The 57,671-nt window shown below is 42.7% G+C and carries 44 protein-coding genes (1 of these 44 only partly in view); 22 read left to right on the plus strand and 22 right to left on the minus strand.

Annotated features, from left to right (window positions below; all coding sequences use genetic code 11):
• Positions 1 to 370 precede the first annotated feature (370 nt).
• From DXD04_RS04345 to DXD04_RS04395, 11 genes are all read right to left on the minus strand, one after another.
• Positions 371 to 3,796: a COG1470 family protein gene (locus DXD04_RS04345; protein ID WP_147330740.1), complete on the minus strand. Its 3,426-nt coding sequence runs from the start codon at positions 3,794 to 3,796 to the stop codon at positions 371 to 373.
• A 180-nt stretch (positions 3,797 to 3,976) separates the two neighbouring features.
• Positions 3,977 to 4,351: a hypothetical protein gene (locus DXD04_RS04350; RefSeq protein WP_117671207.1), complete on the minus strand. Its 375-nt coding sequence runs from the start codon at positions 4,349 to 4,351 to the stop codon at positions 3,977 to 3,979.
• A 34-nt stretch (positions 4,352 to 4,385) separates the two neighbouring features.
• Positions 4,386 to 6,413 (minus strand): RagB/SusD family nutrient uptake outer membrane protein, encoded by a 2,028-nt coding sequence (locus DXD04_RS04355; protein ID WP_117671209.1) that lies wholly within the window; start codon positions 6,411 to 6,413, stop codon positions 4,386 to 4,388.
• A gap of 21 nt (positions 6,414 to 6,434) precedes the next feature.
• Positions 6,435 to 9,668, minus strand: coding sequence for a SusC/RagA family TonB-linked outer membrane protein (locus DXD04_RS04360; RefSeq protein ID WP_409034796.1), 3,234 nt, complete (start codon positions 9,666 to 9,668; stop codon positions 6,435 to 6,437).
• Positions 9,669 to 9,755: 87 nt separating this feature from the next.
• Positions 9,756 to 11,006 carry a discoidin domain-containing protein gene (locus DXD04_RS04365; RefSeq protein WP_117671213.1) on the minus strand — a complete coding sequence of 417 codons (1,251 nt, stop codon included), beginning with the start codon at positions 11,004 to 11,006 and terminating at the stop codon, positions 9,756 to 9,758.
• A gap of 20 nt (positions 11,007 to 11,026) precedes the next feature.
• The gene (locus DXD04_RS04370; RefSeq protein ID WP_117671215.1) at positions 11,027 to 11,545 is read right to left on the minus strand and encodes a sigma-70 family RNA polymerase sigma factor; all 519 of its coding nucleotides are present in this window, start codon (positions 11,543 to 11,545) and stop codon (positions 11,027 to 11,029) included.
• 159 nt (positions 11,546 to 11,704) lie between these two features.
• A complete protein-coding gene (locus DXD04_RS04375) occupies positions 11,705 to 13,099 on the minus strand; it encodes a glycosyl hydrolase family 28 protein (RefSeq protein WP_117671217.1) in 1,395 nt (464 codons plus the stop codon).
• A 227-nt stretch (positions 13,100 to 13,326) separates the two neighbouring features.
• A complete protein-coding gene (locus tag DXD04_RS04380; RefSeq protein WP_259299514.1) occupies positions 13,327 to 17,337 on the minus strand; it encodes a hybrid sensor histidine kinase/response regulator transcription factor in 4,011 nt (1,336 codons plus the stop codon).
• 156 nt (positions 17,338 to 17,493) lie between these two features.
• On the minus strand, positions 17,494 to 18,645 hold the full coding sequence (cydB, locus tag DXD04_RS04385) for a cytochrome d ubiquinol oxidase subunit II (protein ID WP_117671219.1): 1,152 nt from the start codon (positions 18,643 to 18,645) through the stop codon (positions 17,494 to 17,496).
• Between the two features lie 33 nt (positions 18,646 to 18,678).
• Complete coding sequence (locus DXD04_RS04390; RefSeq protein WP_117671221.1) at positions 18,679 to 20,175, minus strand: cytochrome ubiquinol oxidase subunit I; 1,497 nt, start codon at positions 20,173 to 20,175, stop codon at positions 18,679 to 18,681.
• Between the two features lie 41 nt (positions 20,176 to 20,216).
• A complete protein-coding gene (locus DXD04_RS04395; RefSeq protein ID WP_117671223.1) occupies positions 20,217 to 20,435 on the minus strand; it encodes a DUF4492 domain-containing protein in 219 nt (72 codons plus the stop codon).
• Between the two features lie 142 nt (positions 20,436 to 20,577).
• On the opposite strand from DXD04_RS04395, the gene DXD04_RS04400 reads away from it, so the two are divergent.
• The 6 genes from DXD04_RS04400 (at position 20,578) to DXD04_RS04425 (ending at position 27,100) form a co-directional block, all read left to right on the plus strand.
• Positions 20,578 to 21,921, plus strand: coding sequence for a TolC family protein (locus DXD04_RS04400; RefSeq protein WP_117671225.1), 1,344 nt, complete (start codon positions 20,578 to 20,580; stop codon positions 21,919 to 21,921).
• A gap of 12 nt (positions 21,922 to 21,933) precedes the next feature.
• The gene (locus DXD04_RS04405; protein ID WP_117671227.1) at positions 21,934 to 23,151 is read left to right on the plus strand and encodes an efflux RND transporter periplasmic adaptor subunit; all 1,218 of its coding nucleotides are present in this window, start codon (positions 21,934 to 21,936) and stop codon (positions 23,149 to 23,151) included.
• A gap of 12 nt (positions 23,152 to 23,163) precedes the next feature.
• Positions 23,164 to 23,910 (plus strand): ABC transporter ATP-binding protein, encoded by a 747-nt coding sequence (locus tag DXD04_RS04410; RefSeq protein ID WP_007562709.1) that lies wholly within the window; start codon positions 23,164 to 23,166, stop codon positions 23,908 to 23,910.
• 23 nt (positions 23,911 to 23,933) lie between these two features.
• Positions 23,934 to 25,154 (plus strand): ABC transporter permease, encoded by a 1,221-nt coding sequence (locus tag DXD04_RS04415; protein ID WP_007562711.1) that lies wholly within the window; start codon positions 23,934 to 23,936, stop codon positions 25,152 to 25,154.
• 141 nt (positions 25,155 to 25,295) lie between these two features.
• Positions 25,296 to 26,372 (plus strand): sensor histidine kinase, encoded by a 1,077-nt coding sequence (locus DXD04_RS04420; RefSeq protein WP_117671229.1) that lies wholly within the window; start codon positions 25,296 to 25,298, stop codon positions 26,370 to 26,372.
• Positions 26,369 to 27,100 (plus strand): LytR/AlgR family response regulator transcription factor, encoded by a 732-nt coding sequence (locus DXD04_RS04425; protein WP_117671231.1) that lies wholly within the window; start codon positions 26,369 to 26,371, stop codon positions 27,098 to 27,100. The genes DXD04_RS04420 and DXD04_RS04425 overlap by 4 nt, the downstream gene beginning before the upstream one ends.
• Positions 27,101 to 27,418: 318 nt before the next feature.
• On the opposite strand, the gene DXD04_RS04430 is transcribed toward DXD04_RS04425, so the two are convergent.
• Positions 27,419 to 27,964, minus strand: a complete 546-nt coding sequence (locus DXD04_RS04430) for a 7-carboxy-7-deazaguanine synthase QueE (protein WP_117671233.1) — start codon at positions 27,962 to 27,964, stop codon at positions 27,419 to 27,421.
• Positions 27,951 to 28,283: a 6-carboxytetrahydropterin synthase QueD gene (gene queD / locus DXD04_RS04435; RefSeq protein ID WP_117671235.1), complete on the minus strand. Its 333-nt coding sequence runs from the start codon at positions 28,281 to 28,283 to the stop codon at positions 27,951 to 27,953. Before queD ends, DXD04_RS04430 begins: the two co-directional genes overlap by 14 nt.
• Positions 28,284 to 28,492: 209 nt before the next feature.
• On the opposite strand from queD, the gene DXD04_RS04440 reads away from it, so the two are divergent.
• From DXD04_RS04440 to rny, 3 genes are all read left to right on the plus strand, one after another.
• On the plus strand, positions 28,493 to 28,786 hold the full coding sequence (locus DXD04_RS04440; RefSeq protein ID WP_007562723.1) for a hypothetical protein: 294 nt from the start codon (positions 28,493 to 28,495) through the stop codon (positions 28,784 to 28,786).
• A 24-nt stretch (positions 28,787 to 28,810) separates the two neighbouring features.
• The gene (locus tag DXD04_RS04445; protein ID WP_117671237.1) at positions 28,811 to 29,116 is read left to right on the plus strand and encodes a cell division protein ZapA; all 306 of its coding nucleotides are present in this window, start codon (positions 28,811 to 28,813) and stop codon (positions 29,114 to 29,116) included.
• Between the two features lie 103 nt (positions 29,117 to 29,219).
• The gene (gene rny / locus DXD04_RS04450) at positions 29,220 to 30,755 is read left to right on the plus strand and encodes a ribonuclease Y (protein WP_007562727.1); all 1,536 of its coding nucleotides are present in this window, start codon (positions 29,220 to 29,222) and stop codon (positions 30,753 to 30,755) included.
• Positions 30,756 to 30,798: 43 nt separating this feature from the next.
• Here rny and DXD04_RS04455 read toward each other — a convergent pair whose 3' ends face one another.
• Positions 30,799 to 31,656, minus strand: a complete 858-nt coding sequence (locus DXD04_RS04455; RefSeq protein ID WP_022053190.1) for a patatin-like phospholipase family protein — start codon at positions 31,654 to 31,656, stop codon at positions 30,799 to 30,801.
• 134 nt (positions 31,657 to 31,790) lie between these two features.
• On the opposite strand from DXD04_RS04455, the gene DXD04_RS04460 reads away from it, so the two are divergent.
• The 8 genes from DXD04_RS04460 to DXD04_RS04495 all read left to right on the plus strand — a co-directional run bounded on the left by DXD04_RS04460 (position 31,791) and on the right by DXD04_RS04495 (position 42,948).
• Positions 31,791 to 33,182, plus strand: coding sequence for an aminopeptidase P family protein (locus DXD04_RS04460; RefSeq protein WP_117671239.1), 1,392 nt, complete (start codon positions 31,791 to 31,793; stop codon positions 33,180 to 33,182).
• 40 nt (positions 33,183 to 33,222) lie between these two features.
• Positions 33,223 to 34,416, plus strand: a complete 1,194-nt coding sequence (locus DXD04_RS04465; protein ID WP_022053188.1) for a C1 family peptidase — start codon at positions 33,223 to 33,225, stop codon at positions 34,414 to 34,416.
• A 234-nt stretch (positions 34,417 to 34,650) separates the two neighbouring features.
• Complete coding sequence (gene recJ, locus DXD04_RS04470) at positions 34,651 to 36,372, plus strand: single-stranded-DNA-specific exonuclease RecJ (protein ID WP_007562737.1); 1,722 nt, start codon at positions 34,651 to 34,653, stop codon at positions 36,370 to 36,372.
• Between the two features lie 6 nt (positions 36,373 to 36,378).
• A complete protein-coding gene (locus DXD04_RS04475) occupies positions 36,379 to 38,274 on the plus strand; it encodes a RecQ family ATP-dependent DNA helicase (protein ID WP_117671241.1) in 1,896 nt (631 codons plus the stop codon).
• Positions 38,275 to 38,517: 243 nt separating this feature from the next.
• Complete coding sequence (locus tag DXD04_RS04480; protein ID WP_007562743.1) at positions 38,518 to 38,958, plus strand: MarR family winged helix-turn-helix transcriptional regulator; 441 nt, start codon at positions 38,518 to 38,520, stop codon at positions 38,956 to 38,958.
• Entirely contained in the window at positions 38,939 to 40,261 is a 1,323-nt protein-coding gene (locus DXD04_RS04485) for a TolC family protein (RefSeq protein ID WP_117671243.1), read from the plus strand. The genes DXD04_RS04480 and DXD04_RS04485 overlap by 20 nt, the downstream gene beginning before the upstream one ends.
• A 21-nt stretch (positions 40,262 to 40,282) precedes the next feature.
• The gene (locus DXD04_RS04490; RefSeq protein ID WP_117671245.1) at positions 40,283 to 41,347 is read left to right on the plus strand and encodes an HlyD family secretion protein; all 1,065 of its coding nucleotides are present in this window, start codon (positions 40,283 to 40,285) and stop codon (positions 41,345 to 41,347) included.
• The gene (locus tag DXD04_RS04495; protein WP_178269993.1) at positions 41,344 to 42,948 is read left to right on the plus strand and encodes an MFS transporter; all 1,605 of its coding nucleotides are present in this window, start codon (positions 41,344 to 41,346) and stop codon (positions 42,946 to 42,948) included. The genes DXD04_RS04490 and DXD04_RS04495 overlap by 4 nt, the downstream gene beginning before the upstream one ends.
• 57 nt (positions 42,949 to 43,005) lie before the next feature.
• Here DXD04_RS04495 and DXD04_RS04500 read toward each other — a convergent pair whose 3' ends face one another.
• From DXD04_RS04500 to DXD04_RS04510, 3 genes are all read right to left on the minus strand, one after another.
• Entirely contained in the window at positions 43,006 to 43,257 is a 252-nt protein-coding gene (locus DXD04_RS04500; RefSeq protein WP_117671247.1) for a cyclomaltodextrinase C-terminal domain-containing protein, read from the minus strand.
• A 113-nt stretch (positions 43,258 to 43,370) separates the two neighbouring features.
• Positions 43,371 to 44,597 carry a formate-dependent phosphoribosylglycinamide formyltransferase gene (purT, locus tag DXD04_RS04505; protein WP_259299516.1) on the minus strand — a complete coding sequence of 409 codons (1,227 nt, stop codon included), beginning with the start codon at positions 44,595 to 44,597 and terminating at the stop codon, positions 43,371 to 43,373.
• 19 nt (positions 44,598 to 44,616) lie between these two features.
• The gene (locus DXD04_RS04510; protein WP_178269992.1) at positions 44,617 to 45,414 is read right to left on the minus strand and encodes an META domain-containing protein; all 798 of its coding nucleotides are present in this window, start codon (positions 45,412 to 45,414) and stop codon (positions 44,617 to 44,619) included.
• Between the two features lie 176 nt (positions 45,415 to 45,590).
• Between DXD04_RS04510 and DXD04_RS04515 the strand changes: the two genes are divergently transcribed.
• The 4 genes from DXD04_RS04515 to DXD04_RS04530 all read left to right on the plus strand — a co-directional run bounded on the left by DXD04_RS04515 (position 45,591) and on the right by DXD04_RS04530 (position 49,853).
• Positions 45,591 to 46,784: a saccharopine dehydrogenase family protein gene (locus DXD04_RS04515; protein ID WP_007562759.1), complete on the plus strand. Its 1,194-nt coding sequence runs from the start codon at positions 45,591 to 45,593 to the stop codon at positions 46,782 to 46,784.
• Positions 46,785 to 46,878: 94 nt separating this feature from the next.
• On the plus strand, positions 46,879 to 47,328 hold the full coding sequence (bcp, locus tag DXD04_RS04520; protein ID WP_007562761.1) for a thioredoxin-dependent thiol peroxidase: 450 nt from the start codon (positions 46,879 to 46,881) through the stop codon (positions 47,326 to 47,328).
• A 3-nt stretch (positions 47,329 to 47,331) separates the two neighbouring features.
• Positions 47,332 to 48,381 carry a recombinase RecA gene (gene recA / locus DXD04_RS04525; protein WP_007562763.1) on the plus strand — a complete coding sequence of 350 codons (1,050 nt, stop codon included), beginning with the start codon at positions 47,332 to 47,334 and terminating at the stop codon, positions 48,379 to 48,381.
• Between the two features lie 302 nt (positions 48,382 to 48,683).
• Entirely contained in the window at positions 48,684 to 49,853 is a 1,170-nt protein-coding gene (locus DXD04_RS04530) for a restriction endonuclease subunit S (RefSeq protein ID WP_409034797.1), read from the plus strand.
• Between the two features lie 21 nt (positions 49,854 to 49,874).
• Here DXD04_RS04530 and DXD04_RS04535 read toward each other — a convergent pair whose 3' ends face one another.
• A complete protein-coding gene (locus DXD04_RS04535; RefSeq protein WP_117671256.1) occupies positions 49,875 to 50,678 on the minus strand; it encodes a tyrosine-type recombinase/integrase in 804 nt (267 codons plus the stop codon).
• 108 nt (positions 50,679 to 50,786) lie between these two features.
• Here DXD04_RS04535 and DXD04_RS04540 point away from each other — a divergent pair, with 108 nt between their 5' ends.
• Positions 50,787 to 51,212, plus strand: a complete 426-nt coding sequence (locus DXD04_RS04540) for a restriction endonuclease subunit S (RefSeq protein WP_259295992.1) — start codon at positions 50,787 to 50,789, stop codon at positions 51,210 to 51,212.
• Here DXD04_RS04540 and DXD04_RS04545 read toward each other — a convergent pair.
• The 4 genes in view from DXD04_RS04545 to DXD04_RS04560 are tightly spaced (at most 5 nt apart) and all read right to left on the minus strand, a layout consistent with a single transcriptional unit that may run on beyond the window.
• On the minus strand, positions 51,207 to 52,574 hold the full coding sequence (locus DXD04_RS04545; RefSeq protein ID WP_117671260.1) for a restriction endonuclease subunit S: 1,368 nt from the start codon (positions 52,572 to 52,574) through the stop codon (positions 51,207 to 51,209). The two genes, DXD04_RS04540 and DXD04_RS04545, sit on opposite strands and share 6 nt — an antisense overlap.
• A 5-nt stretch (positions 52,575 to 52,579) precedes the next feature.
• A complete protein-coding gene (locus DXD04_RS04550; RefSeq protein ID WP_117671313.1) occupies positions 52,580 to 53,731 on the minus strand; it encodes a PDDEXK nuclease domain-containing protein in 1,152 nt (383 codons plus the stop codon).
• A gap of 4 nt (positions 53,732 to 53,735) precedes the next feature.
• A complete protein-coding gene (locus DXD04_RS04555; protein WP_117671262.1) occupies positions 53,736 to 55,169 on the minus strand; it encodes a type I restriction-modification system subunit M in 1,434 nt (477 codons plus the stop codon).
• Between the two features lie 4 nt (positions 55,170 to 55,173).
• On the minus strand, positions 55,174 to 57,671 hold the 3' portion of the coding sequence (locus tag DXD04_RS04560) for a type I restriction endonuclease subunit R (RefSeq protein ID WP_117671264.1). 208 nt of this gene lie beyond the right edge of the window; the window shows 2,498 of its 2,706 coding nt (coding positions 209-2,706); its start codon lies beyond the right edge, outside the window — the gene reads right to left on this strand; the stop codon is at positions 55,174 to 55,176.

The raw sequence follows: 57,671 nt of genomic DNA on the forward strand, positions 1-57,671 counted from the left end.
AAAGAAGAAAGCCAGGTGGTTAAATCGTCCGCTTTGACAACGATTTTACCACCTGGCCGTTCCGTTGCCTTCAAGCCGCCGGTTCTGCCGCAAAAAGACTTGTCACACATGCTCCAAAACGCCTTTGCGTTTTAACGTAAACGTCAAAGTGCTCCCCTGAGACGTTCCATATCAGAATGCTGACGGTTCCCCAATACCACCTAAGATCTTTTTTCCGCACGCCGAAGAGTTTTCTTCGGCACGCCGAAATGCGCGAGAGTGTACACCGAAACAAAAATTGTACGCCGCATCGTACCCTCCCACGCCTCTTTTATTTAAATCTCAGTTCTTTCAGGGAGGAGTGGTTTTAAATGGGAGAGTCGTAACATCCTTATTTAGCCTTTTCTTTCTTCACCAATTTCCCGTTTACCCATTCCTGCATAATCACAGATAATTTGTCTTTCTCCGCATCCATTCCGGAGAAAAAGAACCGATGTTCCCTGCCATCTTTTAAACGGACTATCAAGGAATCCGCAGAAGTCGCCTCTACAGATGCTATTTTACCCTCCGACTCATAAGGTTCCACCACGGTCAAAAAACGAGCGGACGGACCATAAGCAGTCACTCCCAATGTTTTCCTTCTTTCTGTCTCATCACCTAACGGATAGTCTCCACCGACCACAGTCCGTAAACGAACCGCATGCAGTCCGGTAAGATCAAACGTGTAAGCCGCTTCCGCATCTGTATGCAGAGGGTCTGCAGGAAGTCCCCACGCATAGTTTTCACCGTTTATATTGATACGTCCTCCAAGGTAATCCTTGCCGCAGCCAAAAGAATTTTCCCTTACGTTTTCTTTCCGGCAGGCAAGCCGGGAAAGCGGAATTTCCCTTCCGTCCTCCAACAAAAGCACGGCCTCTCCCCAAAACAAAGTATAAACACCCTTGGAGCGGCTTTTAATCGAAGTGGACAAAGTTAAATTCCTGACTCCCGCAATATCCACATCCACCTTTCCGTCGCCTAAAATCCAGGAACCGAACTTTCCTTCCGCTAATGTCTTTCCATCTCCTCTCACCTGATAAGTAAGCATACGCTGGGTGCCATGCTCTTCCGGCGCACGGCCTTCAAATATGCGGCGCGAATAACAGGGATAGGCATTATATATATCCAGATACAAATCACCCGGTTCGCCGAAGATTCGTGTTCCCCGATTGTCTGCGTCTTTTCCAAAGCGGGTCAGAAAGGAAGCTTTCATCGTACCTTCTACCTGATAATGATTCACATCCGTCACCAAAGGAGCGGCACTCAACGAATCGGTACTCAACCAGGCGGTATGCCCTTTCTCTTTTTTACCTTTAGCGGCAATCCCTCTCAAGCCTTTTATCTGAAACAACAAATCAAAGCGGTGAGGAACACTGTCCACACTTTTGTCATAATCCGCCAGTACCACATACTCATCGGTCACCAGCATCAAACGACGCTGGAATATCGGTTCGGTAAATCCGCTCAACACACCAAAGGCTGGAGGATTCTTCGCATCCGGGAAGTAACGGGCTTCACGCTCTGTCTTTTCCTTGAACGACCGGGGACCTTTCATGCTGCTACGCAATCCTCCATAAGCCGGATAACTCCATGCGGCCTCCGTCTCAACGCCTCCCGCCTGAAACATTTCTCCCGTATGAAAAAAACAACGGTGACTTTCTTCCGCTTCCTGCTGCTTCAAATCCACTATCACCATATTTTTCGAGAGGCTTGTCTGCACATAAAAATTATACATATAAGGGGCATAACTGTACCACACCATTTCCGGATTATAAAAGCTGCGCCCATACCGCATCAATGAGAGCAAGCCCGTATGGTCAAAATGTCCGTGATAACCACCGTGCGTGCCATATCTCAGCACCGCCTGAATCCGTTCCCGGGGCTCTTTCTGTCCCGACCTCAACATCAACACTCCGGCATTATCGGCATAGGCTCCCTTCACAGTCTCCTGATTTCCTTCCGGCAAGTCCGGCACGCCATAAATCAAATCGCTCCGCTGAGGAGTGCGACGAATAAACTCCGCATACCGGGAATCTCTGAACGCATAGTAGGCCAGTTCAAAACTTCCCCCTCCTACTTCCCGCTCTGTGGCGTCATTCACCCCGAACATCCACCCGCGGTAATCCAGGAACGGAAGCAAGGCATCCACCATCATCTTGATGGTCACGTAAGGCTGATGAATGCCTCCCTGAATACGGAAGCTGTGTCCATGATGCAAAAGCCGACGGTCTTCCCGCTCATTTTCCCATGTCTTGTCGTATTCCGGTGTCAAGTTATAGTCCACCGGAAACTTTTCAGCCAGCAAAGAATAGCCGAAAGGCTCAAGAGCCAGAGCCACCTGAATGTATTCGCTTGCCACCCAAAGATTATAACTTACCGTACATTCATACCACCAGCCGTCTGGCATGGTATAAGTACGAAATTTGTCTATCAATCCCGATGGAGCATACAAAACCTCATCCACCAAAGCAAAATCCTGAATCACCAACGCACAAAAAAAAGCGCCGGTCAGTTGCGAAACGGCCCAATTGGCACCGCCGGGCTGCTTATAGCGAAGTTCCTGCACAATATACAGGCGGAAAGTATACTCTATCTGCTTCCGGTCACTCTCTGTCAATAAACCGGAATCTCCGATTAAATCATATGCCTGTGCCAGATGCTGAAACATGCCCCCCTCCTGCACAGATGCCTGATGACACACTTTCCGTGTCACCGGGAATCCTTTTTTATAGTCCGACACTTTCAATAAAAAATCTTTTACCTTCTGAGCATACCGTTTCTCACGTGAAAGTTGCCAGGCTATCGCACTGCTCATCAAAGCATTCTCAATTTCCGTACGAAACAGATATCGTTCCCCGTCTCCGTTCACTGCACTATCAGGAAGTTCCGGTACGACCCAACGTTCTGCGTCTGCCAGATAACGATCTTTGCGCTCGGCTGCCCATTTATACTTTTCGGCTTTCCTCCTGACCTCCTCCCATCCTTCTGCGGTATGAAGAGAGAAAGGATAGGGCATCCGGCGAAGCGTTGTGAAAGAAAGTGTCCGGGCGGCAGACGGGTTTGCAGAAGGAAGTATATATAAATTCTGGGTTTCACGGCCTCCGGCCGGAACTCCTTCCGGCACCGTTACTTTCAGTCTCAGGGTATGCATCTCCCCCGGTCGCAGATACACTTCATTGTCGGACAGTTCAGCCGTAAACGCTTCCCACCCATACCGCTTAATCGAGAAATGAATCGTCTGCGGACGCGTCTCCAGGTTTTTCACCGTCACCGGATAAACCACCGTTTCTCCAGGTTCCGCTGCCAAAGAAGCTCGTGAAGCGTGCGCATGCACACTGTTACCCTCCAATATGCGGGCCGATAACAGACGTGCTTCTTTCTGCTTTTCACCTTTTACGTCCAATGCGATTGAACGTATCCGGCGAAGTACCCCCTCCGAGGCCATCGGTGTGTCAAAAGCTTTTATCGGCACCGTCAGCACCTGCCGCTTTTTGCCCAAAGAACGGGCGGTCAGACAAACCTTGCGCACATGGGAAGGCTCTTCCAATTGCAACTCCCGCAAATCTCGTTTCCGGATGTCCGACAGATAAATATCCACCGGTAGTTCCTCCGCCGCCGGTGTCTCCAATAAAAACTCCACCGCATAACAATCTTTCAAGTCTGCCACAGATTTGTCCAAATCAATGCTGTCCAAAGAAGTGACCCATAAAGTCTGAGAAAAAAGAGAAGCAGGTATCCACGAAAGAAACCCTCCTACCATCATTATCCATTGTTTCATAGTCATCCAATTTAACAAAGATACATTTATATAATGTTGCAAAGGTAGGAGAATTCACACAAACTAATAAAACGAAAGTAACAAATCTCAACAAAAATGTCACATCCGACTGCTATATAACAAAAAACGGCTGCTTCCCCTACAAAAGGAAGCAGCCGCCACACTGTATCCGACAAAAAATCAGTCAGCCGATTTCAGTTCTGTTATTTTCAACATATAATAGGCATCACCGTTTTCCCCGTTAGCCGGCCGGTAATCCGTTTTCTGTCCTACCCCACCTACAAGCACATATTCTACATTCAACTCAGCAACTTTAGCTGCATCTTCTTCCAAATCCACAATAAAAATATTTTGCACCTGAAAAGCCTTAGTTGTTTCATTTATACATTCTGTTAGAATATAATATTTTCCGTCATTTGAAACTTTTACCTTTCGGTTAGTTATTTGAAGAAACATATCTGAAGTCACCGACATCTGTCTAGGGTCTTCATTATCACATGACACTTGTACAAGAGTCATCATACATATCATCAAGATAAATCCTATATTTTTCATAATCTCATTTTACATTAAAAATAGTTCCACATCATTACCAGCCTGGATTCTGCGCAAGATTAGGATTCAGACGAATTTGCTGTAATGGAATAGGATTCAAATAATCCTTTTGAGAAAAACGCAAATTACCAGCAAGCGTGGCTATCGAACGTCCATAGTCAGGATCAGTATTACCAGATCCTTCATATACTCCATACAATAGTGGGTACTTCTCTGGATAATAACAAGGCTCTCCAAAATAAGCAGCATCATTTGCCTTTTCTGTCTCATAGGCAGTACCTAATACATGACGGCCAAGCTTCTGCCCGGTCAGGTTGATATGTGCGATTCCCCAACGTTTCAAATCATCCATACGGAAACCTTCCCCAAAAAGTTCACATGCACGTTCACGACGGATTTCATCCAGCATGTTCATCTTCTTACAAACGGTCTTTCCCTGTGCATGATCCCAATAACCTGCATCCCATACATTCTCTATCAAAGCATTCGTCAGCGGAGCCACTCCTGCACGGGCACGAGTATGATTGATGGAAAAATTCAAGTCCTCATCCGAAATCTCTCCATTATTCAGTTCACAAGTAGCTTCCGCATAAATCAAATAAACTTCAGCCAAACGGATTAACGGGAAATCTGCAGATTCTGTATTTACAGGTCGATTAGCACCTTCTATCAAGAACTTACGACTACTATATGTTCCCATCGTACTATTGTTTCTGATAGTCGGATGAAATACAGCACAAGCGCTACTGTATACAGGATCGGTAGAGTCAAAAATCTCATTATTTTTTGGGAAAACAGGAGTAGGGTAAGGTAAAATGGCATCCACGCGCTCACGTCCTGGATTTTGAGCCGCATATGATATACGATCTGGAATGGAATTACAACAACCAATAAAACGATAATCACGATTTCTGAATTCACCTACAAATGTCTCATATCCCAAGAACTGAGGATTATTCTGTGCATCTGCCATATTACCTGTATAACTTATACGAATAGGAAGTCCGTTACGGCAAAGGAAAGACTCCCCAAACTGTGCACTCATATTAGTCACATATCCACTCAGAACCGAATGAACCAGATTTATACCACCACGAGCTAAATCATAATCATATTTCTTATAGAAAATAAACTCTTTATTAGAGCTTTTTCCTGCATTTCTGAAATTAGATATATTGCCTCCTTTGTCATCTATATTAAATAAATAATAGTAACTTAAGGTATCACACTCTTCCCATAATGCAAAAGTTCCTGTCTGTGCTTCCTCAATAACTTCCTTTGCCATCTGTTTTGCTTCTGTAAGCATATCTGTTATTGAAGGATAATTGTCCGGCTTTACAGAACCTGCTCCATCATTTTTTCCATCTCCATCCAAATCATAATTTATTGATGGTACATATTTCTCCCAAGTTCCTTCATAAAGCAATACACGAGCCAAGAATGCTTTCGCCGCTTCTTTACTAACCTTGCCTTTATCACTTTCCGGAATATCTTTTTCTTTTGGGAGCAAAGGAATAGCTAACCGCAAATCTGATGCAATAAAATCAATAACTTCATAACGGCTGTTACGGACACCAAACAAAACCGGATCACTCACATCCAGTACATGATCAACAATAGGAATTCCACCAAAATATTGCAACAAATAAAAATGTTGCCATGCACGAAAGAAATAAGCAGTACCTACAGACTGAGCAATATCTTCCTGATTACCATCATATTCATTTGCTTTTGCTAATAATATATTACAAGTACGAATATGAGAATAAGGTTTATCCCAATGCCAATCACTTTCCTGCACAGTTCCACCACCATTACTAGTTAGTCCGTTGATATCAGTATTCTGATCCACTGCACTTCCCTCAAAACCACGTCCATTCAGGTTCTTCCATCCATTCATGTTATATAAAGCATTAGCAGCTTGTTCAAAATGTTCCGGAGTCTTAAATACAATAGCCTCTGTCCCCTGTGAGAGTGGTTCTTTCTCCAAGAAATCACTACAAGAACACAATGGTAAAGCCAATGCCGAAACAATCAGAGATATTCTAAATATTGTTTTCATATTGATATTCTTATTTTATAATTAAAAAGTTACATCTACACCAAAAGTCAGCAAACGACTGAAAGGAAACGTATTATTAGAGTTTTCTCCATATTCTGGGTCATATCCATCTTTTACTTTTGTCCACTCCCATAAATCATCTCCTGAAAAATAGACACGGAGGTTACTAATTCCAGCTTTAGCTGTCCATTTTTTAGGTATGGTATAACCTATCACCAAAGACTTCAAACGAATGTAGCGGTTATTCTGAACCTGCACATCTTTTTCATTATAGTTCCATTTATTAAAATTCTGGTTACGTGAAGCGATGGTATATTCCGCATCCGGATTTTCAGGTGTCCACATCTTGCCCATGAACGTACTATTCTGCAATACATAATTAGTCGTCCACGGAGCGGCCAGATAACCACTTCTCAAAATTGTCTGCTTCCCTACTCCCTGGAAAAATGCGGCCACATCAATGCCTTTCCACTCCAGACCAGCCTTAATACCAAAAGTCAAACGAGGAGCCATGTCTCCGGCATAGTAAAGGTCAGCTGTAGTAATAGCACCGTCCCCATTCAAATCGACCACCTTTCTGGCTCCGGGACGCAGGGTTTCCGCAGAAGCTTCCTGAGGAGCCGGAATAATATTATTAGGTTTCGGACCTGTATGAGATGCATTCCAATAATACATTTCATAATAAGCATCTACTTCCTCTTGAGTTTGGAAAATTCCATCAGTTTGGTATACATACAGTGCATCTCTTGGCTTTCCAATCAAACGGTTAGAGTTTTTACCCGGATTAGGCACATTTTCATTATTTTCCAGTTCTAGCACTTTAGACCATGCATCGGAAAGTGAAGCTCCTAGATTATAAGTAACCTGACCTATCTTATCATTCCAGTTTAAAGCTATTTCCCAACCTTTAGCCTCAAATTTACCATTATTTGTTTTAGGTGCACCAGCCCCCAGAATAGAAGGATATTCCACGTTGATAAACATGCCATTGTTTCTTTTGATAAAATAATCAAATGAACCACGCAAACGATTATTCAAGAAAGCGAAATCTACTCCCACATCATGACTATTAATCGTTTCCCAAGTACGTTGGTCTGAACGAATACCGTCTATCCACAAAGAAGTATGCGATGTTGGGTTCACACCGAAAATAGTTCCCCCGGTTTTTATCAACGCATAGCGTTCATAGTTGTCGATACCTGTTACGCTACCGGTCTTACCATAGTTATAGCGCACTTTCAAATCGCTCAACCAGGTAAAATCTTTCATAAACTCTTCGGAAGAGATTCTCCAGAACCCAGACACTGAATAAAAGTTCTTCCAGCGCTGTTCCTTGGACAATTTGGAGGAACCGTCACGACGTCCTAACAATTCAATAGAATATTTGTCGTCGTATACGTAATTCACTCTTCCCAAGTAAGATACAAATCCCCATGAACTCTGCCCTCCATAAGCGCCGTTGTTGTCTCCACTTACCCACACATCCAAGTCTGTCAAATCCGACCCCGGATACATTGGCCCCTGATTACGCTTGGCACCTACTTTCTTGGAGGTTTCCTGCTCTGCCGTCATACCCAACATAGCAGACACACTGTGTTTTTCCTTGAATATTCTGTCATAATTAATAAAGCCCCCCAGCGTGATGTTTTCCCATTTCTCCATGATTTCTTCCAGTGAACCCGGTCCTTGCTTATTCCCGGTTTCCGTACCTACCCAATCATAATACTGTACCTTATTATACACTTTCTGCTGATCACGCCGCACCAGTTTGTAGTTTCCGGTACCCGACAAGGTAAGCCCTTCCAGTCCCCATTTGGAAAAATCCAGCGTAGCCTTGAGTCCCCCTCGGAAAGTAGTTAAGGAGTTCTTATTCTGTCCTCCCTGCGTCAAGCCTCCCACTGGGTTACGGCTTCCACTGAACGTATCATATACGTCTCCGTTCTCATTCCAGATTGGCCAAAACCATGGGTCAAAATAACCTGCCCCCACATCGGTCGACGGATTGACAATATCCCGCTTTTCATACGCCATATTGGTTTCAAACTTCAGGAAGTTCAATGCCTGATAATCGGCATTCAAGCGGGCACTGTATTTCTTCTCCCCATCTTCGGCCACCTTCAACTGAGAATTGTTCTCCGCATAGCCCAAAGAGGCCCGGTAGCTGAACTTGTCATCAGCCCCCGAAATGCTGATGTTATGTTTATGGGAAGTGGCCTGTCCGTACAGATAGTCCTGCATATATGTATTCGGATCCCAACGCTCCACTTTAGTACCGTTACGCAATGTCAGAATTTGACCGGAACGAAGCGCATTAAACAATTTATACCCTCTATAAATAGTAGGAGCTCCCGTTTCCGGATCAATATCAGATTCATCCAATGTCGGCCCACCAAAAGAATTAAATATCCACCAATCCATGTTCTGATAAATATCTCGTGGATCAGTTAGGTTAGGTCTGACGGCACGTGCATCATTATACTGCGCCTCAAAAAACATATCAAGCCACTCTGCATTTGTAGTAATAGGCGGCTGAATACCATCTATTGTACGGCTGATAGAACCATTGTATGTAATCTGCGCTTTACCCTTCTTTCCACGTTTAGTAGTTACCAATACCACACCAGAAGCAGAACGAGCTCCATAAATAGCAGCAGAAGCATCTTTCAGCACGGAGATATTCTCAATATCACCGGCATCCATTGCATTCAGTTCATCCAAAGATCCGGACATACCATCAATGATAATCAATGGGGAAGAGTTTCCGTTCACTGAAATATCTCCACGAATTTTCATGGCTGCACCTTCGCTACCCGGGCGGGTTGAAGAACGCGTGATGGTCAGTCCCGGAATCTCACCTTGCAAGGCTACTGTGGCATTCGCAATACCTTTGTTCTTGAAAGCCTCTTCTCCCTTAATTTGAGAAATAGCACTTGTAAGAGAAGCCTTTTTTTGTACTCCATATCCTGTTACCACAACTTCATCCAATACTTCAGAGTCCTCAGACAACCGTATTAACAAATTACTTTTCCCTGAAATGGAAACTTCCTGAGTTTGGTAACCAATATAAGAAACGACCAATTTTCCTGAGGCATTTCGCAATTCAAAATTACCATCTACATCAGTGATTACTCCATTTGAGGTCCCTTTTACAACAACGTTTGCCCCAATAATAGGTTCTCCATTCTGGTCAATCACCTTTCCACTAATTGTTCTGCCTTGCTGTAACACGGTCTGTACACTTTCTACAGCTAACATCGTTTCTGGAACAGAGACCAATAACGATAAACAGAATGCTGTGACAAATATATTTTCTTTTCTCATAATGTAACACTTAACTTTATATTATTCTGCACCATATACATTAAATTCAGAAACCATAGCTTGATCTCCTGCCCCTTTATGTTCTTCTCCAAAATAAACTTTAATATATCGGCATACAGGGTTCTGTGACAAACGGAAAGTCTGAGGAGCATCCGAATTAATATCGAATGAATAACTTCCCTGATCAGTCCAATTCCAATTATCTGGATTTGAAGGATCTGTAGCATCAGCCGAAGCGCAAGTATAAAAATGCTGTCCTATCTGTCCTTTGTTATTACCCTGTCTTCTGGTAATTTCTACACTACTTACCGTAATATCTTTCCCCATATCTACAATAAACCAATGTGGATATTTATAAGTAGTTTTCCATGAGGCATGCCAGAAAGTTGATAAATCACCATCTAACATTGCAATAACACGTCCATGAGGTGATACACCTCCTCCTTCACCAATTGTCTCCTGAGAACTATATCCGATGGTAGGATCATTTGAATTATCTACATATCCAGGGAAAGTCCATTCGCTGCGATCCAATTTAACCACAGCCTTTGGTGTTATATTGAACTCTACAGGTTCAGAACTGTTCTCAGCTTCATCCTGCCCAATTACATTCACCACACATTCTTCTCCTGACAGCACCATATTATCACCATAGGACAGAGCTACAAACTGACTACCCTCTCCCTTTCCTTTCACATTTACAATAGTCTTTCCTGATTTACTATTATCTGCCACAGCATAATAATCTAGTACAATATTTACAGGCACATTGTATGCATTATTCCAACTAACCACAATACCGCCTAAATCAGGAGTCAATCGAACAGTCTGCACAAGTTCCTGAAAAGCCGGAGCATTAGGTGAAACAGAAACTTCTACAGCTTCTCCATGATAACCTCTTACCGTACAAGTATACAATGAAAATGTTTTTGCATCCATTGTAGCAAATCCCCGAATTGTATCTTCTACGACGTTATCGACAGCTCTTTCCTTAGAAATCAAATGGTACTGCATAACCCCTTTTTCATCCAGATATTCAACCTTTGTGTACATAAAACTAGGATTACTCAGCGTATCCGGATTTACCCACGATAAATAAACTTCCCCCGGACCTGAAGAATATTTCACATTCGTCACTTGCTGGGGAGGTGTATCATCTATTGTAATACGTCCTTTCGCTTCATCCTTGCATGATGCAAGCACACAAGACAAACAAACCATAGCAATCGGTAATGCATGCAGTTTGTTTACACTAAAAAACTCATTCTTCATACAATTAAATTTAAATTAACCTAAATACATTGTTTAATATATTCTCGTACAACTTTACGTCCTTTTAATAAATACCCTTCAACAGTACGCTTAGGGATATCCAAATCAATCGCTATTTCCAATGCAGACTTTTCATCAAAGCGCGATTTATAATAAACGGCTCGAGTTTTAAAAGGTAGCTGTTGAAGCACAAATAACTCTTGACGGCAAATATCCTTTACTATTATCTGGCTTTCCGTATCTACAACTGAAACAGAAAGTCTCTCCTGCATACAAGCCATTACCTCCTGTTTCTTATAATGCCGGCGAAGATAATCCGTTACCAGATTGCGGACTATAGTATATAAAAAAGAACGAACAGTTTCAGGTCTAAGCATAGAACGGTATTCCAATAAACGTAAAAAGGCATCTTGAACCAAATCTTCTGCTTCCGGGCAACCGTTCAATTTACCAGTAATATAACGGAGAACTAATGGTCGATAAGTTACATAAACTTCAGTCAGAAACTGAACCGTAATATGTGTTGAAGTGTCTTTCATTTTTATAGTTTGTTTTTCTGTATACAAAAGTATACTCCTATATTCAAAGTGAATAAAAAGGAGGTAACAAGAATTAAAAATCCTGTAACAACTATCTATTTTAAATAAGAAAAAGCCGCAGGAATACCCTCTACAGGCATTTCTATCATTTTTTCATTCCTATTTTATCGTTACATTTTCAACAAACTCATTTATTAGAAAATCTTTGGTGCTTTCTACCTTTTCTCCATTGATAACAATATTATCAAATGTTACATTTTTTACTCTCCTGCCATTATCATAACCAAAAATCACCGACTTATTCTCTCCTATTCCCTGATAAGTTATGTTACGAAAAGTAATTCCATCAATTCCCCTTCCCGGTGCCTTATCGTATTTAGGATTAAAATGGACTCTTATATTAAAAATCATACCTTCCTGAATACTCTCTATACGAATATCCTCAAATAGAATATTTCGTGCCATGTTTTTATCCCCACATACTACAGCCATACACCCCTGATAAGGATAATCATCCTCATCTTGTTCCAATATATCGATATCACGGAATGTAAGATTTTCAATATTTTCCCCCACTTCTGCTTCTGGATTTCCATGCCCGCCTATATTGATAGGATGAGCCACATCTGCCCAAAGCACTGCCTTCCGCACATTCACATGATTTGTTCCACCCCACCAGTTCCAACGGTGGTTATACAGCGCCAGACAATCATCACTATTTCTCATGAAAATATTTTCTATATCCAACTGCTGACAACTCATTACATCGATACCATCCGACCATCTTTTACAACTAAAGGACTTAAAATTCTTCACAGTTATATTCTCAGATCCACCTCCGAATATTGAATAATGATCTGGATTCAATACCGTAATTCCATCAATATACACATTCTTAGAATCTGTTATTTCTATACCTCTGATACTATGATAAATAATACCACGGCCTATAATCCTGACATTCTCGGCATGGTCAACAAGCAGCTTAGCTTCTATCACTGCACCCGGTGCTAAATAAACTGTTGTGTTACTCGGTATACGTATTTGGTTATTAGGAAGGTCTGCCGGTTTATGAGTTCCTGGTCCAAAATACATTATATCTTTCTCGCTTTGAGCATATACTTCCTCCTGAACAGGGTTAGCAAACAGATGAAGGTTATGCAAACGATCTCCATTAAATTCCACAGAAAGATATTGAGGCTTGTCTAAAGTGAACAAAATACAATTTTCTATCAACTTATACTCTATTCCTTTTGCCTTGGGCCTGATATCTACAGAGTGAATCATTCCATTATTCTTTTTTATCATGACTTCTACAGGTTCACCCATATCAAACTGTACCATCGAGGCATCCTGCACCTTATCCATATCTACTTGAACCTTATACTCAAAAGTCTCTTTCCATTCCCCACCTTTCGTTCGCACTCTTACAGTAAAATCATCATTATGAGGAATACCTGTCCGAAGATCTTCCGGATAAGTATACAACTGAGCATTGACTATTAAAAAGGAAAATAACAAACCTAACGAAAAAATTATTTTCTTACATTCCATAACATTTAATGACCAAACGATTTAACATGCTACAAATGTAGGAAAGACTAAAAATGAAGCTAATAACAGAGGTAACGTAAAATAGAAATAATGTAACAACTCTCACATAAAAAAAACGCAAGTGCGTTTCAACTCAAACGTCCTTGCGTTTTGATCAAAACGTACTTGCGTTTCAAATAAAACGAACTTGCGTTTGAACCTAAACGCACTTACGTTTTTGGAAGCCTTTATTTTTCATCTGTTTTACCAGACTCATCTGTCTCGGAATACTGCGTAGGCAATACGCCGAACTGCTCCTTAAAACACTTGGTAAAATAGCTGGAAGAGCTGAATCCTACCCGGTCGGCCACTTCCGACACGTTCAATTTTCCGTCCTGAAGAAGCTGCGCAGCCCGCTTCAAACGAATGGTACGGATAAATTCCGTTGGAGTCTGTCCGGTAATAGCCTGCAACTTACGATAAAGATTCATGCGGCTCATTCCCATATCGGCACTGAGCTGTTCTACATTATATTCCGAATTATCAATATGTTCTTCTATCAATTTCAGAGCCTTCTGAAGCAACTGCTCATCAATTGAAGTAATTGTTATGCGACTGGGATTGACACGCAGCGTCTTGCGGAATTCTTTCTTCCGGCCCTCCTGCTGCTCGATAAGCTGCTTGATACGCACCAGTAGCACATCAAAGCTGAAAGGTTTGGATATATAGGAATCTGCCCCAACCGCATAACCGCTGATTTTTGCCTCGTCTCCACTGCGGGCTGTCAACAGGATAACCGGGATATGCGATGTCTGTACGTTGTGCTTGATACGGCGGCACAGCTCCAGCCCGTCCACTTTCGGCATCATTATATCACTGATAATCAAGTCCGGATTCTGTTCGACTGCAAGTTTCTCTCCTTCTTCTCCGTCTGGTGCATCAATTACCTGATACGTTTCTGAAAGCTGCTCCTTGAGGAAATGACGGAAATCCTGATTATCTTCCACTATCAGCAATTTTTTCCGATTATCCAAAGGTATCGGAGCTGGAGATGCTTCTTCCGATATTTTCAGATCCATCGGAATACGTACTATAAAAACAGCCCCTTTCCCAAATTGGCTTTCTACCTGAATGCTTCCCTCATGCAATTGTACATACTCTTTTACCAGATGAAGTCCGATTCCGCTTCCTACTTTGCTGTCATCTGCATGTTGCACCTGATAAAAACGTTCAAAAATATGTTCCAATGCTTCTGCCGACATACCTATTCCTGTATCAGCCACTGTGATATTCGCAAAAAGACGCCCTTCTATATGCTCTTCCGACAAAGAGAGTATCACAGTCCCTCCTTCGGGAGTAAATTTGAATGCATTCGACAACAAATTATTAAGAATCCGATGCAACTTTTCATGATCAAAGTTCATGTACCAATGAGCCGATGAAAGTGCCAAACGAAAATCCAACTTCTTTTCTTTGGCAAAAGGCTGGAAATTAGCATACAATGTCGAAATAAACTCTTCCAAATCACCCGCTGTAAGATGAAGCTTTTCCATTCTCATCTCCATCTTACGGAAATCGAGCAACTGATTGACAAGTGTATATAGTTCCTGAGCATTTTTATAAACCATATCAAGCTGACGCAGTACTTGCTCATCTGTCACCTTTTTCCGAAGTACTTCCAGGGGAGTAAGAATCAAAGTAAGAGGAGTACGGAGTTCATGACTGATGTTGGTAAAGAAGCGGAACTTCAACTGATTCAGTTCCTCCTTTTGCTGGGCTGCCTGCTGTTCTTTCAATCGAATCAGTTTCTGATTATTTTTCCGATACACATACCTCACTCCTAGAATGACTACCCCTATCAGGCATAAAAAGTAAAGTACAAAAGCCCAACCCGTAGCCCAAAATGGCGGAAGAATTGTCACTTGAAAAATGGATTCCGGACTCCACACATGATCGTTTCCGGCACTCATTACACGAAACGTATATTCACCGGGTAACAAATTATTATATACTACACTTCCCTGTCCTTTATTAGACGTTATCTCATTCCACTTTTTGTCAGCTCCCTCCAAACGATAACGGAAATAAGTCTGCGAAGGGTTTACAAAATTCAAACTGGAAAAGTCAAAGGTCAGGAAATTTTCATCATAATTCAGTGTTACCGACCGTACCTTGTCAATTGACTGAGTAAACAAAACCCTTCCATGATATTCTTCTCCACACGAAACCGATTCGTTGAACAAACGGAATCCGGTAAACAAAGGAGAAATAACACAAGGAGTAAACACCACATTTTCAGGAGAAAACAAATAAAATCCATCCATCCTTCCAAAACAAAGTTCTCCTTTTCGGGTCCGCATGGAACAAAACTCATACAAGTCATCCCATTCACGACTGTGATTCCGGTCCAAACAAACTACTATATATTCATTCTGTCCACCTTCTTTTGCTACACTTACCTTATATAATGCATTGATTGTGGTAATCCAGACCTCATTATTATAATCTTCCTGCATGGCCTGAATAGTCAGATTTTCAAACCCATGTTCTTCCCCCAACACATCAATCTTCCGGTCTGGAGAAAGTACCTTTATTCCATACTGGGTTCCCATCCATAATAATCCACGGCTATCGTTCAGCATACAATTATATTTCTCGCCTGCTAAAACCTGAAACGGGTCTTTACCTTTTGCATGTCCGGGAATGTAAAGACTATCTTTCTTTATGTCATAAAAATAAATTCCATTGTCTGCTCCTACCACCAAGCGCCCGGAAGCATCAAAAGACATCGTATTGGCTATCTTAAATCGAGACAATTCGGGGTATTTGTCAACCAGCAGATCCAACTTGCCTGACCGAATATCAAACCTCCCAACTCCACCGTTTACACTCACCCACAGATTACCCTCTATGTCTTCGGTCAGCGTACGAATATTATTCAAGTCCATCCCTTCACGAACAGGGAATAGATAATGTGAAATTTTACCTTTATCTATACAATAAAGTCCGTCCATATAAGTACCAAACCACATTCTTCCTTTCAAGTCCTTATAGGCAGTTCGAAACAATCCGCTGCTCAACTCCTTAAACGGACAACTTACCGATGTCCGGTCGGCCGACAAACGATAAAGTCCTGCAGATGTACCTAAAAAGATAGAAGAATCATCGGCTTCCAACATACATAACACATCATCACTACCCCAATCGCCTACAATATTCTTTTTATTGTATAAAGTAAAGTTACTCATGCTGGAATGGTAATAGGCTAATCCTCTGTTAAACAAACCAGCCCATACGGTTCCGCTCTTTTTATCTACATAAATACTATGTACGTTCGTATACCCTCTTCCTCCTAAGGTAGCGTGAAAGGGGGCAGCCGAAAAAAACGAGAAATTATATTTATCTATTAGGAATATACCACGACTAGATGTCCCAACCCAGGCATTACCCGACTTTTCTACATCACATGAAGTAATTTCCCCAAAAGGAGAAGGAAGCTCTATTTCTTTCCAGGCATGGATGGCATTCATATAAAAAATAACCCCTTCATTCCACGCAATCCAGAAGTCACCGCTGTCCAGTATCCGGATTACTACCTGCAGGTCGGCCTTCAAACGATTCTGCAGAAAAGTTTCCTGCCGGATAAATTTCTTCTGATTCCGGTCATAGGCACGCAGCAAGCCATTTTCATGCAGTATCCAGCTCACACTACCATATGACTCCACTGCCATCAGCGTACCATTTCCATTCAGGAAATGCCGGTCTCCTCCTATGGTCTGCAACTGATGGTTCTTTGTATCATAAAGGAGCACACGCTGAGAAGCCGTCACCAGCCAGACATGAAGATTGGAATCAATGAACACATTTGAAATCTTTTCTTTTACGCCCCATCCGGCTAAAAGCGTATCCGGCTGAATAAATTCGCCCTTATCCAAATCAAAGATTTTCAAGTTTCCTTTTTCTTTCAGCCAAATTCTTCCGTCGGCATCCAGATACTGAAGAGGAATGACTGATTCCTGGTCAATACCATATACCGGGGCTTTCCACAACGGATAGTTGGTGAAATTCTTCCCGTCGTAAAAACTCAATAAGGAAGTCGTACGTACTCCCAAACGCCCGTCGGGAAGCCCGAATACATTTTTCACATAATTGTCGGGAAGTCCGTCACGAATACCGATATGGCGGAACGGGAAAGAAGCGGCTGCCTGCATCCCCAGACACAGGAAAACATATAGTACGGTTAAAATCAGTCTTTTCATATCTTCAAGCTTCAATAATTACAAATGTATAAAGCTATATACGAACCAGAAAAGATTTTTACGTGAGATTTCTGCATTTTTCTGCAAAAAAATAACCGTCGCCCGATTTTCTGCTTCGGACGACGGTGTGTTATACGCTGTTACAGACGGCATGAATCAATAGCTGTGCTCGTCTTCTTTGATTTCTTCCATGGTCAGTGGCTTACGGTCGATAGCACGCCATGCATAAATAATGTAGGCCAGTACAAAAGGAACTAAAATAGATACATAAGCCATGGTTTTCAGGGTAAACTGGCTGGAGCAGCTGTTGGCGATGGTCAGCGAACTCTGTAAATCGGCTGTAGAAGGATAATAAGCGGTATGATTATAACCTACGACCAACAGCAAGGCCAGTACCGTCAGTACTGTACCCACACCGGCAAACCAGATACCGCGGGGATAGGTCTTGCAGAAAATGCTTTTTCCCAAGCCATACAACACCCCGACTACGCCTAACAGGAACAGCACCAGCAGATAAGGCATCGCTATAAAGTTATGGAAATACTTGAAAGGTTCCATCACAATCTGCCCCGTTTCCGGATTTACTGCAAACCCGTCTTTCAGTAAAGTGCGAATCACAAATGCCAGGAAGAATACAAGGAAGGGTACCGCATCGGCTATCAACTGACGACGGAAACGGGCATTCAACGCTTCATGACGGATGTTGTTAATGAAATAGAGGTTTCCTAACAAACGGGCAAGGAAGAGTACCGCAAATCCTAAAATGAGGTTCCACGGGTCAGCAAACGCATCCAGTCCATGCCACCCGTTACCCCAATGGCTGATGACCGGCATCATTTCATCGGTAAGGTTTCCTTTGCTCACCACAAAGTTGGAGCCGTTGAAGAAGGTCGCGACAGCCGCTCCCAACAATAGTGGACCTACAATACCATTCAGCACCAGGAAGAACTGATAGGTACGCTTACCCAGCCAGTTACCGAGTTTTGACTGAAATTCGTAGGACACAGCCTGAAGCACAAAACTGAAGAGAATAATCATCCACAACCAGTAAGCTCCTCCAAAGCTGGTACTATAAAACAAAGGGAAAGAAGCAAAGAAGGCTCCTCCGAAAGTGACCAGGGTGGTAAAAGTAAATTCCCATTTACGTCCGGTGGAATTAACCAATAACGTACGTTCTTCTTCTGTACGTCCCAAACAATAGAGCAAAGAGTTTCCTCCCTGCACGAACAGCAAAAAGACCAGCAAGGCTCCTAATAAGGAAACCAGGAACCACCAGTAATGCTGCAAGAATATATAAGTTGAATCCATATTTTTCAGTTTTAAAATGATGTATCGGTTAGTTTATTTTTCTTCCGGACCTTTACGGATGGCTTTTACCATGATACCGATTTCGGCAATAAGCAGCACGGTAAACATGATAAGGAAAATGAAGAAAGTGGTTTGCACGGAGCCCGTTTCCAGTTTTGACACCGCCGCATTGACGGGCAGCAAATCCTGAATTGTCCAGGGCTGACGTCCCATCTCGGCCACAATCCATCCTGCCTGACTGGCAATGTAAGCCAACGGAATGCTCCACAAGGAAATCCAGTGCAACCAGTTAAGTTCAGCCAGCCGCTTTTTCCACACGAGGAATAAAATAACCAGGAAGAACAGTATGAAATACATACCTAACCCTACCATCACACGGAAAGACCAGAAGAGCAGACCTACATGAGGTACAAGGTCTTCTTTATCCTGAATGTATCCGTAGCCGAAATAAGGCATGTATTCCTTCAGGGCACTGCGTGCAATCTGCATGGAAGCCTCATCGCCTTCTTCTTTTGCCCGACGGAAATCGGCCAGTGCAGTAATGGCTTTCTTGCCGTTCACCATCTTTTCATCTGCCGAAAGAGCCGTTGAACCATCGGGTAATGTATAGCCTCCTTCCAGCAGGTTGTTGATGCCCGGCACATATCCTGCCGTGCTATGCGTAGCAAGGAAAGAAAGCATTTCAGGTATCTTGATGGAACCTACCACCGTCAGAGGTTCATGCGTGCCTCCTTCATAAAGCGCTTCCATAGCGGCCAATTTCATAGGTTGTACCTGAGCCACCTGATACGCGGACTTATCGCCTGTACCGGCTGTTACCAGGGCAGCAAACAATCCGACTGCTGCTGCCACCTTCATGCTGGCAAGTGCAAATTCTTTTTCACGTTTACGAATCAGATACCAGGCACTGACTCCGATGACGAAAGCGGCTCCGAGCATCCAGCTACTTAATACAGTATGGAAAAATTTCACCACTGCCACTGGCGAGAAGGCCACTGCCATGAAATCAACCATTTCGTTGCGCATGGTTTCCGGATTAAACTCCATCCCCACCGGGTACTGCATCCAGGAATTAGCCACCAGAATCCACCAGGCAGAAATCGTGGCTCCCAAACCGGTAAGCCAGGTAGAAGCCAGATGAAAACCTTTGCTCACCTTGTGCCATCCAAAGAACATGACAGCCACGAAAGTGGCTTCCATGAAGAAAGCTAAAATGCCTTCTATGGCCAGCGGAGCACCGAATATGTCACCCACGAACCAGGAATAGTTACTCCAGTTCGTGCCAAACTGAAACTCCAGAATCAAACCGGTTGCCACTCCAATGGCAAAGTTTATTCCAAACAGTTTCATCCAAAACTTTGCCGTACGCTTCCAGAATTCATTTCCTGTACGTACATACAATGTCTCCATTGTAGCCATAATCACAGCCAACCCTAAAGTCAGCGGTACAAACAGCCAATGGTAAATGGCGGTCAAGGCAAACTGTGCCCTCGACCAGTCAATCATTGAAGTGTCGATTGTTTCAAGCATAAGAAATTACTTTATCAGTTACTAATATAAATAAGGTATAATTATTCTGCCATCCGGTTTGTCAACTCCAGTCCCACATAGTCCTGCTTCTCGGCCTCCGTCTTTCCTTTCAGGAAGGAAGGGAAGAAAAACAGTTTCAGCACAAAAAACATGACAAAAAGCTTTATCAGGATAATCGCCCAAAGGACACGCCCCCAGGTCATCTCCCGAAAACCATCACGATAAAAATAAAAAACACGAATGAGATTCTTTTTAATCATAATCTATTTTTATAATGATTACAAAGTAAGTACTTTATCGGGAAAAAACAAGGGTTTATCGAGATATTCTGTGGGTAAATCTATCTATTTTGCCTCTTTTTTTATTATGAAATACATTTGCAATGTAAAAATTAAACGAAATATGAAAAAAAGAGAACTCATTTTCTTCGCCGCGCTCGCGACTTTCCTGTCGGCAAATGCACAGGAAAAACAAACCTGGTCGCTTGAAGATTGCATAAACTATGCGCTGGAGAAAAATATCCAGTTACAGCAGAACAAGATTTCCTTACAGGAAAGCGAAGTGGATGTAAAGACAGCAAAGGCTGCACTCTTTCCAAGCCTCTCGTTCAACACCGGACACAACATTGTGAACCGTCCTTATCAGGAAAACAGCGCCACTGTCAGTGGAACTGAAATCATCAGCAGTAACAATAAAACTACCTATAACGGCAGCTACAGTTTGTCTGCACAATGGACATTATGGAACGGCGGACAGCGCCTGAACAACATCAAACAGCAAAAGAAGAATCAGGAAATAGCGGAACTGACCGTAGCCGAAACGGAAAATACGCTCAAGGAAGAGATTACCAAACTTTTCCTGCAGATTCTGTATGCAGATGAATCGGTAAACATTAATAAAGGTACGCTGGAAGTAAGTAAAGCTACCTATGAACGCGCGAAAGAACTTTTTAATCAGGGTAGTATTTCGAAAGCAGATTTGGCCCAACTGGAAGCACAAGTCGGTAATGACCAGTACCAGCTGGTAACCTCCGAAAGCTCACTGAGAAACTATAAACTTCAACTGAAGCAAATGCTGGAACTGGACGGAAACATGGAAATGGAGCTGGAACTTCCGGTACTTGACGATGAAAAAGTGATGCAGCTGCTCCCCAATCAAGACGAGGTTTACCAAACGGCACTGGCCAACCGTCCGGAAATACAAAGCAGCAAACTGAGTATTGACAATTCCAAGTTGGCTATTTCTGCGGCTAAAAGCGGGTATTATCCAAGTATCAGCCTATCGGCATCTACTTCCAGCATGACCAACAATGCAAGCCAGAACAACTGGGCACAACAGATGAAATACGGATGGAACAACATGATTGGTCTGACAGTAAGTGTACCTATCTTTAATAACCGACAGACCAAAAGTGCGGTAGAAAAAGCTCAGTTCCAATACAACTCTTCACTGCTGAACTTGCAGGACAAGCAAAAAGGGCTTTACACCGAGATTGAAACACTCTGGCTGGATGCGCTCAATGCACAGCAACAATATGCAGCAGCTGAAGTGAAACTGAAAAGCAGCCAGACCAGTTTTGATATGGTCAATGAACAGTTCAGACTGGGTATGAAAAATACGGTTGAACTGCTGACCGAGAAAAATAACTTGCTCAGTGCACAGCAACAACGGGTTCAGGCTAAGTATATGGCTATTTTGAATCGTACATTACTCGATTTTTATGCAGGAAAAGACATTGAATTATAATCACCAAACAATATGAACAAGAAAAAAATAATTTTGGCAGCCGGTGTCGTACTCGTGCTGGCTGTAGCAGGATTCTGGATTTTCGGAAAGAAGAATGCACAGGGCAAGGTAGACTTCGTGACTGAAAAAGTTACACGAGGAAATATCAGCAATTCCATTACAGCTACAGGAACCATTGAACCGGTCACTGAAGTAGAGGTCGGTACTCAGGTTTCAGGTATCATTGACAAGATATATATTGACTATAACTCCGTAGTAAAGCAGGGTGAAGTGATAGCCGAGATGGATAAGGTAACGCTGCTCAGCGATTTACAATCAGCGCAAGCTACATACAACGGCGCAAAGGCCGAATACGACTATCAGAAGAAACTATACACGAGAAACAAAGCACTACACGAGAAACAGCTGATCAGCGAAACAGACTACGAACAAAGTGTGTACGACTATGAACGTGCTAAAAGTACATACGAACAGACGCAAGCAGCCTTAGCCAAAGCGGAACGGAATCTTTCATACGCCACTATCACTTCTCCGATTAATGGTATCGTAACGAGCAAGGACGTGGAAGAAGGACAGACCGTGGCTTCCGGTTTTGAAACTCCGACACTGTTCACCATTGCGGCCGACTTGACAAAGATGCAGGTAGTAGCCGATGTGGATGAAGCTGACATTGCCGGAATAAAAGACAGTGCCCGAGTAACCTTTACCGTAGATGCCTATCCTGATGACGTATTCGAAGGAAAGGTATACCAGATTCGCTTGGGTAGTGTAAACAGCAGCAGTTCAAGCAGTACCAGCACAAGCAGCGAAACAGTTGTCACTTACGAAGTGGTAATTACTGCCGACAACCCGGATTTGAAACTGAAACCCCGGCTGACTGCCAACGTGACCATCTACACCGACACCCGTGACAACGTGATAACGGTACCCAACAAGGCACTGCGTTTTACACCGGAAAAACAGTTGGTGGGCAACAAGACTATTACAGACTGCGAAGGTACACACAAGGTATGGACTATGGACGCCAACGGATTCACGGCACATCCTGTAAAAATCGGTCTGAGCGACGGAAGTCATACTGAAATTCTGGAAGGACTGAACGAAGGTACTCCTATCGTAACAGAAACCGTACTGAAAGGCTTCGAAAACAATGCTGATGAAATGGCTGGCAGTGAAAGAAGCCCGTTCATGCCAGGCCCTCCGGGAGGTGACAAGAAAAAACAGAAATAAGGAGATACTCTTATGAAAAAGACTGTCATAGAATTGCAAAATATCAAACGGAATTTCCAGGTGGGAGACGAAACAGTCCATGCCTTGCGCGGAGTTTCATTCAGCATACAGGAAGGAGAATTCGTCACCATCATGGGAACATCCGGTTCAGGAAAATCTACTTTACTGAACACCTTGGGATGCCTGGATACACCCACCAGCGGAGAGTATCTGCTCGACGGAGTATCCGTACGCACCATGAGCAAGCCGCAAAGGGCAGTATTGCGTAACCGGAAAATCGGATTTGTATTCCAGAACTACAACCTGCTGCCGAAAACTACAGCCGTAGAAAATGTGGAACTTCCTCTGATGTACAACAGCTCAGTCAGTGCAGCCGAACGTCGTCGGCGTGCCATTGAGGCCTTAACAGCTGTAGGGCTGGCTGACCGCTTGGAACATAAATCCAACCAGATGTCAGGAGGACAGATGCAGCGTGTGGCCATCGCCCGCGCACTGGTCAACAATCCGGCGGTAATCCTGGCAGACGAGGCTACCGGTAACCTGGATACACGTACTTCATTTGAGATTCTGGTTCTTTTCCAGAAACTGCACCAGGAAGGACGTACCATTATCTTCGTGACACACAACCCGGAACTGTCACAATACAGCAGCCGGAATATCCGCCTGCGTGACGGACATGTCATTGAAGACGTGACCAACCCTCATATTCTGTCAGCAGCAGAAGCATTAGCTGCCCTGCCGAAAAATGACGACGATTGACGTGACTAATTAAGAAATGACTTATGAACGGAACAAACCTTTTTAAAATAGCTTTCAGAGCTTTGGCCAACAACAAGCTCCGTGCGTTCCTGACCATGTTGGGAATCATCATCGGTGTGGCTTCTGTCATTGCCATGCTGGCCATCGGACAAGGCTCTAAACGAAGCATCCAGAAGCAGATTTCTGAAATGGGCTCCAACATGATTATGATTCATCCGGGAGCTGAAATGAGAGGTGGAGTCCGGCAGGACCCTTCGAGCATGCAGACACTGAAACTGGAGAATTATGAAACACTGCGCGACGAGTGTATGTACTTGTCGGCCATCAGTCCGAATGTATCTGCCTCCGGACAGTTGATTTCGGGTTCCAACAACTACCCTTCTTCTGTCAGCGGAGTCAGCATTGGCTACCTTACAATTCGCCAGCTTACCGTAGAGCAAGGTGAAATGTTTACTGAAGAGGATATACGTACAGCTGCCAAAGTCTGTGTTATCGGTAAAACAATTGTAGACAACCTGTTTCCCGACGGTCAGGACCCGATTGGAAAGATTATCCGCTGTAACCAGGTGCCTTTGCGGGTAGTGGGCGTGCTGAAATCCAAAGGATACAACTCTATGGGCATGGACCAGGACGATGTGGTATTGTCTCCTTACACCACCGTAATGAAACGTTTGCTGGCACAAACTTACCTGAGCGGTATTTTTGCCTCTGCCTTGACGGAAGACATGACGGAAGAAGCCGTAGATGAAATCACAAATATTTTACGACGTGAACACAAACTGAAAGAAGCAGACGACGATGATTTCACCATACGTACACAGCAGGAACTTAGCTCCATGCTGAATACCACAACCGACTTGATGACGACCCTGCTGGCCTGCATTGCCGGAATCTCATTGGTAGTGGGTGGTATTGGTATCATGAACATCATGTATGTGAGTGTAACGGAACGTACACGTGAGATCGGACTTCGTATGTCTGTAGGGGCAAGAGGAATTGATATTCTGTCGCAGTTCCTGATAGAATCTATCCTGATCAGTATCACCGGAGGTTTGATTGGAGTAATCTTGGGTTGCGGTGCCAGCTTCATCATCAAGAGTGTGGCTCACTGGCCTGTCTTCATCCAGCCCTGGAGCGTATTGCTCTCGTTTGCCGTCTGTACATTTACCGGTGTATTCTTCGGGTGGTATCCGGCTAAAAAAGCGGCCGACCTTGACCCGATTGAGGCACTGCGCTATGAATAAATAACGGAACTACTTTGTTCTTCATAACTTTGGTTTCCTGTCCGGCTGCCATTCAGCAGTGAATGTTTCCCAACATAAACCGCTTGAGGTAGCCGGACTTTTATTAAAAAAAATCGTATCTTTGTTTTAAATCAATTCCGTATGGTTCATATAACTCACAACAAGCACCGCTTACTTGAATTAACAATCCACATTATATGCTGGGGATTATTTTTCGGATTTCCACTGTTCTTTACCCAAGATGACAGCGGCAGTATCGACTGGAGAGAGTTTATCAACCATTCTGGCGTGTCTCTTTCTTTCTTCGTTATCTTTTATATCAATTACCTGTTATTTATTCCTAAGGTTCTTTTTAAGGAGCATACGGGACAGTTTATCCTCTTGAATATCCTCCTTATTTTAGTGGTATCCATTGGACTCCGCTACTGGCATAATATCATAGCCTTTCCTCCCCCGGCTCCACGACGCCCTCATTTGCCTCCTCAATACATATTTTATATAAGAGACATCACGAGCATGATCTTTACCGTAGGATTAAGTGTAGCCATCCGTATGAGTCTGCGTTGGAGTGCCACGGAACTGGAACGCCGTGAAGCAGTGAAAAGCCGGACAGAAGCAGAACTGAAAAACTTGCGCAACCAGCTGAATCCGCATTTTTTGCTCAACACCCTGAACAATATTTATGCCCTGACGGCCTTTGATACGGAAAAAGCACAGCAAGCCATCCAAGAGCTCAGTAAACTGCTGCGTTATGTTCTGTATGATAATCAGGAAACATTTGTTCCCTTGACTAAAGAGGTGGAATTTATTCAAAACTATATCGAACTCATGCGAATCCGGGTTTCATCTGCAGTCAAAATCAATACAAATTTTCAAATCCGACCAGACAGCCAAAGCCCGGTAGCTCCGCTGCTGTTTATTTCACTTATTGAAAATGCCTTCAAGCATGGAATCTCTCCTACCGAACCCAGCTTTATAGACATTACGCTAACAGAAAAGGATGATGAAATCCATTGCGTAATACGAAATAGCAATTATCCGAAGAACGCAATGGATAAAAGTGGTTCGGGCATCGGACTGGAACAAGTACGCAAAAGACTGGAACTGCTGTATGCCGGACGCTATGAATGGCACCAGCAAATCAGTTCGAACCAGAAAGAATACAGTTCCATACTGACCATTAAAATTCCTGACAACAATAAAAAGATACTGCCATGATAGTAAAATGCGCTATTGTCGATGATGAACCTCTGGCACTCGGCCTGCTGGAAAGTTATGTAAAGAAAACGCCATCACTCGAGCTGTGTGGTGCATACTCCAGTGCCATTCAGGCTATGGAGCTGCTGACCGAGCATCCCGTGGATCTTATTTTCCTGGATATTCAAATGCCGGAATTGAACGGACTGGAATTTTCCAAAATCGTCCCAGGAAATACGCGTATCATATTTACCACAGCTTTCGGACAATATGCATTAGACGGATATAAGGTAAATGCCCTTGACTACCTGCTCAAACCTATCAGCTATACAGATTTTATGAAAGCTGTCAACAAAGCGGTGCAATGGTTTGAACTGCTTCAAAAGGCCGAAACATCACCAGCTGACATACAATCGTCAGATGACTTGAAGTATATCTATGTGAAAAGTGACTATAAGCTGATTCAAATCGAACTGGATAAGATTCTTTACATTGAAGGATTGAAAGACTACATCAAGATACATCTGGAAGATAATCCACGCCCCATACTTTCACTGGTCAGTATGAAAATGATGGAAGACAAACTACCGGCTAACCGGTTTATCCGGATTCACCGGTCTTTCATTGTGCAAAAACAAAAAATAAAAATCATAGAAAAAGGAAGGATTGTTTTTGGAAAGGACTACATCCCTATATCGGACAGCTACAAACAAGAGCTCCAAAATTATGTTAACAAACATACTATTTGAGTTTTTGTTGTATTTTCAACCTTTTTTTTTGAAACAATCGTTTTTTTTACTGTTTTTCTTTGGAGACAATCAATCTAAACCCTATATTTGTGACGTACATAATAAAACGGAAGTTGTGAAACTTCTTTTAGAATAGTTTAGTTAAGTCTAGTTTAGTTTTTGTGTTGTGATACTCCTGCTGAAAGTGTTCAGCAGGAGTATCTTTTTTTCATCTGTTTCAAACAAAAAAATATGTTTATTAACAAAAACGGAGGAGAAGGATGTTAAAAAACAACAACTTCCGCAAAATGCTTATTCTTACAAATTGTATGACAGAATTCAGGGAATATCAATCAGTTTATGGATCTGCAGACTCAGTCGCCACTGAGGATGAGACTTGATATATTCTATGACCTCTGCCGTATTCCGACAAGAACAGGGCTGCAAAAAATAAGAAGAAGCCTTTAATTGAAGATAAGGGGATACATCCTGCCCTAAAAAAACCACCTTCACCTCATCCATACGACGGACACGTAACGAAGCACCTAATTTGGGAGAACAGGTAACCCAGTCAATCGACTCCGGAAGTACACATGTGCCATTCGTTTCAATGCAAACGTATTTTCCAGCCTTATGCAAGGCAGCAACTAAATCTTCATCCACCCAAAGTCCCGGCTCACCACCTGTCAAAATTACCGTCTTGCAGGGATATTGACAGACTTGTTCCAGTATCTCTTCATCCGACATCATGACTCCTTCTTTATGGCGCGTGTCACAAAACTCACATTTTAAATTACATCCCGAAAAACGGACAAAGACGGCAGGTGTACCCACATGGAAGCCTTCCCCCTGAAGGCTATAAAATATCTCATTAATCTTTTTCATAAATCACCCGATTACCTTCAGACTCACACACTTCCACCTTTACACAATGGGGTACTTGCTCACAAATCCACCGGGCAATATTTTCGGCCGTAGGATTACAAGGAAGCACATCGTTCAGATTCTTATGGTCAAGCTGCCCTTTTACCACTTCCTTTATATGCGTAAAATCAACTACCATACCATCTTCATTCAATTGCTCTGCCTGACAATATACGGTGATAATCCAATTGTGACCATGCAGGTTTTCACACTTGCTCTCATAAGAAAGTTTCAGGCGATGTGAAGCCGAAATTTCCATGCGTTTAATTACTGTATACATAACTTTTTGATTTTTAAAAGATTAAAAAACACTGCATTTAATGTCACCTCAATGCAACGACAAAGGTAAAAAGAATTATCTGATAGAAAAAATCCATTCGCAAAGATTTGACACCCACGAAATCTCACAAATTTTAATAAAATCCACAACAAATATTTTTGATTTTCCAACCAATACAGTATATTTGTATACACATTTTTGATATACGAATGACGGAAGAGGACAAAAAACTGTTACATACTTTCGAAGGCAAACTCAGACAATTGCTGTTTCTTTATGAAGAGTTGAAAAAAGAAAACCTCTCATTGAGAAATGAAATTGACAGAAAGAGTGCAGAAATAGCCCAATTGGAATGTAATAATAAAGAATTGGAAGCCAAGTATATCAACTTGAAAAACGCCCGCATACTCAGTATCAACGACAATGACCTCCGCGATACGAAACAAAGACTGGCGAAACTTGTGCGTGAAGTCGATAAATGCATCGCTTTGCTGAATGAATAACAATGCGGTAAAGTATATACTTTTATGGACGAAAAAAAGAGATTTAATCTACTAATTGACAACGAACGGTATCCTGTGTCCATACTCCCTGCGGAAGAGGAAGCTTACCGGGAAGCTGCCAAACAGATTAACTATAAACTGAATAAATATCGCAGTGCTTTTCCTGAATTCAACAGTATACAACACTGGAAGATGGTGGCACTTGATTTGGCGTATGAAAATATATCCATGAAAGGAAGAAATGACACCCGACCTTATATGGAAAAACTTAAAGAACTGGAAGAGGATATTGAAAGATGTATCCAACCTGACCGGGGCGAAGGTTTATAGAAAGATATTATAACAGGAAATTCACGCATAAGCTTTATTCGAAGGGATTTTCCCAACGGATGAGTTTATGCGTTTTTTTATTTATATACTTAAATTAATTATAATGTTGACGACAGTAATACTAACAATTGTGGCCTTCCTGGTGGGAGGGGCATTGTCGTATGGATTCTTTAAGTACGGCTTAAAGACAAAATATGACACAATTATCAAAGAAGCCGAAACTGAAGCTGAAGTAATCAAGAAGAACAAGCTTCTGGAAGTAAAGGAAAAATTCTTGAATAAAAAAGCGGATTTGGAAAAAGAGGTTGCCCAGCGTAATCAGAAAATCCAGCAAGCTGAGAATAAGTTAAAGCAACGCGAAATGGTGCTCAACCAGAAGAACGAAGAACTTCAGCGTAAACGCAATGAAACAGAAGCGATCAAAGAAAATCTGGATGCTCAGCTGGTAATTATTGAAAAGAAGAAAGAGGAATTAGATAACCTTCAGGCACAGGAAAGAGAAAAACTGGAAACAATCTCAGGCCTGTCAGCTGAAGAAGCAAAAGAACGCTTGGTGGAATCACTGAAGGAAGAAGCGAAGACACAAGCGCAGTCTTACATCAATGACATCATGGACGATGCCAAGCTTACCGCAAACCGTGAAGCGAAACGTATCGTAATTCAGTCTATTCAGAGAGTGGCTACTGAAACTGCCATTGAAAACTCTGTCACTGTATTCCACATTGAATCGGATGAAATCAAAGGACGCATCATCGGACGTGAAGGACGTAATATCCGCGCACTGGAAGCCGCTACAGGTGTAGAGATTGTAGTGGATGACACACCGGAAGCAATCGTACTTTCAGCCTTTGACCCGGTACGCCGCGAAATTGCACGTCTGGCTTTGCATCAGCTGGTAACTGACGGTCGTATTCACCCGGCACGTATTGAAGAAGTGGTTGCAAAAGTACGCAAGCAAGTGGAAGACGAAATCATTGAAACAGGTAAACGTACTACAATCGACCTGGGTATCCACGGATTGCATCCTGAACTGATTCGTATTATCGGTAAAATGAAATACCGCTCTTCATACGGACAAAATCTTTTGCAGCATGCACGTGAGACAGCTAACTTGTGCGCAGTAATGGCTTCTGAATTAGGTCTGAACCCGAAAAAAGCAAAACGTGCCGGACTGCTACATGATATTGGTAAGGTGCCCGATGAAGAACCGGAATTGCCACACGCACTGTTGGGCATGAAATTGGCTGAAAAGTACAAAGAAAAAGCAGATATCTGCAATGCCATTGGTGCACACCACGACGAAGTAGAAATGACCAGCCTTCTGGCTCCTATCGTACAAGTATGTGACGCTATCTCTGGTGCACGTCCGGGAGCACGCCGGGAAATTGTAGAGGCTTACATCAAACGTCTGAATGACCTCGAACAATTGGCTATGTCTTATCCGGGTGTAACCAAGACTTACGCTATCCAGGCTGGTCGTGAGTTGCGTGTCATTGTCGGTGCCGACAAGATTGACGACAAACAGACAGAAAGCTTATCAACTGAAATCGCCAAGAAGATTCAGGACGAAATGACTTATCCGGGACAAGTTAAGATTACGGTTATCCGTGAAACCCGCGCAGTCAGCTTCGCAAAATAAATAATAAAAAAATCCGGAAGTTCATTCCGGATTTTTTTATGTCCTATACTTTCAAATAAGGTGTCAACACTTTCTCCGCACAGGCATATCCTTCCTCATATAATTCGGTCAGTTTCTTAATATCCTTCTCGATACGATTCACCACCACTTTCTTTTCCGGCCGAATCGCTATGATACGTCCTTCATCTTCTAATTTTTCGACCATCTCCAATTGCTCATTATACACCGCACAGCGTCGGCTAAGCACTAACCTCAGCCGAGGATAACGGCGATAAATGAACCGGGGAACCCGAATATCTTTTTCAGTCTTACGATAGCCTCTGTTACGAGTGAGAACTACTACATTCTTTTCATAGCCCTGACTCATGGCCCGCAAGACAGGTATAGAATCAACAATACCTCCATCGAGCATAGGACGCCCATCTACATACGTAATCGGACAGACATACGGAAGACTGCTTGAAGCTTTGGCAATATCCACCAATCTCCAGCCATCCCGGTTTTCTTTCTCTTCCAGATAACAAGCCCTTCCCGTCACGCAATTGGTCGTTACCATTTCAAAACGGGCAGGATTATTAAAATAGGCTTGAAAATCGTAGGGAAGAATCTTGGTGGGAAACAAGTCATAAAGCAAATGCTGATCCAGAATACTATGCTGATACCAGAGGTATTTCAAACCGATATAATGATATTCTGCCAGCATATCGATGTTGCTAAACTTTGCCCGCCCTCGCTGATGAGACATATACGACAATCCGTTACAAGCTCCTGCTGACACACCTATCACATAAGGGAACTGCATGTGGTGATCCATCATGAAATCCAAGACTCCACAAGTAAACACCCCTCGCATACCTCCTCCTTCGAGAACCAACCCTGTTTTTTGCAAATCCAGATTCATACGACCTCAGTTTTTAAAGTAATCTTGGTAATTGCAAATATATGTTTTTCCATTACACCGCAGCCATTTTTTCTATTTTATTTACTACATTTGCAACATTATTTTCACAAACATTACATCAAAAAGAAATAACTATGTTTGATTCTCTTACTTATCAAAAACGTCGGAAAGCGCTGCGGGAAAAGATGAGCAACGGTATCATTCTTATTTTAGGAAACAATGAAGCACCGGCCAACTACCCCGACAACACATACAAGTTCAGACAAGACAGTTCTTTTGTCTATTTCTTCGGACATTCACACCCGGGTTATGCCGGCATCATCGACATAGACAATGGCAAAGATTATTTCTTTGGAAATGATGTCGACATGGACGACATCATCTGGATGGGCCCGCAACCCAGTGTAAAAGAACTGGCGGCACAGGTGGGAGTTGAGAAAAGCTATCCTTTCGATATGTTGAAAGAAATAGTGGGAAAAGCCATCGCTCAGCGAAGAAAAATCCACTTCCTCCCTCCCTATCGCTACGATAATATGATGCTGCTGGAAGATTTGACAGGTATCCGGGCATCCATGACTAAACAGCACGCTTCTCTTGAACTGATTAAGGCGGTCGTATCGTTGCGTTCAGTAAAAGAAGAATGTGAAATCGCAGAAATCGACAAGGCCTGCAACGTAGGATATGAAATGCATACGGCAGCCATGCGTCTGTGCAAACCGGGAGTATCCGAGCAATACATAGCCGGAGTGCTTGACGGTATCGCTTCATCTTACGGACGAATGGTTTCATTTGCCACTATTCTTACGCAAAACGGACAGACCCTGCACAATCACGACCACAGTCACATCTTGCAAGAAGGCAGACTAATGCTGACGGATGCAGGAGCCGAACTGATGAATTATTACTGTTCAGACCATACCCGTACAATCCCTGTAGGAGGAAAATTTACTGGTCGCCAGCGTGACATCTACGGCATCGTACTTGCCTGCCATGACAAGGCACTGGAACTGGCACGACCAGGAGTGACATACAAGTCGGTACACCTGGAAGTATGTAAGGTACTTACAGAAGGGCTGAAAGGACTGGGCTTGATGAAAGGAAATACCGATGAAGCTGTAGCTGCAGGCGCTCATGCCTTATTCCTGCCGCACGGATTGGGACACATGATGGGACTGGACGTACACGATATGGAAGACTTAGGCCAGTGCTACGTGGGTTATGACGAAGAAGTGCAACCATCCACTCAGTTCGGACTGGCTTCGCTCCGTATGGGAAGAAAACTCCAGAAGGGTTTTGTCATTACCGATGAACCGGGATGCTACTTTATTCCAGCCCTGATTGATAAATGGAAGGCAGAAAAACTACACACCAATTTCTTGAATTTCGATGAAATCGAAAAATACAAGGACTTCGGAGGTATCCGTCTGGAAGATGATATCCTGATTACCGAAAACGGATCCAGATTCCTGGGCGAAAAACGTATCCCCATCACGTTTGATGAGGTAGAAGCCATCATGAATGAATAATTACGTATTTATTAACTCTATAACCATAAAGATCAAAACAATGAACAAACTGATTTTAGTAGCTGTTGCAGGACTTTGCTTTGGTAACATCTATGCAAAAAATCCGAAGAAAGACAAAGCTGAAGAAGGATTCGTATTTACAACCGTAAAAGAAAACCCTATTACTTCCATAAAGAACCAGAATCGTTCAAGTACATGCTGGTCATTCTCCAGCCTTGGATTTCTGGAATCAGAATTGCTGCGTGAAGGAAAAGGAGAGTTTGACCTTTCTGAAATGTTTGTAGTGCACAAAACCATGGAAGACCGTGCGGTAAATTATGTACGCTATCACGGAGATGCTTCGTTCTCACCGGGCGGAAGCTTTGAAGACATCGTTTTCTGCTACAAGAATTACGGTATGGTTCCTCAGGACGTAATGCCGGGTATCGAATACGGTGACTCACTGCCTAACCACAATGAGCTGGATGCGGTAGCTGGAGCATACGTACAAGCTATTGGAAAAGGCAATCAGAGCAAACTGAGTCCGGTATGGAAAAAAGGCGTCACAGCCATTTACGATACTTACCTGGGAGAATGTCCAAAAGAATTTACCTACAAAGGAAAGACTTACACTCCGAGAACATTTGCAGATGAAGTGCTTGGACTGAATATGAACGACTATGTATCACTGACTTCTTACACACATCATCCTTTCTACCAGACCTTCAGCATCGAGGTACAGGACAACTGGCGCAACGCATTGTCTTACAACTTGCCTATCGATGAACTGATGGAAGTGATGGACAATGCCATCAACAACGGATATACTTTCGCATGGGGAGCTGATGTCAGCGAAGAAGGATTTACCCGCGACGGTATTGCCGTATGTCCGAATGCAGAAAAAGGAGCCGAACTGACTGGTTCAGATATGGCACACTGGCTGGGCTTGAGCAAAGCAGACAAGCGCAAGGAACTGACCAGCAAACCGCTTCCTGAAATTGAAGTGACTCAGGAAATGCGTCAGGTAGCATTCGACAACTGGGAAACTACCGATGACCACGGAATGCTTATCTACGGTATCGCTAAAGACCAGAACGGCAAAGAATACTACATGGTGAAAAACTCATGGGGATTAAGCGGCAAGTACAAAGGTATCTGGTATGCATCTAAAGCTTTTGCCAAATACAAAACCATGAACATACTGGTGAACAAGAAAGCAATCCCTGCACACATCGCAAAAAAATTAGGATTCTAAGGTCCTATTATATAGACTAATTATAAATAAAAAGCGGCTCGTTCCATAAATTTAAGATGGAATGAGCCGCTTTTTTCTTTCTTTTTACTAATTTTACGGATTGAAGTGGATAAGAAGATTTTATCCAATTACAAGTTTTGCCGATTTGGTTACTGCAACAAAGTCGTACAGGCTTACAACCGGCAGATTGGCGAACCCCCACCCGAAAAGAAAAAAAAGAAAAAACATATATAAATGAACTACAAATGGAACTATCAACCTCCAACACTTCAAGAAAGAGAAGCTGCCAGAGCCCTCTCCAGAGAGATTGGCATCAGTCCTATTTTATGTAAGCTACTGCAGGAAAGAGGTATCCATTCTGCCGCAGAGGCCAAACGGTTTTTCCGACCTCAGCTTAATGACCTCCATGACCCGTTCCTAATGAACGACATGGACGTGGCAGTGGAACGCCTAAACCTGGCCATGGGACGAAAAGAGCGTATCCTGGTGTATGGAGATTATGACGTGGACGGCACTACGGCTGTCGCCCTTGTTTTCAAATTTCTTCAACAGTTCTACTCGAACATCGATTATTATATCCCCGACCGATATAATGAAGGGTATGGTGTGTCAAAAAAGGGAGTCGACTATGCTTACTCTACCGGAGTAAAACTGGTCATCGTACTGGACTGTGGTATCAAGGCGGTAGAAGAAATCAGTTACGCCAAAGAAAAAGGCATCGATTTCATTATCTGCGACCATCATGTACCCGATGAGGTACTTCCTCCTGCTGCCGCCATTCTGAATGCCAAGCGTCCGGATTCTACGTATCCATACGAACACCTGTCTGGTTGCGGAGTAGGATTCAAGTTTATGCAAGCTTTTGCCCAGAACAACGGCATTGAGTTTCATCAGCTTACTCCCCTGCTCGATTTGGTAGCAGTCAGCATCGCATCCGACATTGTACCTATTATGGGAGAAAACCGTATTTTGGCCTATCACGGACTGCGTCAGCTCAATGCTAATCCCAGCATCGGCCTGAAAGCCATTATTGATGTATGCGGACTGGCTGAAAAAGAAATTACGATGAGTGACATCGTATTCAAGATAGGTCCCCGCATCAATGCTTCGGGAAGAATACAAAACGGAAAGGAAGCGGTCGACTTGCTGATTGAAAAGGATTTTGCGTCTGCATTGAAAAAGAGCAACCGCATCAACAGCTACAACGAAACGCGTAAGGACCTCGACAAGAACATGACAGAAGAGGCCAATAAAATCGTGGATAACCTGTCCGACTTGTCTGAAAGAAGATCTATCGTGATTTTCAATGAGGACTGGCACAAGGGAGTCATCGGAATTGTCGCTTCGCGTCTGACGGAAATCTACTACCGTCCTGCCGTGGTCTTGACACGTACCGAGAACCTGGCTACGGGATCAGCACGTTCTGTTTCCGGCTTCGATGTATACAAAGCCATAGAACATTGCCGTGACCTACTGGAGAATTTTGGCGGGCATACCTATGCGGCCGGTTTATCCATGAAGGTGGAAAATGTGCCGGAATTTACCAGACGGTTTGAAGAATACGTAACCAACCACATTCTTCCGGAGCAGACCAACGCTACCATCCAGATTGATGCACAACTGGACTTCAGAGACATTACTCCGAAGTTTTTCTTCGACCTGAAGAAGTTCAACCCATTTGGTCCAGAGAACCACAAGCCTGTTTTCGCAACCTTGAATGTGTACGATTATGGTACCAGCAAGGTGGTAGGAAGAGACCAGGAACACATCAAACTGGAACTGGTGGACAACAAGTCGAACAACGTCATGAACGGTATCGCTTTCGGACAAAGTTCACAGGTGCGTTACATCAAGACCAAACAGTCGTTCAATATCTGTTATACCATTGAGGAAAATACCCATAAGCGGGGAGAAATCCAACTACAGATAGAAGACATCAAGCCCAGTCGAAGTTAGCGACTCATGACTGACTACCGAAAAATCCTGAAACAATACTGGGGATATGACAATTTCCGAGGCATACAGGAAGACATTATCCGCAGCATAGGCGAAGGCCGGGACACATTGGGACTCATGCCCACAGGAGGTGGTAAATCCATCACCTTTCAAGTGCCCGCCCTCGCCCAAGAAGGGTTATGCCTGGTCATTACCCCTCTGATTGCCCTGATGAAAGACCAGGTGAGAAACCTGCGCGAACGGGGCATCAAAGCAACCGCCATCTATTCCGGCATGACGCGCGAAGAGATTGTCATCGCATTGGAGAACTGCATCTTCGGCAACTACAAATTCCTTTATGTATCTCCGGAAAGACTGGACACCGAAATCTTTCAAATCAAACTCCGCAGCATGCACGTCAGCCTCATCACCGTGGATGAGTCACACTGCATCTCGCAATGGGGATACGACTTCCGCCCTGCTTACCTGAAAATAGCGGATATACGTCAGCTACTCCCGGAAGTTCCCGTCATCGCACTGACGGCCACTGCCACTCCGGAAGTGGTCAGCGACATCCAGCAACGCCTTCAGTTCCGCCAGGAAAATGTGTTCCGCATGAGCTTTGAACGGAAGAACCTGGCCTACGTGGTACGTCATACGGAAGACAAGGAAAGCGAACTGCTCCACATCCTGCAACGCGTCGACGGGTCGGGAATTGTCTATACCCGCAACCGGAAAAAGACGAAAGAGATTTCCCAGTTCCTGAACCGCAACCACATCACAGCCACTTTTTATCATGCCGGACTCAACGACGAGACCAAAGATTCCCGACAAAAAGCCTGGCTGAAAGGAGAATTCCGTGTAATGGTAGCCACCAATGCCTTTGGTATGGGAATTGACAAACCAGACGTACGCGTGGTTATCCATGCCGATGTGCCCGACTCGCCCGAAGCCTACTTTCAGGAAGCCGGACGAGCTGGAAGAGACGGCATGAAAGCCTATGCCGTACTGCTGTTCTGTGCCCGCGATAAAATCACACTCAAACAGCGGGTAAGCGATACATTTCCCGAGAAAAGTTATATCCGAAAAATTTACGAAGACATCAACTTCTATTACCAAATGGCCATGGGAGACGGAAGAGGCTGCACCTTCGCGTTCAATATCGATGAATTCTGCCGTAACTTCAGGCACTTTCCCGTACAGACCGACAGTGCCTTGAAAATCCTGACTCGCGCAGGCTATCTGGAATATACCGATGAGCAAGATAATGCTTCGCGCATCATGTTCACCATCACCAAGGAAGAACTGTACCGCATCCGCGAACAAAGCGAAGACACAGAGAAACTGCTTCGTATCCTACTGAGAACCTACACCGGGCTTTTCACGGACTATGCTTATTTCAGTGAAGACAATCTGTCGACCCGTTCGGGACTGAGCAAACAACAAATCTATGAAACCCTGCTCTCGCTGAGCCGGCAGCATATCCTGCATTATATCCCCGCAAAAAAGACACCTTACATTATCTATACGCGCGAAAGACAAGAAACGGAACGCGTTTATTTAAGTAAGGAAGTCTACGAAGACAGAAAAGAAAGCTATGTGCAGCGTATCAACGCCATGATAGAATATGCAGAAAGCGAGAACCGCTGCCGAAGCCGGATGCTGTTACGCTATTTCGGTGAAAAGAACGAGCACAATTGCGGGCAATGTGACGTATGCCTGCAGCAACATCAGTCCGGCCTAAAGTCGGGAGAGTTTGAAGCCATCAGTCAGCAATTGCAAGCATTACTGAAAGAAAATCCGCTTTCGTTGCAAGAGATAAAGGACAAAATGCAAGTAACTGAAAACCACCTGATTAAAGTGGTATCCTACTTAGTTTCCGAGGAAATCATCCGGCAAGAGAACGGTTACCTGAAATTCTAACACACTCATTATAAACCTATTGTTACTTTTCAGTACTTCTTAGGCAGTACTGAAGTACTTCCCCGAAAGTATTCGAGTACTTCCTTGAAAGTACTGGAGTACTCCTTCGGAAGTACTGAGAATTTCCCCCTCCGCTTTCAAATGAAAGCACAGGTTTCTCCCTACAAAATAGTCAAATATTTTACTACTTCAAAAAAAAGGAGCTATATTTGTAGCCGGATAACTAAAAAATCACCTCATAAAATGAAAGAAGGAAACGAGTTCCGGGAACTCATGATACAAATTTTCCGCACTCGCATGGCCTTTCGACGCGCCATGCAACGCACCCTAAAAGATAATAATGCTGGCATCACCTTCGAAATGCTTCAAGTTTTAAGCAGTCTCTGGCATGAACAGGGCATTACCCAACAGGCACTGGCTGAACGTACAGCCAAGGACAAAGCCTGCCTGACCAATCTGATGAACAACCTGGAAAAGAAGGGATATGTCTACCGGAAAGAGGATACGAACGACCGACGCAACAAACTGGTGTACCTCACTCCTGAAGGGGAAGCACTTAAAGTCCAGATTCGCCCGATTCTTAATCTGGTATACGCCAATGCAGAAGAAATATTGTCTACCGAACGAACGGCAAAGATATTATCTGAATTAAAAACAGTACAAAATGTCCTTGAAGGTTTCTAACATCATACGAAAACTGATTTTTACAGGTAGTCTGTTTTGGGCTGTTTCCGCACAGGCACAGCAGGACTCTTTATTCTTGTCGGTCGAACAACTGTTCGAATCGGGCATCAAAAGCAGCCTGCAATTGCAGAGTGACAGCCTGAAAGAAAGAATGGCTTATGAACGGAAATTGTATGCCAAAACCGGCCTGCTTCCTGATTTGGAAATAGGGCTGAAAGGAGGCATCATCGGTCAGCCCGTGGTCTTTCAGAACGGGCTTTCCAACCCCACCTACCCTGATACTCCGGACTGGTCGCAGAATTATACGGTCGACTTTAACCAGCCGCTTTATCAGGGAGGAAAAATCCGCCGTTCCATCCAGAAGGCAGACATTGAAACCGAAATAGCCAGACTGCAACGGATGACGAATCAGGCCGACATCAAATTGGGATTACTCAACCAGTACCTGACGCTTTTCACCTTATTCAAACAGCATCTTGTACTTACCCGTAACATCGAAGAATCCGAACGTCGCCTGCAAGATATACGTCAAATGAAGAAAGAGGGACTTATCACCAACAATGACGTATTGCGCAGCGAAATGCAACTGACCAATGACCGGCTGTCTTTGCAGGAAACGGAAAACAGCATTCACATCGTGTCGCAACAACTAAACCTGTTGTTAGGAAACGACCGTAACCCGATTATTACGCCCGACACGACACTGCTTCAGCAAGCTACTCCGCTGGACAGCTACGACGACTACCTCCTGTCAGCCTACGAGCTGGCACCAGACATGCAACTGCTACGCAAGGAAACCGAACTGGCCCAGAACCAGATAGAGATAGACCGTGCCTCACGCAGGCCGAACATCAACCTGTATGCGTCGAACACCCTGGCCCGCCCCATTACGCGTACCATGACCGACTTATACAACAATAACTGGAACATCGGACTTTCCGTGTCGTATCCGCTCTCTTCCTTATTCAAGAACGGACACAAAATCAAGGAAAGCCAGCTTCAGGTTGCCGTACAGAAAAAAGAAGAAGAACTGAAAAAACAACAGCTGCAGATGGATATTTACAACGCCATCCTGCGCCACAAGGAAGCCTTGCAGGAAGAAGAAGCCTGGGAATTGTCGGTCTGCCAGGCACAGGAAAACTACCGCATCATGCAAAACCGTTACATGAACCAGCTGGCCATACTCACCGACCTGCTGGATGCCAACTCCGTGTTGCTCAATGCCGAGCTACAGTTGACTTCTTCGCGCACCAGAATCATTTACACCTACTACCAGCTGCAAAAAGCTTGCGGAAGATTATAACTTCACTAAACTATAAAGAATATGACGCTACAAGATACACACAAGAAACTCCGGAAAAGAAGACTGCAGAACATCCTGCTCAACTTTCTATGTATTCTGATTGCCGGCTCCGGACTGATATGGGTGGCCAATTACTTTTGGAAATACATTCATTATGAAATTACGAACGACGCCTTTATTGACCAGTACGTAAGTCCGCTGAACATCCGTGCCTCCGGCTACATCAAGGAAGTACGCTTCAAAGAACATCAGTATGTACACCAGGGAGATACACTGCTGATACTGGACAACCGTGAGTATCAGATAAAGGTGAAAGAGGCGGAAGCTGCCCTGCTGGATGTAAAAGGTTCCAAAGAGGTACTTCATTCCGGCATAGAGACTTCACAAACCAACATCGCCGTGCAAGATGCCAATATTGCCGAAGCGAAAGCCAAATTGTGGCAGCTGGAGCAGGACTACCGCCGTTTTGCCAGACTGCTCAAAGAGGAATCTGTGCCCGAACAGCAGTATGAGCAGGCCAAAGCGTCTTACGAAGCAGCCCAGGCCCGCTATCAGGCATTGTTAGAACAGCGAAAAGCGGCTCAATCGCAGTTCACGGAAACTACCCGACGAACCACCAGCGCAGAAGCAGCCATCTTGAGCAAGGAAGCCAGCCTGGATTTGACCCGTCTTAATTTGTCATATACCGTACTGACAGCTCCGTATGACGGTTATATGGGACGCCGAACCCTGGAACCCGGTCAATATGTACAGGCAGGACAAACCATCTCGTATCTAGTTCGGAATACGGATAAATGGGTGACAGCCAATTACAAGGAAACACAGATTATCCACATTTACATCGGACAAGAAGTACGCATCAAGGTAGACGCCCTCCCTGGAAAAGTCTTTCACGGCACTGTAACGGCCATTTCGGAAGCCACCGGCTCCAAATATTCGCTGGTTCCTACCGACAATTCTGCCGGAAACTTTGTCAAAGTACAGCAACGTATCCCCGTAAGAATTGACCTGAAAGACATAACTCCGGAAGAAATGAGCAGTCTGAGAGCCGGAATGATGGTAGAAACTGAAGCCTTACGCAAATGATGACCATGAAACAACTCGACGTCCCCGTACGTCAATGGGTTCCCGACTGGTTGGGGATGATATGTATCTTCTTCATCATCCTTCCCGTAACCATGCTGAACGGCTCCTACACCGGCAGTATGCTCGAAGTATCCAGTACACTGGGAACCAATACAGAAGACATCACCATGGGATACTATGCCGCTTCTGCCGGGATGGCCATAGCCTACCCCATTGTACCCAAGGTACTTGATGCCCTTTCGTCCAAGTTTCTGCTACTGACCGACCTGAGCATACAGTTCCTGCTCAGCTGGGTATGTGCCCGTTCGCAAAACATTGACCTGGTCATCATCTGCAGTTTCTTTATCGGCTTTCTGAAAGGATTTCTCATGCTTTGGTTCATCCGAAGAGCGACTAAGATTTTCAGCCCGAAAAATGTACGAAGTGAGTTCTACTCCTATTTCTACCCGTTAGTATTTGCCGGAGGACAAGTGTCCATGATTGTGACCGCTGAGCTGGCCTATCACTACAACTGGCAATACATGTATTACTTCATGATGATGATGCTCATGGCATCCATCCTGATTGTCATCGTCTGTTTCCGTCATAACCGTCCGCTTAAACCCATCCGACTTTCGGAACTGCACATTCGGGAAATGCTTGTCATTGCCACCGGATTGCTGATGCTGATGTACGTCATCAACTATGGGAAAGTACTCGACTGGACGTCTTCCTTTAAGATCCGGATCTATCTGGTCATCGCTCCCATCTTAATTGCGTTCTTCATCTGGAAACAATATCACTCCAAGCAGCCGTATGTAAGCCTAGCTCCATTGTACCAGCCAAAAGCCATCGTAGGTTACTTCTACATGATGCTGGTCATGTTTTTCAGTACCTCCACCACCCTGCTGACCAATTATATGACCAGCATTCTGAAGGTGGACAGTACACACACGTACCAGCTTTACATCTATCTGTTGCCGGGATATGCATTGGGAGCATTCATCTGCTTCTGGTGGTTCCGCTGGCAGCGCTGGCGTTTCCGCTTTCTGATAGCCGGAGGCATGAGTTGCTTTGCAGCCTTTTTCGGAATATTGTATTTCACGGTTTCTCCTGAAAGCACATACGAGATGCTTTTTCTTCCTGTATTCTTAAGAGGATTAGGCATGCTGGTACTCATCATAGCCTTTGCCCTGTTCGCCGTAGAGGAGCTGAATCCTAAATTCCTGCTGGCCAATGCCTTTTTCCTGATTTGCTTCCGTTCAGTACTAGCCCCCATTCTGGCGACCTCTTTTTACAGCAATACCCTCTATCGGCTGGAACAAAAATACATGTACTCCCTATCCGAAACAATCAGTCAGACCGACCCGTTGGCTGCCAGCCAGTTCAATCAGTCCCTCACACAGCATCTGGCACAAGGGCACGAATATACAGAAGCTACACAAATGGCTACCCAGACACTCTATGCCACTCTACAGCAGCAAAGCCTTCTGCTTTCGCTCAAGCACATATTAGGCTATCTGTTTGTCATCTCACTGGTCATAGCCATTGTTTCACGTTTCATACCGTTCCATAAGACAATTCGCGTGAAATACACCAAAGCAGGAGACGATATGGTATAAAAACAAGGAGACTGTCCGATTCAGCATCACGACAGTCTCCTTATTTATAAACATTTCTCAGAATTCAATAATCAATGATTTACGAGGAGAAATTACCAAATTCTTTGTCAAGTCAATCTTTTTCCCGCTCGAAACATCTCTACCTTCTTTAGAATCCTTAGTTAAGACAGTATAGCACTCACTATCCAGAATTTGTTCTGAACCAGTGCTATTCAGCACAATCATTTCAGTTTTTCCTTCGTATACATGAGAATACATATATATCCCTCTGTGAGGAATATGATACTTCACTGTTTTGTTTTCTGCCATTTATGTTTAGTTTAATTTTGCGAGCGCAAATATATGTATTTAAAACATATTTCTAAAACATAGCAATGAAGTTTTTCGTTTATTTATGCAATTTTCATGACATAAATCAATTCTCAATATACTTCTACCTTGGCAGCCAGTGACTTACACTTATCACGCAGTGCATCCAAATCACCGTCATTCTTGTCATAGCAAACCACCACTCCCATACGACGATTCAAGCGGGTAGCAGGTTTTCCGAAAATACGGAGATAAGTATTAGGCTGAGAGCAAACAAGTTCCTCTCCTCTATACTGCGGTGCCTTTTGGCTGGAAACAGGAGAAAGAATTACGGCACTAGCTCCGATATGTTCCTGTGTAATACCTGGAATCGGGAGTCCCAACACTGCATATAAATGCAGCTCAAACTCGTTCAAGTTTTGTGTATTGGCCAGTGTAACCATTCCTGTATCGTGTGGACGAGGAGACAACTCAGAGAAATAAACTCCGTTTTCGTGGCTCAGGAAGAATTCTACTCCCCACAAGCCATAGCCCGTCAAAGCACGAGTCACCTTCTCTGCCATTTGCTGAGCCTCAGCCAGATGTTCCGGTGCGATATGAGCCGGCTGGAAACTTTCACGGTAGTCACCACCTTTCTGAACGTGTCCGATAGGAGGACAGAACAAGGTAGGACCATTCTTCTGTGTCACGGTCAGCAGGGTAATCTCACTGTCAAAGTGAATGAACTCTTCTACAATGAGTTCCTTAATATCCCCACGGCTTCCGCTGCATCCGTATTCCCAAGAATACTTTAAGTCTTCCTCACTCTTGGCAACAGACTGTCCCTTACCTGAAGAAGACATCAACGGCTTGATGACACAAGGATAGCCAATCTTTCCGGCAGCTTCCTTCAGTTCTTCATAAGAAGAAGCGTAAAAATACTTTGCCGTCTTCAGTCCCAGTTCCTTCGCTGCCAAATCACGGATAGCCTTACGGTTCATCGTAAAATTCACCGCACGGGCACTTGGTACAACCTGTATACCTTCTTTTTCCAGGTGATAAAGCCGTTCAGTACGAATTGCTTCTATTTCAGGAACAATTATATCCGGACGATACTTTTCTACCACACGGTCCAAAGCTTCTCCATCCAACATACTGAATACCTCGCATGCATCTGCCACCTGCATAGCCGGTGCACCAGCATAAGAGTCACACGCAATTACATACTGTCCCAAACGCTGGGCAGCAATGGTAAATTCCTTTCCGAGTTCCCCGGAACCCAACAAAAGTATTTTTTTAGTCATATTATTATAAGGTTTATGCTTCTTTCTGCAAAGATAATATTTTTCCTCGGACCTTATACTACAGCCGGCAGATTTATCAAGCTTCAGCTTCTGTTTCGGCCAGCTTCTTCAATGACAATACTTCTGCTCCGTCTGCTCCCAAAAGGCTTACGGTTCCGTCTGCCTTGATTTCAAAGCTACGTACTTCATCCAAAGCTTTCAAGATAGAAGACTCCACATCCATGTTCGGGCATGCCATCATGGTAGAAATCATCTGACTGAAACGGAGAGAAGCAGCCTGTCCTTCTTCCTGTGTGAAAGAACCGTTTATCGTATTGCAACTGGCATTACCGTGTACTCTTTTTTCAGCTACATTAAAAACCAATTGCGGCTGTTTTTCCACTTCCCTCACAGGATTACCTTTTACAGAAACAATTTCCCAGGCACCATTCAGGTCGTTTACAGATACTTCTGCCACTTCACGCTTCTGCAACAATATTACCGGTTTACCTTCCGCATCGTTCAGTGCTACATCTTCACCTACTGTTTCATATCCAGCCACTTTATTCAATGCTTCCAGCACATTCTGCTCCAACGTCATATCCGGACACATCATCCGGGTAGCAGCCACCTGACCAAATTTCACTTTTCCGGCATTCAGGGTATCCAACTCAAAGCTTCCCATCAGGCGATTGCATCCAGCATTACCATATAAACGGTGTCCGTCCTTGTCAAAGCCCAAGAATGGTGCATTTTCCGCACTCACCTTTTCTCCGTTCACTTCTACAATATTCCATTCCCCTGTAAAGTCTACTACTGCTACCGAATTCTTTCCGGTTCCACAACTCATCAGTGCGCAAGCCAAAGCTGCAGCTGCAAAATACTTCTTATTCATAACTTGTTTTTCCTTTTTAATCTTAATCACAAATTCACAAACAATCCATTTTTAAGAATTGTTCATTTACAAAAATACGTATATCCCCAGAATACTGCACCATATTTTGAATTATTTTCTATCTTTGCATACTGAACGGTAACGTTTACCGGGCATTTAAAGTTTCAAAGTAATAAATGAGTAAAGTATTGATTATCGGTGCAGGCGGTGTAGGTACCGTTGTTGCACACAAAGTGGCTCAGCATCCGGAAGTCTTTTCTGAAATCATGATTGCCAGCCGCACACAGTCAAAATGCGACGCAATTGTCAAAGCAATTGGTAACCCCAACATCAAGACCGCTAAGGTAGATGCCGACAATGTGGATGAACTTGTGTCTTTATTCAACAGTTTTAAACCCGAAATCGTTATTAACGTAGCACTTCCCTACCAGGATTTAACGATTATGGAAGCGTGTCTTCAGGCGGGAGTGAACTACCTGGATACAGCAAACTACGAGCCTAAAGACGAGGCACACTTTGAATACAGCTGGCAGTGGGCATACAAAAAACGCTTTGAAGATGCCGGACTGACTGCCATTCTGGGCTGCGGATTCGACCCGGGAGTAAGTGGAGTATACACCGCATACGCAGCAAAACATCATTTCGATGAAATCCACTACCTGGACATCGTAGACTGCAATGCCGGAAATCACCACAAGGCTTTCGCTACCAACTTCAATCCGGAAATCAACATCCGCGAAATCACACAGAACGGACGTTATTACGAAAACGGACAATGGGTTACTACCCAGCCGCTGGAATTCCACAAAGACCTGACTTATCCTAACATCGGTCCGCGTGATTCTTATCTTCTGTATCACGAAGAACTGGAATCACTTGTCAAGAATTTCCCGACCATCAAGCGTGCCCGTTTCTGGATGACTTTCGGACAGGAATACCTGACTCACTTGCGTGTAATCCAGAACATCGGTATGGCCAGCATCGAACCTATCAACTACAACGGTATGGAAATCGTTCCTTTGCAGTTCCTGAAAGCCGTGCTGCCTAACCCGCAAGACCTTGGCGAAAACTACGAAGGCGAAACTTCAATCGGTTGCCGTATCCGTGGTATCAAAGACGGAAAAGAACATACTTATTATGTATACAACAACTGCTCTCACCAGGCAGCTTATCAGGAAACAGGCATGCAGGGCGTAAGCTACACCACCGGTGTACCGGCCATGATTGGTGCCATGATGTTCCTGAAAGGCTTGTGGAAGCGTCCGGGTGTATGGAATGTAGAAGAATTCGATCCGGATCCATTCATGGAAGCTTTGAACAAATACGGATTGCCTTGGCATGAAGTATTCGACGGTGACCTGGAACTGTAATCACATTACCTTAACCATAAAAAGAATCAAGAATGAAGAAGGAGTACTCATTCTTCGTTCCTGATTCTTTTTTTCTAAAAATTTCCCTTACGATATGAATATTGGAGACAAAGCTCCCGAAATACTGGGAATCAACGAAAAAGGTGAAGAAATCCGCCTGAGCAATTATGCAGGCAAAAAAATCGTACTCTATTTTTACCCTAAAGACATGACTTCCGGCTGTACGGCACAGGCTTGCAACCTTCGCGACAACTATGCCGAACTCAAGCAAGCGGGTTACGAAGTAATCGGCGTCAGCATCAACGACGAGAAGTCACACCAGAAATTCATCGAAAAGAACCAGCTTCCGTTCACACTGATTGCCGATACGGAACACAAGCTGGTAGAGACTTTCGGTGTATGGGGAGAAAAAAGCATGTACGGACGCAAATACATGGGTACCTTCCGTACCACTTTCATCATTAACGAAGAAGGCATTATCGAACGGATTATTTCTCCTAAAGAAGTAAAGACCAAAGATCATGCCTCACAAATCTTACAGTAATTTATGGCAAAAAAAGACGAATTAGAGTTTGAAGGTGGCATTGAAAATGCCCCGAAACCCAATAACAGCGAAAAGCTGAAAGCCCTGCAGGCCGCCATGGACAAGATTGAAAAGAGCTTTGGAAAAGGCTCTATCATGAAAATGGGCGACGACCACGTGCAGGAAGTAGAAGTCATCCCGACCGGTTCTATCGCCTTGAACGCCGCACTCGGTGTAGGCGGTTATCCGAAAGGACGTATCATCGAAATCTACGGTCCGGAATCATCTGGTAAGACCACACTGGCCATTCATGCCATTGCTGAAGCACAGAGAGCAGGCGGTATCGCTGCTTTCATCGATGCTGAGCATGCATTCGACCGTTTCTATGCTGCCAAGTTAGGAGTGGACATCGACAACTTGTGGATTTCACAGCCCGACAACGGTGAACAGGCGCTGGAAATCGCCGAACAGCTGATCCGTTCATCGGCCATCGACATCATTGTCATCGACTCTGTAGCTGCCCTTACCCCGAAAGCTGAAATCGAAGGCGACATGGGCGACAACAAGGTAGGCTTGCAAGCCCGCCTGATGTCACAGGCACTGCGTAAGCTGACTTCTGCCATCAGCAAGACCAACACCACTTGTATCTTCATCAACCAGTTGCGTGAGAAGATCGGTGTGATGTTCGGTAACCCCGAAACTACCACTGGTGGTAACGCCCTGAAGTTCTATGCTTCTGTCCGTCTGGACATCCGTCGCGCTACTCAGCTGAAAGACGGCGAAGAAGTCATCGGTAACCAGGTACGTGTCAAAGTTGTAAAGAACAAGGTAGCTCCTCCTTTCCGCAAAGCCGAATTCGACATCATGTTCGGTGAAGGTATCTCTCGCAGCGGTGAAATTATCGACTTGGGAGCTGAATTAGGCATCATCAAGAAGAGTGGTTCATGGTACAGCTACAACGACACCAAATTAGGTCAAGGACGTGATGCGGCCAAACAGTGCATCCAGGATAATCCGGAACTGGCCGACGAACTGGAAAAACTGATTTTTGACGCATTGAAAGACAAGGAATAAACTTATTCTTTATCTATATAGAAAACGGATTCACCGTGCTGGATTTCAGCGGGTGAATCCGTTTTTTTGTGGCATCAATATCGCCTATAAGTTTGAATACAATATAAAAAAATGCTACAAAAGAGATTCTTTAATTTATAATAAACTTACCCGAATGATTCAAAATATCAAACTCATTTTTTACATTTCAATAACATTTATCAACACTACACCTAATAAAAACTTCCGATACGCCCCATTATGAGAACGTACCGTTTGAAATTCCGGAGAATTGGGTATGGACAACTTTAGGGAATATTGGTATTTGGCAATCAGGTGGAACACCAAGCCGTTCCAATAAATCTTATTATGGTGGAAATATTCCATGGCTTAAAACTGGTGATTTAAATGATGGTTTAATTACTAATATTCCAGAAGGTATTACAGAAGAAGCAGTTACAAATTCTTCAGCTAAAATAAATCCTACAGGAAGTGTTCTTATGGCTATGTATGGGGCAACAATAGGAAAATTGGGAATACTCACCTTCCCTGCAACAACAAACCAAGCATGTTGCGCCTGTATTGAATATTATGCAATAACTCAATACTACCTATTTTATTTTCTTTTATCTCATAGGGATATATTTATAGCAAAAGGAGGTGGGGGAGCACAACCCAATATCTCGAAAGAAATAATTGTCAATACAGCTATTCCTCTACCACCGCTTCCTGAGCAAGAAAGGATAATAATAGAAATAGAGCGCTGGTTTGCTTTTATTGATGAAATTGAACAAAATAAAACCGATTTACAATTTATTATTAAAAAGACTAAAAGCAAGATACTTGATTTGGCGATACACGGCAAACTTGTGCCTCAAGACCCGAATGACGAACCCGCATCAGAACTGCTCAAGCGCATCAATCCGAGTGCTAAAATTACTTGTGATAACGCGCATTATACGTTTAAAGTTCCTACAGGATGGATTATGTGTAAATTAGGTGAGATTTGTGCGTTGGAGAATGGTTATGCATTTAGCAGCGATGATTATAAACAACAAGGTATACCATTAGTAAGAATCTCCAATATTTCAGATAATACTATTAATTTGAATGGATGTGTCTTTGTTAAAAAAGAGGTAGATGATAGATTTATAGTTAAAAATGGAGATTTACTTATAGCATTGTCTGGAGCTACAACAGGAAAAATGGGAGTTTACGAAAATGAGAATATAGCATACCTAAATCAGCGAGTAGGAAATTTAAAGATTAAGAAAAATGTATTACTACCAGAATATAGGAATTATTATATGTTCTCACAAATTGAAAAAATCCTTAAGTTAGCATATGGAGGAGCACAGCCTAATATAAGTTCAAAAATTATATGTGAACTTCAGTTTCTACTTCCACCTCTTATGGAACAAAAACGCATCGTTCAAAAGATAGAAGAATTATATTCTTATTTTGATAATATCCAAAAAGCCTTAGAAGCGTGAAAACACGCTTCTAAAGTAATTTTACCAATTTACTACCTTATCTACAATTTTTTGCTGTTCACTTGCTGTACGGCGAAGATAAATGCGGGTTGTTTCAATACTTTCATGCCCCATAAGGTCGGCAAGTAGAGCGAGATCATTGAAACGGTCAAGAAAGTTTTTGGCAAAACGATGACGGAATGAATGAGGGTAAACCACTTCTTTGTTCATTCCATATTTTTCTGCAAAATGTTTGAGTTGTGATGCTATACCACGAGTGGTAATACGCTGCCCAAAACGATTTAGAAAGATATATCCAGATGTTAAGCCTTGGCCTTTTAACCATTTATCTGCCTCTGTTCGTAGAGTCTTAGGTATATATAACCTACGAATCTTTCCACCTTTACTATATAGGTCAAGATAACCTACACCGATATGTTCCGCTTTGATATGGAGCAATTCACTAACTCGTGCTCCGGTAGCAGCCATAAACCACACTATAAAATACCATTCATCATAACCATCTGTCTTAAGTCTGGCTTTGAGAAATTTATAATCTGCATCACTGATTACGTTTTCCAAAAAATTTTTCTGTTGTACCTTTACAAACTTCACTTTCAATTTTTCTTGCTTTGTAAACTCCAGATACTTGTTAATTCCCTGCAAACGAAGATTGACAGTTTGAGGTTTGAAGTTTTCGACTAAATACCCCTTGTATGCTAAAAGGTTCCTTTTGTTCACTTCCCCATAATGGTTGAGAAAATACTCTATAGTCCACACATACGAGTTAATAGTGTTTCTAGCAAGATTAGTTCTTGCTAAATGATTTTTGAATTTTGTTACCATACTACATTGATTTAAAATGAATATGATAATAATATAAAAAAACGTATCGCGCATTATACGCAGTTACCTAAAGGATGGTTAGTTGCCCCCATGCAAATACTATGTTCTTTGATTGATGGCAATAAACAAAATGGCATAGAACGAATAAATCTTGATGTCAAATATTTGCGTGGTGAACGAGAACCGAAGACTTTAACTTCAGGCAAATTTATACCTGCAAATTCTCTTTTAATTTTAGTTGATGGGGAGAACTCTGGTGAGGTATTCAGAACTCCAATCGAAGGTTATCAAGGTAGCACTTTCAAACAGTTGTCTATCAACGAAAATATGAATACAGAATATTTGTTACAAGTTATCAACTTTTATAGAAAATTATTGCGAGAGAACAAGATTGGCTCTGCCATTCCTCATTTAAACAAGAAGCTGTTTAAAGAAATCAAAGTTTCTATACCACCCTATAAGGAGCAACAAAGGATAGTAGATTCTATAAATAAAGCGTTTATGTTTCTAGATATGATAATGGAGAATTTATAAACTCTCCATTATCATATCTAATTTAGCAAAGATACTGTGAACGGCAAAAACAATTCGTTTTTGCTCTTTTTGGGGTGGTATTGGTATCTCTAATTTAGAATATTCAGAAATCCAATATCGTTTATGAGTGTCACCTATTAATCTTGTTATGCTCATAAAGATTGCTACATAATCAATCTCAACATTTTGATTTACTTTAAGTATTTTCATTGCCGATGATTTTACCTTGAAAGGGAAATTAACCAGTTTTGAATCTGTTGTAAAATCATCAAATATTATACAAGGAAGATTTGAATATATACCTGTCGTTTCATTAGTATAGCCAATTATAAAAGACTTACCAGCCGTCAAAACAGGAGTTGAATAAGAAGTATCATAATCCGTAGATTCTACGATATAATCCGTTGGTTGTTCATAATCAGTAATTTGCTCAAGTCTACAAATAGCCCATCCTTTAGGTAACTGCGTATAATGCGCGTTATCACAAGTAATTTTAGTACTCGGATTGATGCGCTTGAGCAGTTCTGATGCGGGTTCGTCATTTGGATCTTGTGGTACGAGTTTACCATGAATGGCAAGGTCTAGTATCTTGCTTTTGGCTTGCTTGATGATTGTCTGTAAGTCTGATTTATTTTGGTCTATTTGGTTAATGAGAGAAAACCACCGTTTTATTTCTTTTATTATCCGTTTTTGCTCTGTAAGAGGTGGTAAAGGAATTGGTATCGATTTTATTAAATCTGTATTAAGATTTGGTTGGGCTGCACCTTGGTCTATTTTTCTAAAACTATCTGTCTTTGATTTAAGAAACCAATATAAATACAGCTGTATTTCTTTATTTATATAAAGAAAAGCAGCAATACCATCGTTAAAAGTCGTTGAAAAAGTAGTAATTTTAGGTACGCCTAAAGTTGCTCCACTATTTGTCAATAATAATGTTCCTTCATTAACCAATCTAGTTTTTTTCAGGCCGGCCTCTTTTATTGTATATTCTGCTTTATATACATATATCTCATCATCTTTAGTTAAATCTGCTACTTTTAAAAAAGGAATTGCTCCATTATAATATTTTTCATCTCCTGCAGGACGTGGAGATCCTCCTCTAACAACATCACATAATTCATCTACTGTCGTCCATACCCAATTATTGGGCATCTCAAATGATACGTTCTCATAATGGGGCGTATCGGAAGTTTTAGCTGTTTTTTTACTACGCTTTATTTTTCCCTCTTTTATCAAACGTTCCTTCTCTGCTTTAATGCGTTCAAGCAATACAGATGCAGGTTCGTCATTCGGATCTTGAGGAACAAGTTTACCACGAATGGCGAGATCTAATATTTTTTGACGTAATTTCTTTGTATCCATTTCGGCTAGTCTTTGTTTAAGAATAGATTGCAAAACTCATTCAGCTGTTGCTGCATGCGTTCTTGCGGAATGAGAATGCGTTTGTATTCAGCAATCATGGTAGGACTCATGCTTCGACTCATAGCATATTCTACTACTACCCGGTCTGCTTCAGGGCAGAGAATGATACCAATAGACGGATTTTCGTTTGAACGTTTTACATCCCGATCGAGTGCTTCCAAATAAAATTCTAGTTGCCCAAGGTCACGAGGATGAAACTTCGTCTTTTTTAATTCCACAGCAACCAATGCCTGTAAACCACGATGAAAGAACAGTAAGTCAGCCTTGAATGTAGATGTTCCAATATTAAGACGATATTCCTGATCCATGAATATAAAATCCTTTCCCAGTTCAAGAATAAACTGTTTCATGTGTTCTACCAAGCCATTTCTTAGTATTGATTCGCTATGCTTTTTCGGCAAATTAAGAAAATCTACAAACAGAGTATCTTTAAACATGATTGGTGCATTAGGATATCTTTCGAGTAATCCTTTTGACATATTGTCCTTATTACCTAATAAACCTACATAAGTCTGATTGGAAATGCAACGTTGCATTTCTTTATAAGAAAGATGTTCCTTGTTGGCGTAAAGAATGTAAAATATACGTTCCTCATTACTTTTGCAGCGGCATAGAATTTCTATATGATTGGACAATGTAGTTAGTTCCAATATTTTAGGCATTTGTCCAGCTGTTGACTGAACAATTTGTGTAACCATTGACTGCACAATTGTAGCTGATTCTTGTACATGGTTGCCCACTTCAATTTGTGCAGATGCTGTCTGCACAAATTCTGTATTCAAATATTGTTTTATTGCCGCTATAAATGTTTCCGATGAATACTCATCATAAAACATTACCATATTATAAATACTTCTCTTGCTATATCCTTTTAGGTCAGGTCGTTGAGAACGTATATATTCGGATAATTGTGAAACGACTTTACTTCCCCATTCTTCGCTCCTCAGTTTGGCCGATACATATCCGCCTACATGCCATGCAGTAAGCAGCAATTCTTCGTTGACTACTCTTGAAGCATTGCTTTTATGTTGGAGAATAATATCTACGATTTCTCCAAATTGCTGTTCTATTGATATTGCGATGTCGGTATTCTTCATACGCTTAATCTTCATTTATGTTTGCAAGCAGTTTTTCAAGTTCTGCTACTGCTGCACTAATAGTTTTACTTTTCTCTTTTATATCAGCCATCAACTCTGCCAAGGAGCGGTCATCCGACTCTCCTCCTTGTTTTATCCAGGTTATATCAAGGCTTGTCTTGTCACGAGTGAGAATATCATCTACTGGATATTTACGCCAACGACCTTGAGGATTATTGACTGCATCATACGTTTCTTTGCGTCCTTCTAAATTTCCTGCATTATAGCATGTGACAAAATCATCCAAATGGTGTCTTTCCAATTTATTAGTAGCCAGCGTATGTTTGATATCAGTACGATAATCATAGAACCAGATCTCTTTTGTCGGTTGTCCTTTTGTGAAAAACAATACATTGGCCTTTACACCTTGCGCATAGAATATACCAGTGGGCAAACGAAGTATCGTATGTAAGTTGAAGTCCGAAAGTAATTTCTTGCGGATTGTTTCTCCGGCACCGCCTTCAAAAAGTACGTTGTCAGGTAATACTATAGCTGCACGGCCTCCGTTTTTTAGCATCAACATCATGTGTTGAAGAAAATTCAACTGATTGTTCTTCGTTTCTACATAGAAATCCGGACGGTTAATATCCACAGAACCCGCCGGACGAGTGCCGAAAGGAGGGTTGGCAAGTATTACATCCACGAGAGTAGAGGGCTCTTTTTCCAAAGAATCCTCGCAAACAATCGGACTACGATCTGTTCCCACCCCATGCAAATATAGGTTCATGGAAGCAAGCGTTACAACCAATGGTGTGTTATCTACGCCATGCAGTGCCTTGTTACGCAAGAAATCGCGCTTCTCCTTACTCGAAGACTGCTCTTTCATATAATCGTATGCCGTCAAGAGAAAACCTCCGGTACCGCAGGCTGGGTCACAAACCGTTTCCCCAATTTGTGGGGCTATGCAATCTACCATTGCTTTGATGAGTGGGCGTGGAGTAAAGTATTGACCGGCACCACTTTTCTTGTCCTGCCCATTCTTTTCAAGGATACTTTCGTAGATAGCACCTTTCACGTCTCCATCCATGATCAGCCATTGCTCTTCATCAATCATGGTAATGACTTTTTTCAAATAGACTGGCTTGTCAATCTTGTTTTGTGCTTTTGTATAAATTGTACCGATAAGATTTTCCTGTTCACTCAACAATTTCAGGGTATCTTCATATTGCCTTACCAAATCCAAACCGTCAAGAGATATTAAATCACTCCATTGATAACCAGATGGTATTGCTGATTCTTCTCCAAACATTTCTACATTCTCTGCGTCCATCTTTAAAAATAAAAGATAGGTGAGCTGTGTAATATAATCTGTAAAACCGATACCTTGTCCGGCAAGAGTTGTTGCCAGATTCCAAACTTTTTTGGTGAGAGATTGCTCCGTTATGTTATTTGTTGCCATATATTTATGCTGCTTTTCTTAAAACTATAAATGTATATAAAGACTGTAAGGCCTCATCAGCTTTTTGCATACTGCCGAATGCACGAATCATCTGCGCAGCTTGAGTCACATCATCCTCACGAATCTCTTTAATTGTACAAGCACCGTTCGATGCGATATAATCCACAATACGACTGATGACTTCACGTTGTTTATCTGTTATTTCACGTTGATTTTGCCCTATCCATAGATTAAAATACTGTTTAGAGGTAGAAACTACACTATCCAATCGTTCTATTTGGTGTAAAGCAAAGCGTACAAGCTGTATGATATTAGTCAAAGCATCACTCTCTTCTTTCGTAGAAGAACGTCGAACGCTATTTGGATTCAGAATGGCGTATGAGTTCCATAATTGCTTGGAAGTAAAATGATTGTTAGCCATCTTGAGTTTGTTTTCCAAATCTTTTAGCATTGAATAGGTAATTGGCTCACCTTCATTATTATAAATTATACGTAGAGCTTCTATTTCATCACTATGTTCTTTGCAGAAATTTTCAAAGGCTTCTGCTGTACTTTTAGCTTCTTCTATTGAAAATCCTTTAGAAATAAGCGTGTCCTCACCAGGCATCAGGGTATTTACAAATCCGGCTGCAAGAATAAGTAAATATCGGCGTGCATCTGCATGATTAGCAAGTGGTGATACTAAGCCCTTTCGTTCATTGTTAGGCTCATTTGTATTTACAAACGGAGGAAGAATGTTGTTTTCCAATGCCTCATAAATCCTTGAAGCAAGTTCTTTCATGTCGTCATTAGCCAAACGTACGAACTCATTCCGCTGTGAATTATCTGCTTTGTTGTATATTCTGGAAAGTGTTGCAGCAAGGCGTTTCAGATGCTCATCAGGAAGGTAACCATGAGTAATCTGTTCCAGCAGTTCTTTAAAAGTGATAATCTTTGTAGTAGGCTCATCGGTTATCGTAGGTATTGTTTTTTCGTGTTCAGTAACACCTACGGCATCAATCAAATAGAAACAGTCTTTGCTGAACGCATTTGGGGTGACATTTCGTAACTGCTCATCTCCAATTGTGCGTACACCACGTCCTTTCATCTGTATATAGAGCGGTAAAGATTCTACATCACGCATGAAAATCAATACTTCAAGAGGCTTAACATCTGTACCAGTTGCTACCAATGTACAAGTTACGGCAATTCTGAAATCCTTATCATTCCGGAACTGACGTATCAATTCATTACTATCGCCTGCAGAATAAGTTATTTTCTGCACAAAACGGTCATCTGTACGTCCAAATACCTCTTTAGCTATCTGTACGATATTGCTGGCATGAGTCTCATTTAGAGCAAATATCAATGTTTTTGGCATATAGTCAAAATTGGCGTCCCGTTGTGGATCATTGAATAACTCCGTATAGACTACATCACGATAAGTAGACAAAATAAGTTTTATTTGTGCAGGATTAATGACACTTCTGTTTAGCTCTTTATTGGTATATGTTTTCGTTTCTTTATTGGAAATAGTTTTTATATCTCCGGTATAACGCGTTTCTTCTTTGATTTTTTCTCCTTCTAATATAGCTCCGCCATTTTCTGTAACTTGGGTTTTGATTCGATATACGCGGCAATCTACATTTACACCATCAACGATACTTTTTTCCAATGTGTAGTTGACTATGCGATTGTTGTTAAAGAATGCCATTGTTTCAGGAATTGGTGTGGCTGTCAATCCAACAAGTCTGGCTGTATCAAAATATTCCAATACCTTACGCCAATTCCCATAAATGGAGCGGTGACACTCATCTATGATAATCAGATCAAAATAATCATGTGGTAAATTGAGGTTAGGAGGCAATACAACTTCTTCTGTAGGCTCATTATCATCATCGTTGTCATTATCCTCAATAGTATCTCCTTTCAGAAAAGAAAAAAGACGCTGTATTGTCGAAATAACAACATTGCTATCAGATGGTATAGCAGAGGAACGAAGACGGTTTACTGTAAATATTGTATTGAATGCATCTCCATTTTCTGTCAGCCGAAAAGTTCCAAATTCTCCCTCTGCCTGTTTACCGAGGTTATTTCTGTCCACAAGAAATAACACTCTTCTCATTGGAGTATATGAAAGAAGACGATATGCAGCAAGACATGCGGTATATGTCTTACCTGCACCTGTTGCCAATACCATCAAGGCGCGATTCTGACCACTCTTGAAACTTTTTTCCAGTTCAGTAACTGCCTCATACTGACAATCACGTAATCCTTTTTTTCGCAAAGTTGGAAGTCCGGCAAAATAATCATTTATTCCCAACAACTTAACCAATTCATAAGGAGTGGGAATCGTCATAATCTGATTAAAACATGAATCTTGCTTCCGGAAATCACAAAAATACAGATCTTTGCCATTTGAAGTAAAAATAAAAGGCAATGGTTTCTGATATGTCTGATAAATCCTAGGAACATTTCGCGCATACAAAACAGCCTGATTACATACTTTATCAGAGAAGGCAT

The sequence above is a fragment of the Phocaeicola plebeius genome (genome assembly GCF_003437535.1).
Taxonomy (GTDB): domain Bacteria; phylum Bacteroidota; class Bacteroidia; order Bacteroidales; family Bacteroidaceae; genus Phocaeicola; species Phocaeicola plebeius_A.

Coding starts and splice junctions, on each gene's coding strand:
- DXD04_RS04515 (WP_007562759.1), top strand. CDS start 45,591: ATGAGTAAAGTATTGATTATCGGTGCAGGCGGTGTAGGTACCGTTGTT.
- DXD04_RS04345 (WP_147330740.1), bottom strand. CDS start 3,796: ATGAAACAATGGATAATGATGGTAGGAGGGTTTCTTTCGTGGATACCT.
- DXD04_RS04375 (WP_117671217.1), bottom strand. CDS start 13,099: ATGGAATGTAAGAAAATAATTTTTTCGTTAGGTTTGTTATTTTCCTTT.
- DXD04_RS04410 (WP_007562709.1), top strand. CDS start 23,164: ATGAAAAAGACTGTCATAGAATTGCAAAATATCAAACGGAATTTCCAG.
- queD (WP_117671235.1), bottom strand. CDS start 28,283: ATGTATACAGTAATTAAACGCATGGAAATTTCGGCTTCACATCGCCTG.
- DXD04_RS04415 (WP_007562711.1), top strand. CDS start 23,934: ATGAACGGAACAAACCTTTTTAAAATAGCTTTCAGAGCTTTGGCCAAC.
- DXD04_RS04400 (WP_117671225.1), top strand. CDS start 20,578: ATGAAAAAAAGAGAACTCATTTTCTTCGCCGCGCTCGCGACTTTCCTG.
- DXD04_RS04535 (WP_117671256.1), bottom strand. CDS start 50,678: ATGGTAACAAAATTCAAAAATCATTTAGCAAGAACTAATCTTGCTAGA.
- DXD04_RS04430 (WP_117671233.1), bottom strand. CDS start 27,964: ATGAAAAAGATTAATGAGATATTTTATAGCCTTCAGGGGGAAGGCTTC.
- DXD04_RS04455 (WP_022053190.1), bottom strand. CDS start 31,656: ATGAATCTGGATTTGCAAAAAACAGGGTTGGTTCTCGAAGGAGGAGGT.
- recA (WP_007562763.1), top strand. CDS start 47,332: ATGGCAAAAAAAGACGAATTAGAGTTTGAAGGTGGCATTGAAAATGCC.
- recJ (WP_007562737.1), top strand. CDS start 34,651: ATGAACTACAAATGGAACTATCAACCTCCAACACTTCAAGAAAGAGAA.
- DXD04_RS04510 (WP_178269992.1), bottom strand. CDS start 45,414: ATGAATAAGAAGTATTTTGCAGCTGCAGCTTTGGCTTGCGCACTGATG.
- DXD04_RS04395 (WP_117671223.1), bottom strand. CDS start 20,435: ATGATTAAAAAGAATCTCATTCGTGTTTTTTATTTTTATCGTGATGGT.
- DXD04_RS04480 (WP_007562743.1), top strand. CDS start 38,518: ATGAAAGAAGGAAACGAGTTCCGGGAACTCATGATACAAATTTTCCGC.
- DXD04_RS04390 (WP_117671221.1), bottom strand. CDS start 20,175: ATGCTTGAAACAATCGACACTTCAATGATTGACTGGTCGAGGGCACAG.
- DXD04_RS04460 (WP_117671239.1), top strand. CDS start 31,791: ATGTTTGATTCTCTTACTTATCAAAAACGTCGGAAAGCGCTGCGGGAA.
- DXD04_RS04420 (WP_117671229.1), top strand. CDS start 25,296: ATGGTTCATATAACTCACAACAAGCACCGCTTACTTGAATTAACAATC.
- DXD04_RS04355 (WP_117671209.1), bottom strand. CDS start 6,413: ATGAAAACAATATTTAGAATATCTCTGATTGTTTCGGCATTGGCTTTA.
- DXD04_RS04465 (WP_022053188.1), top strand. CDS start 33,223: ATGAACAAACTGATTTTAGTAGCTGTTGCAGGACTTTGCTTTGGTAAC.
- cydB (WP_117671219.1), bottom strand. CDS start 18,645: ATGGATTCAACTTATATATTCTTGCAGCATTACTGGTGGTTCCTGGTT.
- DXD04_RS04360 (WP_409034796.1), bottom strand. CDS start 9,668: ATGTTAGCTGTAGAAAGTGTACAGACCGTGTTACAGCAAGGCAGAACA.
- bcp (WP_007562761.1), top strand. CDS start 46,879: ATGAATATTGGAGACAAAGCTCCCGAAATACTGGGAATCAACGAAAAA.
- DXD04_RS04440 (WP_007562723.1), top strand. CDS start 28,493: ATGACGGAAGAGGACAAAAAACTGTTACATACTTTCGAAGGCAAACTC.
- DXD04_RS04500 (WP_117671247.1), bottom strand. CDS start 43,257: ATGGCAGAAAACAAAACAGTGAAGTATCATATTCCTCACAGAGGGATA.
- DXD04_RS04490 (WP_117671245.1), top strand. CDS start 40,283: ATGACGCTACAAGATACACACAAGAAACTCCGGAAAAGAAGACTGCAG.
- DXD04_RS04545 (WP_117671260.1), bottom strand. CDS start 52,574: ATGGATACAAAGAAATTACGTCAAAAAATATTAGATCTCGCCATTCGT.
- DXD04_RS04405 (WP_117671227.1), top strand. CDS start 21,934: ATGAACAAGAAAAAAATAATTTTGGCAGCCGGTGTCGTACTCGTGCTG.
- DXD04_RS04380 (WP_259299514.1), bottom strand. CDS start 17,337: ATGAAAAGACTGATTTTAACCGTACTATATGTTTTCCTGTGTCTGGGG.
- DXD04_RS04425 (WP_117671231.1), top strand. CDS start 26,369: ATGATAGTAAAATGCGCTATTGTCGATGATGAACCTCTGGCACTCGGC.
- DXD04_RS04350 (WP_117671207.1), bottom strand. CDS start 4,351: ATGAAAAATATAGGATTTATCTTGATGATATGTATGATGACTCTTGTA.
- DXD04_RS04550 (WP_117671313.1), bottom strand. CDS start 53,731: ATGAAGAATACCGACATCGCAATATCAATAGAACAGCAATTTGGAGAA.
- DXD04_RS04485 (WP_117671243.1), top strand. CDS start 38,939: ATGTCCTTGAAGGTTTCTAACATCATACGAAAACTGATTTTTACAGGT.
- DXD04_RS04370 (WP_117671215.1), bottom strand. CDS start 11,545: ATGAAAGACACTTCAACACATATTACGGTTCAGTTTCTGACTGAAGTT.
- DXD04_RS04475 (WP_117671241.1), top strand. CDS start 36,379: ATGACTGACTACCGAAAAATCCTGAAACAATACTGGGGATATGACAAT.
- DXD04_RS04495 (WP_178269993.1), top strand. CDS start 41,344: ATGATGACCATGAAACAACTCGACGTCCCCGTACGTCAATGGGTTCCC.
- DXD04_RS04555 (WP_117671262.1), bottom strand. CDS start 55,169: ATGGCAACAAATAACATAACGGAGCAATCTCTCACCAAAAAAGTTTGG.
- DXD04_RS04365 (WP_117671213.1), bottom strand. CDS start 11,006: ATGAAGAATGAGTTTTTTAGTGTAAACAAACTGCATGCATTACCGATT.
- rny (WP_007562727.1), top strand. CDS start 29,220: ATGTTGACGACAGTAATACTAACAATTGTGGCCTTCCTGGTGGGAGGG.
- DXD04_RS04445 (WP_117671237.1), top strand. CDS start 28,811: ATGGACGAAAAAAAGAGATTTAATCTACTAATTGACAACGAACGGTAT.